This is a genomic window from Pseudomonas congelans, from assembly GCF_900103225.1.
Classification (GTDB): domain Bacteria; phylum Pseudomonadota; class Gammaproteobacteria; order Pseudomonadales; family Pseudomonadaceae; genus Aquipseudomonas; species Aquipseudomonas congelans.
The window spans coordinates 902442-960112 of the sequence record NZ_FNJH01000001.1; the positions used below are offsets into that span (position 1 = coordinate 902442).

At 61.7% G+C, this 57671-nt stretch carries 27 protein-coding genes (1 of these 27 only partly in view); 23 read left to right on the forward strand and 4 right to left on the reverse strand.

The genetic code is table 11. From position 1 onward, the window contains the following. Positions 1–30 precede the first annotated feature (30 nt). Positions 31–804, reverse strand: coding sequence for a helix-turn-helix transcriptional regulator (locus tag BLR20_RS03940; RefSeq protein WP_054994064.1), 774 nt, complete (start codon positions 802–804; stop codon positions 31–33). A gap of 289 nt (positions 805–1093) precedes the next feature. Here BLR20_RS03940 and BLR20_RS03945 point away from each other — a divergent pair, with 289 nt between their 5' ends. Continuing rightward, positions 1094–10591: a non-ribosomal peptide synthetase gene (locus BLR20_RS03945; RefSeq protein WP_054994065.1), complete on the forward strand. Its 9498-nt coding sequence runs from the start codon at positions 1094–1096 to the stop codon at positions 10589–10591. Then, positions 10588–28371 (forward strand): non-ribosomal peptide synthetase, encoded by a 17784-nt coding sequence (locus BLR20_RS03950; RefSeq protein WP_054994066.1) that lies wholly within the window; start codon positions 10588–10590, stop codon positions 28369–28371. Before BLR20_RS03945 ends, BLR20_RS03950 begins: the two co-directional genes overlap by 4 nt. Positions 28372–28488: 117 nt before the next feature. Here BLR20_RS03950 and BLR20_RS03955 read toward each other — a convergent pair whose 3' ends face one another. From BLR20_RS03955 to BLR20_RS03965, 3 genes are all read right to left on the reverse strand, one after another. After that, positions 28489–29157, reverse strand: coding sequence for a helix-turn-helix transcriptional regulator (locus tag BLR20_RS03955; RefSeq protein ID WP_025990871.1), 669 nt, complete (start codon positions 29155–29157; stop codon positions 28489–28491). A 356-nt stretch (positions 29158–29513) separates the two neighbouring features. Further along, entirely contained in the window at positions 29514–30950 is a 1437-nt protein-coding gene (locus BLR20_RS03960) for a coniferyl aldehyde dehydrogenase (RefSeq protein WP_054994067.1), read from the reverse strand. A gap of 190 nt (positions 30951–31140) precedes the next feature. Beyond that, on the reverse strand, positions 31141–31824 hold the full coding sequence (locus tag BLR20_RS03965) for a TetR/AcrR family transcriptional regulator (RefSeq protein ID WP_010429254.1): 684 nt from the start codon (positions 31822–31824) through the stop codon (positions 31141–31143). Between the two features lie 161 nt (positions 31825–31985). On the opposite strand from BLR20_RS03965, the gene BLR20_RS03970 reads away from it, so the two are divergent. From BLR20_RS03970 to BLR20_RS04070, 21 genes are all read left to right on the forward strand, one after another. Continuing rightward, a complete protein-coding gene (locus BLR20_RS03970) occupies positions 31986–32411 on the forward strand; it encodes a DUF2147 domain-containing protein (protein WP_010429252.1) in 426 nt (141 codons plus the stop codon). A 28-nt stretch (positions 32412–32439) separates the two neighbouring features. Next, the gene (locus BLR20_RS03975; protein ID WP_010429249.1) at positions 32440–33321 is read left to right on the forward strand and encodes a TorF family putative porin; all 882 of its coding nucleotides are present in this window, start codon (positions 32440–32442) and stop codon (positions 33319–33321) included. Positions 33322–33331: 10 nt separating this feature from the next. Continuing rightward, positions 33332–34960: a xylulokinase gene (locus BLR20_RS03980; protein ID WP_054994068.1), complete on the forward strand. Its 1629-nt coding sequence runs from the start codon at positions 33332–33334 to the stop codon at positions 34958–34960. Further along, complete coding sequence (locus BLR20_RS03985) at positions 34957–35640, forward strand: class II aldolase/adducin family protein (RefSeq protein ID WP_054994069.1); 684 nt, start codon at positions 34957–34959, stop codon at positions 35638–35640. Before BLR20_RS03980 ends, BLR20_RS03985 begins: the two co-directional genes overlap by 4 nt. Next, positions 35637–37118 (forward strand): aspartate aminotransferase family protein, encoded by a 1482-nt coding sequence (locus BLR20_RS03990; protein ID WP_054994070.1) that lies wholly within the window; start codon positions 35637–35639, stop codon positions 37116–37118. The genes BLR20_RS03985 and BLR20_RS03990 overlap by 4 nt, the downstream gene beginning before the upstream one ends. Before the next feature lie 10 nt (positions 37119–37128). Beyond that, positions 37129–37749, forward strand: coding sequence for a hypothetical protein (locus BLR20_RS03995; protein WP_054994071.1), 621 nt, complete (start codon positions 37129–37131; stop codon positions 37747–37749). Between the two features lie 22 nt (positions 37750–37771). Continuing rightward, positions 37772–38947, forward strand: a complete 1176-nt coding sequence (locus tag BLR20_RS04000) for an MFS transporter (protein ID WP_054994072.1) — start codon at positions 37772–37774, stop codon at positions 38945–38947. Between the two features lie 279 nt (positions 38948–39226). Continuing rightward, on the forward strand, positions 39227–39736 hold the full coding sequence (locus BLR20_RS04005) for a sigma-70 family RNA polymerase sigma factor (protein ID WP_010429232.1): 510 nt from the start codon (positions 39227–39229) through the stop codon (positions 39734–39736). Next, positions 39733–40698 carry a FecR domain-containing protein gene (locus BLR20_RS04010; protein WP_054994073.1) on the forward strand — a complete coding sequence of 322 codons (966 nt, stop codon included), beginning with the start codon at positions 39733–39735 and terminating at the stop codon, positions 40696–40698. The genes BLR20_RS04005 and BLR20_RS04010 overlap by 4 nt, the downstream gene beginning before the upstream one ends. A 69-nt stretch (positions 40699–40767) precedes the next feature. Further along, positions 40768–43176: a TonB-dependent receptor gene (locus BLR20_RS04015; RefSeq protein ID WP_054994074.1), complete on the forward strand. Its 2409-nt coding sequence runs from the start codon at positions 40768–40770 to the stop codon at positions 43174–43176. Between the two features lie 348 nt (positions 43177–43524). Further along, the gene (locus BLR20_RS04020) at positions 43525–44901 is read left to right on the forward strand and encodes a diaminobutyrate--2-oxoglutarate transaminase (protein WP_054994075.1); all 1377 of its coding nucleotides are present in this window, start codon (positions 43525–43527) and stop codon (positions 44899–44901) included. 198 nt (positions 44902–45099) lie between these two features. After that, a complete protein-coding gene (locus BLR20_RS04025) occupies positions 45100–46884 on the forward strand; it encodes an IucA/IucC family protein (RefSeq protein ID WP_054994076.1) in 1785 nt (594 codons plus the stop codon). Then, positions 46877–48085: a type III PLP-dependent enzyme gene (locus BLR20_RS04030; RefSeq protein ID WP_054994077.1), complete on the forward strand. Its 1209-nt coding sequence runs from the start codon at positions 46877–46879 to the stop codon at positions 48083–48085. Before BLR20_RS04025 ends, BLR20_RS04030 begins: the two co-directional genes overlap by 8 nt. After that, complete coding sequence (locus BLR20_RS04035; RefSeq protein ID WP_054994078.1) at positions 48082–49488, forward strand: DHA2 family efflux MFS transporter permease subunit; 1407 nt, start codon at positions 48082–48084, stop codon at positions 49486–49488. The genes BLR20_RS04030 and BLR20_RS04035 overlap by 4 nt, the downstream gene beginning before the upstream one ends. A 21-nt stretch (positions 49489–49509) precedes the next feature. Further along, positions 49510–51363, forward strand: coding sequence for an IucA/IucC family protein (locus BLR20_RS04040; protein ID WP_054994079.1), 1854 nt, complete (start codon positions 49510–49512; stop codon positions 51361–51363). Further along, entirely contained in the window at positions 51363–52136 is a 774-nt protein-coding gene (locus BLR20_RS04045; protein ID WP_054994080.1) for an HpcH/HpaI aldolase family protein, read from the forward strand. The genes BLR20_RS04040 and BLR20_RS04045 overlap by 1 nt, the downstream gene beginning before the upstream one ends. A 3-nt stretch (positions 52137–52139) precedes the next feature. Next, positions 52140–54023, forward strand: a complete 1884-nt coding sequence (locus BLR20_RS04050) for an IucA/IucC family protein (RefSeq protein WP_054994081.1) — start codon at positions 52140–52142, stop codon at positions 54021–54023. Then, on the forward strand, positions 54013–54918 hold the full coding sequence (locus BLR20_RS04055; RefSeq protein ID WP_054994082.1) for an ABC transporter substrate-binding protein: 906 nt from the start codon (positions 54013–54015) through the stop codon (positions 54916–54918). Before BLR20_RS04050 ends, BLR20_RS04055 begins: the two co-directional genes overlap by 11 nt. Continuing rightward, positions 54915–55904, forward strand: coding sequence for a FecCD family ABC transporter permease (locus BLR20_RS04060; protein ID WP_054994083.1), 990 nt, complete (start codon positions 54915–54917; stop codon positions 55902–55904). Before BLR20_RS04055 ends, BLR20_RS04060 begins: the two co-directional genes overlap by 4 nt. Continuing rightward, positions 55897–56928, forward strand: coding sequence for a FecCD family ABC transporter permease (locus BLR20_RS04065; protein WP_054994084.1), 1032 nt, complete (start codon positions 55897–55899; stop codon positions 56926–56928). Before BLR20_RS04060 ends, BLR20_RS04065 begins: the two co-directional genes overlap by 8 nt. Before the next feature lie 10 nt (positions 56929–56938). Next, a protein-coding gene (locus tag BLR20_RS04070; RefSeq protein ID WP_054994085.1) for an ABC transporter ATP-binding protein crosses the window boundary here: on the forward strand, positions 56939–57671 show its 5' portion. It continues 59 nt past the right edge of the window; only the first 733 of its 792 coding nucleotides appear in the window; its start codon is at positions 56939–56941; its stop codon lies off the right edge, out of view.

Consider the following 57671-nt stretch of genomic DNA (forward strand, 5'->3'; position numbering starts at 1 on the left):
CTGCAGTTCATTTAGCCGGGCGTACGAACTTCAATCACCCGCCATCCAGCGCGCCAGCCCATGTCGTCCGCTGACGCCCAGTTTGGCGGTGGCGCGCTTGAGGTAGGTTTCCACCGAGCTGTTCTTGACCTTGAGGCGCTGCGCCATTTCAGCCACGGTGCCACCGGTCAGCAAGCCCAGGCAGACTTCCTGCTCGCGTGCTGAAAGTGTGACCGAGTCCTGGGCGAGCCTGCCACTGAACGCCTGATCCAGCGAGCCCGGCTCAAGCTCGAGCCGCGTGGCATTGTTGCTGGACTGAGCAAGGCTCTGCGCGTGATGCTCGACCAGCGGCAGCAACGTGTCGGAGAGGCTCTTGAGCAAGGACAATTCTGTCAGGGAGAACGCCCGCAGCGCGGTCAGCCGATAAAAACAGATGATCAGTCGACGTTCGCCGTGGCTGGACACCAGATTGCACTGGTGGGTGTTTTGCTGGGGATGTTGCGCGCTCAGCGGGGTCTTGAGCTGGATCAACAACGGGTCCTGCATGTTCAGAATGCTTGATAGCAGAGGATGGTCGGTGGTCTCGCTGCCGGGAGGATCATGCTGCAGGCCGGCACCGCCGAGCAGATTGATGCGACTGATACTGCTCTCGCGCAGGTCCAGCGTCCATTCATTGAGGCCAAGCCCGTGAATGGGCACCAGCGAATCCACCAATTGCAACATGTGCCCGGCAAAGGTGTCGTCACCCGTACTGGAAACCAGCTTGGCCAGTTGCAGATAGAAGCGTGGGTCGTCGTTGTACTCGAAATGTTGCGCCGTGTTCATCTTGAGCTTTCCTGATTCCGACCGCGCAAAAACGGACCATGTCGACTGCTGCGCGGCAACTACTGATTGCACTTACTGATAAGCCTGATGATGGCACTTGGTCTCCGGGTATTCAGCCTAAGCTTTCATCCTGCGTCTGTAACAAAAAACAGGGACAGGATTGCAATCCGCCGAAAGTGGATCTGCAGTGGCATTTGGCCGTAAGGCACTGTCCGGGTTTAAGGGGCCATACACAGCTGGGACGGCAGTGCTTAATCCGCTGCCTACCCGCCAAGAAGGACCTTGAGCCATGCTCCCCTCCAGCGCCGCAACCTACCCACTGACCGCTGCTCAGCGCGACGTCTGGCTTGATCAGATCAGTCGCGGTGACTCTCCGCTTTATAACATCGGCGGCTATCTGCAACTGTCCGGAGCGGTCGACCCGGCCACCCTGCACAAGGCGCTGGAGCAACTGGTTTGCGCACATGAAGCGCTGCGTACAGTCCTGATTCCCGGTGCCGGAGCGGATGGCATGCCGCTTCAGTCGTACGCGGCTTGCCTGCCGGTGTCCTTGCCGTTGCATGACTTCAGCGCTCATCCCGAGCCCGAGCAGGCAGCGCGGGCACTGCTCAATGACAACATGCGCCGCCCCTACGTGCTCGATGGCAGCCCATTGCTCGACTTCTGCCTCATCCGCCTGGCAGGCGATCAGCACTGGCTGGCTGGCCAGGCCCACCATCTGATTCTCGATGGCTGGGGCTTCGGACAGCTGTTCAAGTCCCTGGGCGAGCTTTACAGCGCGTTGGTGGCAGGTAAAGACCTCGAACTGCTTGCACCGGGGTACAGCAACTTCATTGCAGACGACGCCCGGTATCAGGCGTCGCAACGCTATTCGCAGGACAGGGCTTATTGGCTGGAAAAATACCGCGATTTGCCGGAGCCGTTGCTGGTGTCGCGCTATCACAACCGCCGGGCGACTGACCCGGCGCCGTCCCACGCATGGGTGCAGCCACTTCCCGGCACATTGCATGCGCGCATGAAACAATTTGCCGAGCGCCACAACGCATCTGCGTTTCATGTATTGCTGGCCGTTCTGCATGTCTATTTCACGCGTACTGCGCAACGCAACGAGTGGATTGTCGGGCTGCCGCTGCTCAATCGCAGTGGCGCGCGCTTCAAGGCGACGCTTGGCCACTTCGCTCAGGTCAGTGCCGTGCGCATGGCCTTCGACGACGGGCTGGATTTCGCCGCCTTGGTAGTCGAGGTGCGCGACGCGCTGAAAAGTGATTTCCGTCATCAGCGCTTCCCCTTGAGCGAGCTCAATCGCAGCCTCGAATTATCACGTGAGGGAAGGGCGCAACTGTTCGAAGTGTCGGTGTCCTACGAGCTGGAAGACCATGGTTACTGCTACGCCGATGCACAGGCGCAGACGGTAAAGGTGTCCAATGGCTACGAGGCGACGCCGCTGGCCGTGCACTTGCGCAGCAACAGTTGCAACGACGATGCCTCCCTGCACCTGGTTCACCACCGTGCCTGGATCGAAGATGCCGAGGCCCCGGCGATTGCCGGGCGTTTGCTGCACATTCTCGAGCAGGGGCTGGAAAACCCGGCACTGAGGATACAGGACTTCCACCTGTCAGCACCCGCCGAGCAATTGCAGCTACAGGCCTGGAATCAAACTGAGACGGCTGTTGGCGACGAGCAACTGATTCATCGACGCATCGAACAGCAGGCCCGTACTCGGCCCTATGCCGTGGCGGCGATTTTTCAGGGGCAACACCTGACCTACGCGCAACTCAACCGTCAGGCCAACGCCCTGGCGCAGCGTCTGATCTACCAGGGCGTACGTCCTGACGACCGCGTGGCAATCGTTTCGCGCCGTGGTCTGGAAACCCTGGTAGGGCTGCTGGCCATTCTCAAGGCGGGGGCGGCTTATGTGCCCATTGATCCGTCGCACCCGCGTGAACGCCTGCACTATCTGCTCAGTGACAGCGCGCCGGTGGTGGTGCTGACCCTGTCTTCGCTGATCGAGCGTCTGCCGCCGCTGGCAGTGCCGCTGATCGAACTGGACCATTGCACCGACGGTCAGGGCGCTGAGAACAATCCGCAGGTAGCGGGATTGGGCAGCGACAATCTGGTCTACGTGATTTACACCTCCGGCTCCACCGGCCAGCCCAAAGGCGTGATGGTGGAGCATCGAACCCTGGCCAATCTGGTTGACTGGCACTGCCAGGCTTTCGATGTGAAGGCGGGCAGTCATGCCTCATGCCTGGCCGGCTTCGGTTTCGATGCGATGGCCTGGGAGGTCTGGCCGACCCTGTGCGCTGGCGCGACCCTGCACCTGGCGCCGGTCCAGGACGGTGGCGAGGACATTGAAGCCATGCTCGACTGGTGGCGCGCCCAACCGCTGGACGTCAGCTTTCTTCCCACCCCGGTGGCCGAGTACGCGTTCAGCCAGAGCCAGGACCATCCGACCTTGCGTACGCTGCTGATCGGCGGCGACCGCCTGCGGCAGTTCGCTCATAACCGCCGTTATGCCGTGGTCAACAACTATGGCCCGACCGAAACCACCGTTGTCGCCACCTCCGGTCAGGTGCTGGGCAACGGCTCGCTGCACATTGGCGGCCCCATCGCCAACACTCGTGTCTACGTACTGGATGAGCACTTGCAAGCGATGCCTGTCGGTGTGCCCGGTGAGCTTTACATTGGCGGTGAGGGGGTCGCGCGGGGCTACCTGAATCAGCCGCAACTGACCGAGGAGCGCTTTGTTGCCGACCCGTTCAGCGAGGTCGCGCAGGCACGCATGTACCGCAGCGGTGATCTGGTGCGCTGGAATGGCGACGGGACTCTGGATTACCTGGGCCGTAACGACGACCAGGTGAAAATTCGTGGCATGCGCATCGAACTGGGCGAAATCGAGGCGGTGCTGTCCAGTCTGGACGGCGTGAAAGACGCAGTCGTGCTGGTTCGCGATCTGCATCTGCTGGCCTGGTTCACTGAGCACTCGACGGTCCACATCGACACGCTGGGACCGGCAATGCGCGCACGCCTGCCGGGCTACATGGTGCCGCGTGCCTTTACCCGACTGACGGCACTGCCGTTGACGGCCAACGGCAAACTTGACCGCCGTGCACTACCCGATCCGGACCCGGCGTACCTGCTCGGGAATGCTTATGAAGCACCACTGGGCGAAGTGGAAATCGCCATGGCGGCCATCTGGGCGCAGGTGCTGGGTATCGAGCGCGTAGGGCGGCATGACAACTTTTTCGAACTGGGCGGCCATTCCCTGCTGGCCGTCAGTCTGGTGGAGCAACTGCGCAAGGCCGGACTCAAGGCCGATGTGCATGTGCTGCTCAGCCAGCCGACACTGGCCGCTCTGGCCGCAAGCCAGACGGGCGTCAGCACCTTCAAGGTGCCGGCAAACCTTATTCCGGCAGGCTGCAAGCAGATCACTCCGGGCATGTTGAGTCTGGTGTCGCTCGAACAGTCAGCCATTGATCGTATCGTCGCCAGCGTGCCGGGCGGTGCTGCCAATGTGCAGGAGATCTACCCGCTGGCACCGTTGCAGGAAGGCATTCTCTACCACCACCTGACCGCAGAACAGGGCGATCCCTATCTGCTGCAATGGCGTCTGGCGTTCGACACGCCGGAGCGTCTGTACAGCTGGGCCGCAGCCTTGCAGGAAGTCATCGACCGCCACGATATCCTGCGCACCTCGGTGGTGTGGCAAGGTCTCGAAAGTCCGCAACAGGTGGTCTGGCGCACTGCCGAGCTGGCGGTACAGGCCATCGAGTTCGAGGCCGAAGACTCAGAATATGCCGTCATCGACCGTCTGCAACACCAGTTCGACGCCCGTCATCATCGACTGGATCTGACCCAGGCACCCTTGATGCGTCTGGTGCATGCCCAGCAGTCGTCGAGCGGCGAAACCGTCGCGATTCTGCTGTTTCATCACCTGGTGTTGGATAACACTGCGATGGAGATCGTCAGCCGCGAGATGCAAGCGTTGCTGTTCGGCCACCGCTATGACCTGAAGACGCCGGTGCCGTATCGCAACTACGTCGCGCAAGTACGCCTGGCCAATGACGACGCAAGCCACACAGCGTTTTTCACTGAAATGCTCGGTGACGTCGATGAGCCAACCCTGCCTTTGGGCATACAAGACGTGCACGCCGACGGCAGTGGTATCGAAGAGGAGCGACGGGCCCTCGACCCGGAGCTTGCCCTGCGGCTGCGTGAGCAGGCACGCCAGCTCGGGGTGAGCGCTGCAAGCCTGATGCATGTTGTGTGGGCGCGGGTTCTGGGCGTGCTATCCAATCGTCGCGACGTGGTGTTCGGCACTGTGTTGCTGGGACGCATGGGCGGTGAGGGTGCTGATCGGGCACTCGGTGTATTTATCAATACCTTGCCGCTGCGTGTGGATACGGCGCTGGAGACTCGTCCGGCAGTCAAGGCGGTCCATGCGAAGCTGTCTGCGCTGATCGCTCACGAGCAGGCTTCTCTGGTACTCGCTCAGGGCTGCAGTGCGGTGGCTTCGGGGTCGCCGCTGTTCAGTGCCTTGCTCAATTATCGCCACAGTGCCGAGGTAAAACCGCTGGACGGCGAAGGGCTCTGGCAAGGCGTGCGGGTGCTCGGCGGTGATGTACGCAGCAACTATCCGCTGACCCTCTGCGTGGACGATCTGGGCGAAGGCTTCGACCTGCATGTGCTCGCGCAGCAGGGTATGGGAGCCGAGCGTATCGCTGGCTGGGTGCTCAACACGCTGGAGCATCTGCTGGAAACCCTGGAACAGGCGCTGCCATTGCGGCTGGAAAACGTTCCGATTCTCGACGCGGCAGAACGCAATCATCTGTTGCTCGATTTCAATCGCACTGAACAGCCGTTCCCGCAGGACTGCACCGTCAATGCGTTGATCGAAGCGCAGGCCGCCAGCCAGCCGCACAGCCCTGCGGTGATTCAGGGTAGCGATGTCCTGACCTATGCTCAGCTCAACGAGCGCGCCAATCGCCTGGCCCATCATTTGATTGGCCTGGGCGTCAAAGCCGATGAACGCATTGCCCTGTGCCTGCACCGTGGTCCCGAACGTTTGGTTGCCATGTTGGCGGTGCTCAAGGCCGGTGCGGCCTACGTGCCGGTAGACCCGGTCTATCCTGCGGAGCGTATCGCCTATCTGCTGCAGGACAGCGCGCCCCGTGTGGTTCTGACTGAAGACTCGACCCACGACCTTGCCGCCGATACTGCCCGGGTGAACATCGAGCAGGCGGACTGGCTTGGCTCCTCCGGCAATAACCCCTGTGTTGCGGGCCTTGATGCGCAAAAACTGGCGTACGTCATCTACACCTCCGGCTCCACCGGCCAGCCCAAAGGCGTCATGGTTGAACACCGCACGCTGGTCAATCTGGTGCATTGGCATTGTCAGGCGTTCGCTCTGCAGGCGGGCAGTCATACGGCGAGCGTGGCCGGTTTCGGCTTCGACGCGATGGCCTGGGAAGTGTGGCCAGCGCTGTGTGCCGGTGCGGTACTGCATCTGCCACCGGTCGAGGTTGGCAACGAGCATGTCGATGAGCTGCTCGACTGGTGGCTGGAGCAGCCACTTCAGGTCGGTTTCCTGCCGACCCCGGTGGCCGAACAGGCCTTCAGACGCTCGCGCCAGCACCCGACACTGCGCACGCTGCTGATCGGCGGCGACCGCTTGCGTCAGTTCGACAGCGACCCTGGCTTCGCGGTGATCAACAACTATGGTCCGACTGAAACCACCGTGGTAGCGACCTCTGGTGCCATGCAGCCATCTGGGCCGTTGCATATCGGCGGCCCGATCGCCAACACCCGCGTGTACGTACTGGACGAGCAGTTGCAGCCAGTGCCGGTGGGTGTCGTCGGCGAGCTGTATATCGGTGGCGCGGGGGTTGCCCGCGGGTATCTGAATCGTCCGCAAATGACCGAAGAGCGTTTTATCGCCGACCCGTTCAGCGCCACGACGCAGGCGCGCCTGTATCGCAGCGGCGATCTGGTGCGCTGGAATGCCGATGGCAGCCTGGACTACCTGGGGCGCAATGACGACCAGGTGAAAATTCGCGGCATGCGTATCGAGCTGGGCGAAATCGAGTCGGCCCTGGCCAGTCAGGCCGAGGTGCAGGACGCCGTGGTGCTGGTGCGCGGTGAACGTCTGCTGGCCTGGTTCACCGAAAACGCTCCCGTTGAACCCGAAGCGCTGCGCGAGGCGTTGCGTGCACGTCTTCCCGCACACATGGTGCCGCTGGTCTTTACACGCCTGGACGCGCTGCCGCTGACCAGCCATGGCAAGCTTGACCGCCGTGCCTTGCCGGACCCGGCGCTGGAAGCGCTGACCAGTCAGGCCTACGAGGCACCGGTGGGTGAAACGGAGACCCTCATGGCGGATCTCTGGGCGCACGTGCTTGGCCTGGAAAAAGTCGGCCGTCACGACAACTTCTTTGAACTGGGCGGGCATTCGCTGCTGGCGGTCAGTCTGGTCGAGCGCCTGCGCAATGCCGGACTCAGCGTCGATGTCCGCGTCCTGCTCGGCCAGCCGACTGTCGCCGCGCTGGCCGCATCGGTGGGCAAGGGGCGTGAAATTCCGACGCCGCTCAATCGCGTACCGGCTGGCTGTACACACATCACGCCGGACCTGCTGAGCCTGTCAAAGCTCGACCAGCCGACCATCGAGCGCATTGTCGCCACGGTGCCTGGCGGAGCCGCCAACGTTCAGGAAATCTACCCGCTGGCGCCCCTGCAGGAAGGCATCCTCTATCACCACCTGACTGCCGAGCAGGGCGATCCGTACTTGCTGCAATTGCGCATGAACGTCGACAGCCCGGAGCGTCTGCAGGCGGTAGCCGCTGCCTTGCGCAAAGTCATTGCCCGGCATGACAGCCTGCGCACGGCGATCGTCTGGGAAGGGCTGGAAACACCGCAACAGGTCGTCTGGCGTCAGGCGGATCTGGTTGTCGAACGTGTGACGCTGGCGCAAATCGACACCCCGGCGGGCTCGGCACGCATGGACTTGAGCTGCGCGCCGCTGATTCGTCTGGCCTACTGTCCGGACCCTACTGGCCCGGGCCTGTCGGCAACGCTGCGCTTCCATCACATTGTGGTGGACGCCACCGCGCTCGAAGTGATGCGCGAAGAAATGCTCGCCCATCTGCGCGGCGAACCGGGTCCGACGCAGCCCGCTGTGCCGTATCGCAACTATGTGGCCCAGGCACGTCTGGGTGTCAGCGAAGCGGAGCATGAGGCGTATTTCCGCGAGCAACTGGGCGATATGGACGAGCCGACGTTGCCGTTTGAGCTGCGCGATGTGCAGGGGGACGGTCGTTGTATCGAGGAAGCACAGCAGGTGCTGCCCGATGCCTTGCTGCAGCGTCTGCGCAGTCAGGCGCGGCAACTGGGGATCAGTGTCGCCAGCCTGTTGCATCTGGCGTGGGCACGGGTTCTGGGCGCGGCCACCGGCAATGACCGTGTGGTATTCGGTACTGTGCTGCTGGGGCGCTTGCAGGGCGGTGCGGGTGCCGACCGTGGCATGGGCATGTTCATCAATACGCTGCCGTTGCGCGTCGATCTGGACAACATCAGCGTGCGCGACGGCGCACGCGCCACGCATGCCCGACTGGCGGCACTGCTTGGCCATGAGCACGCATCCCTGGCTCAGGCACAGCGCTGGAGCGGGGTAGCAGCGCCATTGCCGTTGTTCAGTGCAATCCTCAACTATCGACACGCAGCAGGCCAGGCGCGACAGGATGCGCAGCTTGATGCATGGCAAGGCCTGGAGATTCTGACCAGCGAGAAGCACACCAACTACCCGTTGAGCCTCAACGTCGACGATCTGGGCGACAGCCTGCGCCTGAGCGTTACCGTGCCACCCAGAGTAGGGGCGCAACGTATCTGCGCTTACGTGCAGCAGACGCTGGTGGCCATGCTTGACGCCCTTGAAGGTCAGCCGGATCTGCCGGTGCAGCATCTGTCGGTACTCAGCGCTGAAGAGCGGCAACGCTCGCTGGTCGACTTTAACGCCACGGCGATCCATCACGATCTTCAGCAAACCCTGCACGGGCTGTTCGAAGCCCAGGCGGTGCGTACGCCGCAGGCGATTGCCCTGCGTGCCGGACGTGCACAATTGAGCTATCGCCAGCTCAACGAACAGGCCAACTGCCTGGCTCATCACCTGATCGATCTGGGCGTGCGGCCTGATCAACGGGTAGCGATCTGCGTCGAGCGCGGCCTGTCGATGGTGATCGGTCTGCTGGCGATCCTCAAGGCCGGTGGCGCTTACGTACCACTGGATCCGAGCTACCCGCGCGAGCGTTTGCAGTACATGGTCAAGGACAGCACGCCGGTCGCCTTGCTGGTACAGGCAGGCACCCGCGATCTGCTTGACGACGAACATGCCCTGCGGATCGATCTGGACAGCGTGACCTGGGACGCGCAGCGCGATGAGAATCCGCGCGTTCCCGGCCTGACGGCGGAGCATCTGGCGTATGTGATTTACACCTCGGGCTCCACTGGCACGCCGAAAGGGGTGATGGTCGAGCACCGTAACGTCAGCAACCTGGTGCAGTGGAGCTCGGTGTTGTGCCCACCTGCCTCGGGCGCTGTCATGCTGCAAAAGGCCCCGATCAGCTTCGACGCCTCGGTCTGGGAGATTTTCTGGCCCCTGAGCAGCGGTATTGCGCTGGTGCTGGCGCGTCCTGATGGCCAGCGTGATCCTGCCTACCTGGCGCAGGTGATTCAGGAGCGTCAGGTCAGCATCGTGCAGTTCGTTCCGGCGCTGTTGCAGCAGTTCCTCGATCTGCCGCAGAGCAGCGCGTGCAGCAGCCTGACCGACGTTGTCTGCGGGGGTGGTGAGCTGACCGTGGAGATGGCCGCACAGCTACGCAAACGTTTGCCAGGGGCGCGCCTGCACAACGTGTATGGCCCGACCGAAACCACAGTCGATTGCAGCGTCTGGACACTGCGCCCCGACGAAGCCGTGCCGGACAGCGCCTTGCCTATCGGACGCCCGATCAGCAATACGCGGCTTTACGTGCTCGATGCCCATGACCAGCCCGTACCTCAAGGTGTTATCGGTCATCTGCATATCGGCGGTGCCGGGGTGACGCGTGGCTATCTGAACCTGCCAAAGACCGATGCCGAACGTTTTATCGACAGCCCTTTCGTTGCAGGCGACCGCCTGTACCGCAGCGGCGATCTGGTACGCCAGCGGGCAGACGGCAACCTCGAGTTTCTTGGCCGCAATGACGATCAGGTGAAGATCCACGGATTACGAATCGAACCGGGCGATATCCAGGCCTGCCTGATCAGCCATCCGGGTATCGAACAGGCAATCGTTCTGGTGCGCGACGAGCAACCTGGCGGGCAGCGGCTGGTGGCCTATTACACCGGCACACAGTTATCGGTCGAGGCCTTGCGTGAGGTGCTGCGTGCGCAGTTGCCGGATTACATGGTGCCTGCACTGTTCGTGCACCTGGACGCCATGCCCCTGAGCCCCAACGGCAAGCTGGATCGCAAGGCGCTGCCTGCGCCAGGGCAGGATGCGCTCCTGACCCGTCCTTATGAAGCACCGCAAGGCGAAACCGAAGCCCTGCTGGCCAGGCTCTGGAGCGAACTGCTCGGGGTCGGGCAGGTAGGCCGTCACGACAACTTTTTCGAGCTGGGCGGTCATTCGCTGCTGGCGGTGAGCCTGACTGCGCGCCTGCGCCAGGAAGGCATCGAGGCCGATGTCCGGGCGCTTTTCGAACAACCTACGCTGGCGGGCTACGCAGCCATCACAGAGAACATGGAGATTACCCTGTGAGCATCAACGAACTTTTGGCGACACTCAAAGCTCACAATATCCACCTGACGGTCAAGGACGGTCAATTGGTGGTGCAGGGCAATCGCCGTGCATTGACTGATAACGGCCTGCTGGAGCATCTGCGTGAGCATAAGCCGGCGCTGATCGAGCTCATCGAGCAGGGCGATTATGAGAACGGCCAGCGCGGCGCACCGGTATTGCCAGCCAATGGCATCGAACAGGGTTGCGAGCGAATCACCCCCGGAATGTTGACGCTGGCGGACCTTGATCAGGTGGCTATCGACCTGTTGATGGACGCGATACCGGGAGGCGCCGCGAATGTCCAGGACATCTACCCGCTGGCCCCGCTGCAACAAGGCATTCTTTATCACCACGTCACCGCCACCCACGGCGACCCCTATGTCATGCAGGTGCAATTCGCCTTTTCTGATCAGGCGCGTCTGAACGCGTTCGCCGAGGCGCTGCAAACCGTCATCACCCGGCATGACATTCTGCGCACCTCAATACACTGGAAGGGGCTGGAAACCCCGGTGCAGGTGGTCTGGCGCCACGCTGAACTCAAGGTCGACAGCTCGCCGCTCGCGGCAGACCTGACGATGGATCTGGGCCAGGCACCGCTGATGCGCCTGGTCTGCCATGCACCTGTTGCAGGTCAGAGGGTCGAGGCTACGCTGCTGTTTCACCACATTGCCATGGACCACAGTGCCCTTGAGGTCGTGCGCCATGAAATACAGGCCTGTCTGTCCGGGCAAGCCGAATTGCTGGGCGTACCGGTACCGTTTCGCAACTATGTCGGGCAAGCGCTGCTGGGCGTCAGCGAAGCTCAGCATGAAGCGTTTTTCCGCGAGATGCTGGGTGATCTCGACGAACCGACACTGGCCTACGGCCTGCAGGATTTGAGCGGTGAGGGCGACGCGATCGAAGAGCACAGCGTCACGCTTGATCAGCAGCTGTGTCAGCGTCTGCGTGCTCAGGCGCGAACCCTCGGTATCAGTGTCGCCAGCCTGTTCCATCTGGGCTGGGCACGGGTGCTGGCAGGCCTTGCCGGGCAATCGCGGGTGGTATTCGGCACCGTTCTGATGGGGCGTTTGCTGGGTGCCGAAGCCACAGAGCGGGCGCTAGGCATCTTCATCAACACATTGCCGCTGCGCCTCGATCTGGACGAGCAGGGCGTGCAGGCCGCAGTGCGCGCCACTCACCAGCGTCTGACCGCGCTGATGCGCCACGAACACGCACCGCTGGCACTGGCACAGCGCTGCAGTGGGGTAAAAGCGCCGACGCCGTTGTTCAACGCGTTGCTCAACTACCGCCACAGTGCGCCGGCGCAAGCGTCCGGTGAGACGTGGCAAGGCATCGAAGTGCTGCAGGCTCAGGAGCGCAGCAATTATCCGCTGGTGCTGAGCGTCGATGATTTGGGTGAGGCCTTTGGCTTGACGGCACAAACCGCCGCAGGCATCGACCCGCAAAGCATTTGTGCCTACATGCAATGGACCATGGAAAGCGTGGTCGATGCGCTGGAGCAGGCGCCACAGATGCCGGTCGATCAGCTCGATATCGTGCCCGCCAGCGAGCGTGCGCAATTGTTGCTGGGCTTCAATGACCAACGTGCCGACTACGAACGCAGGCTGACGATTCATCAGCGCATCGAGCATTTGGCAGAGCAGCAGCCTGATGCTATTGCCGCGCAGGTGGGTGCCCAACACCTGAGCTACCGTGAGCTGAACGCGCGCGCCAACGCGCTCGCCCATAAGTTGATCAGTCTTGGCGTACAACCCGATGACCGCGTGGCGGTGGTGGCACGACGCAGCCTGGAGACGCTGGTCGGCTTGCTGGCGGTGCTCAAGGCCGGAGCGGGCTACGTACCGGTCGATCCGGCACACCCGGACGAGCGCATTGCCTATCTGCTGGGCGACAGCGCCCCGGTTGCCGTGTTGACTCAACCGGAGTTCGTCGCACGCCTGCAAGGGTTGGGCTTGCCAGGCTTGAACACACCGCTGATCGAACTGGATCTGGCCAACTGGCCGGAGCAGCAAGACAATCCTCATCTCGACACGCTCGATTCGACCCATCTCGCTTATGTGATCTACACCTCGGGCTCGACCGGCCAGCCCAAGGGTGTGATGGTCGAACACCGCACGCTGAACAATCTGATCGACTGGCACCGAGAGGCCTTCGACCTGCACGCGGGCAGTCATACCGCCAGTGTCGCAGGCTTCGGTTTCGACGCCATGGCCTGGGAAGTCTGGCCGGCCTTGTGCGCCGGGGCGACGCTGCACCTGCCACCGGCCGAGATCGGCAATGAGCAGCTCGATGCGCTGCTCGACTGGTGGATCGCCCAGCCATTGCAGGTCGCTTTTCTACCGACACCGGTGGCCGAATACGCCTTTAGCCGCGATCTGCGTCATCCAACACTGCACACACTGCTGATCGGTGGTGATCGGCTACGCCAGTTCCATCGCGATCCGGGTTTTGCGGTGATCAACAACTATGGCCCCACCGAAACCACGGTGGTTGCCACCTCCGGCCGCTTATTGCCCAATGGCAGCCTGGACATCGGTAAACCGGTCGCCAACACCTCGATTTACCTGCTTGATGAGCGGCAACAACTGGTTCCGCTCGGGGTGCCGGGCGAGCTGTATATCGGCGGCGACAGTGTGGCCCGCGGTTACCTGAATCAGCCGCAACTGACGGCAGAGCGCTTTGCGCATGACCCGTTCGCCGCGCAACCCCAGGCGCGCATGTACCGCACCGGGGATCTGGCGCGCTGGAATGCCGATGGCACCCTGGAATACCTGGGTCGTAACGACGATCAGGTGAAAATTCGCGGGGTGCGCATCGAGCTGGGAGAAATCGAAAACCAGTTCAGCCAATTGCCGGGTATCGAGGAAGCTCTGGTACTGGCTCGTGAAGACGAGCCGGGGCAACCACGGCTGGTGGGCTACTTCACCGAGCGGGCAGGGGCTGCCGCCAGCAGCGTGGAGCAATTGCGTACCGCGCTGCTGGCGCGGCTGCCGGGTTATATGGTGCCCGGCGCATTGGTGCGCCTGGACAGCTGGCCACTGACGGCCAATGGCAAGGTCGACCGCCGTGCATTGCCGGTACCCGACCGCACCGCACTGTCGACCGGCGAATACCAGGCACCGCAAGGCGATCTGGAAACCGCACTGGCGCTGATCTGGAGCGAATTGCTGCAGGTCGAGCGAGTAGGGCGTCATGACCGTTTCTTTGAGCTGGGCGGTCATTCGTTGCTGGCCATGCGCATGGTTTCTCAGGTGCGTCAGCGCCTGTCACTGGAGCTGGTTCTTGGCGACCTTTTCGCCGACAGTTCGCTGATCGCGATCGCACACTGCCTGAGCGCTGCGGCGCGCAGTCAGTTGCCGGCCATCGACGTACAGCCACGCAACGGCCCGGTACCCTTGTCTTCCGCTCAGCAGCGCATCTGGTTCATGGCGCAAATGGAAGATGCCAACAGCGCCTACAACATCTCGTTGGGCCTGAAACTGAGCGGTCCGCTGGACAGCCGTGCCTTGACCCGTGCACTGGAGCGGATCGTGGCCCGCCACGACAGCCTGCGCAGTCGCTTCAGCCAGGAAGACGACAACGCCTGGGTACAGGCAGCGTCTGTGACTGAAGTGCCGCGCATCTGCTGGCAGGATTTACATGATCAGGATCCGCAAGCACTGCAGGCAGTGATCAGGGAAGAGGCGGCGCAGCCCTTCGACTTGCAGCATGAACTGCCGATTCGCGGCCGTTTGCTGTGTCTGGCTGAAAACCGTCACGTATTGCTGCTGACCGTGCATCACATCGTTGCCGACGGCTGGTCGCTGGGCGTGCTGACCCGCGAACTGACCGCGCTCTACCAGGCGTTCAGTCAAGGGCAGGAGGATCCACTGCCCGCGCTGGCGCTGCAATATGGCGATTACGCCGTGTGGCAACGCAACTGGCTGGACGATGAACGATTGAGCCATCAGGCCGATTACTGGCAGCAGACCCTGACCGGGGCGCCGGTATTGCTGACCTTGCCCACTGACCGACCACGTCCTGCGCATCAGGACTACACCGGGGCCAGCGTTGCGCTGGATCTCGATCCGCGTCTGAGCACCGACATCAGAGCCTTCTGCCAGGCGCAGTCGGTGACATCGTTCATGCTGTTCATGGGCGCATGGGCGGTATTGCTGGCGCGGTTGTCCGGACAGGACGAGGTGGTCGTCGGCATGCCGGTTGCCAACCGCCGTCGTGCTGAAATCGAAGGTTTGATCGGGCTGTTCGTCAATACCCTGGCCGTGCGGGTGGATACGTCGGGCGAGCCGGACGTCGTGACGCTGCTGGAGCGCATCAAGGCCCGCGTTGTGGAAGCGCAGGACCATCAGGACCTGCCTTTCGAACAAGTGGTGGAGCGCCTGCGGCCGCCGCGCAGCCTTGCGCATAGCCCTTTATTCCAGGCATCACTGACCTGGGACGGCAGCCAGGGGCTGGGATTGCAACTGGGCGACATGCAGCTTGAGCCTTTGGATGAACAGGCCGCTTTCGCAAAATTCGACCTCGCGCTGAGCGTCAGCGATGGCCCCGATCATTTCCGCTGCATCGTGGAATATGCCACAGCGCTGTTTGACCACAGCACCATCGAACGCCATCTGGGTTACCTGAAGGCGATCCTGCGTGCCATGGTTGCTGACAGCCAGACGGTGGTGAGCCACATTCCGCTGCTGTCGGAGGCCGAGCGTCGGCAGTTGACCGACGGTTTCAATGCACCCGATGCGGTTTATCCGCAAGAGCAGACGCTGCACAGCCAGTTCGAAGCGCAAGCGCAGCGCACGCCGGATGCGATTGCCGTGAGCTTTGAAGAGGAGTCATGGAGCTACGCGACACTCAACGCCCAGGCCAACAGAATCGCGCATCGCCTGATTGGCATGGGCATCGGTGCGGACGACCGTGTCGCCATCTGCACGCCTCGCGGCCTGCAGATGATCGCCGGCCTGCTGGGGATTCTCAAGGCAGGTGCCGCCTACGTGCCGTTGGACCCGGCTTATCCCCTTGAACGTCTGGCTTATACCCTTGACGACAGCGCACCGGTGGCGTTGTTGAGTCAGCGGTCAGTGCAGGGCACCTTGCCTGTCTCGGAAGTGCCGGTGATCAGTCTCGACGACGACTTGCAGGACGAATCCGTCTGCAATCCGCAGGTGCCGGTTAAACCCGGCAACCTGGCTTATGTGATCTACACCTCGGGTTCCACCGGTAAGCCCAAAGGCGTGATGATCGAACACCGCAACGTTGCGCGGCTGTTCTCGGCCACCGAAGAATGGTTCGGTTTCAACAAGCAGGATGTCTGGGCGCTGTTCCATTCGTTTGCTTTCGACTTCTCGGTCTGGGAAATCTGGGGCGCGTTGCTGCATGGCGGGCATTTGGTGATCGTGCCGCAACTGGTCAGCCGCTCCCCCGAAGACTTCTACAACCTGGTATGCAGTGCCGGGGTGACGGTGCTCAACCAGACGCCGAGCGCGTTCCGTCATCTGATTGCTGCTCAGGGCGAGAACGGGCAGGCGCATTCGTTGCGCAAGGTGATTTTCGGCGGTGAAGCGCTGGACACAGTGATACTCAAGCCGTGGTATGCCCGCAATGTGAATGCCGGCACACAATTGGTGAACATGTATGGCATCACTGAAACCACGGTGCATGTGACCTATTACCCGTTGCAGCCCGAAGATGCCCAGCGTCTTGGCGCCAGTCCGATCGGCAGGCGCATTCCCGACTTGCAGCTGTATGTCCTCGATGCCCGCGGCGAACCGGTGCCGGTGGGTGTGGTCGGCGAGCTGTATGTCGGCGGCGCCGGCGTAGCACGCGGCTACCTGAACCGTGAAGCACTGACGGCCGAACGGTTCCTCGACAACCCGTTCAGCCACGCAGCGGATGCGCGGATGTACCGTACCGGTGACCTGGGCCGCTGGATGGCCGACGGCAGTCTGGAATACATGGGCCGTAACGATGAACAGGTCAAGATTCGCGGTTTCCGTATCGAACTGGGTGAGATCGCGGCTCGCCTGAATGATCATCCAGATGTTCTCGACGCTGTGGTTGTGGCACGCGAGGATGTGCCGGGTGACAAGCGACTGGTTGGTTACTACACCTCGGCGGAAGATAACCCCGGGCTGGATATCGAACAGTTGCGTGCCTGGCTGTCGGGACTGCTGCCCGAATACATGGTGCCTGCGGCCTATGTAAGGCTGGCCAGCCTGCCGGTGACGGCGAACGGCAAACTGGACCGCAAAAGCCTGCCGGCACCGGATCGCGACAGCATCGCCAGCCGGGCCTATGAAGCGCCGCAAGGTGCGACCGAAATCGCCCTGGCCAGCCTCTGGGCCGAGCTGCTGCATGTGGAGCAGGTCGGTCGTCAGGATAATTTCTTTGAACTGGGCGGCCACTCGTTGCTGGCCGTGACCCTGATTGCGCGTATGCGTCGTCTGGACATGCGTGCGGACATTCGCGTTCTGTTTGTCCAGCCAACCCTGGCGGCGCTCGCCGAAGCCGTCGGCCGCGACACTGAAATCAATGTGCCGGCCAACCTGATCGATGCGCACTGCCAGCACATCACCCCCGAATTGTTGCCTCTGGTAGCGCTGGACCAGCCCGCCATTGACCGTATCGTGGCGCGGGTGCCGGGCGGTGCTGCGAATGTGCAGGATATCTATCCGCTGGGCCCGTTGCAGACTGGCATTCTTTATCACCACCTGACAGCTGGGGACAGTGATCCTTATCTGTTGCAGCCGCAGTTCGCCTTCGCCGACGCCTCGCGTCTCGACGCTTTTTGCCATGCCTTGCAGCGAGTGATCGAGCGCAACGATATTCTGCGCACCGGGTTGTTCTGGGAAGGTTTGCAAGCGCCGGTGCAGGTGGTCTGGCGTCAGGCGCCGCTGCGGGTTGAAGAGGTCGCCTTGCAGGACCTGTTCAATGCACCACGCGTGGACCTGACTCAGGCGCCGCTGCTGCAGCTGGTCTATGCCCACGATCCGGCCAATAAGAGGATCGCAGCGGTGCTGCGCTATCACCATGTGATCATGGATCACATCGCCCTTGATGTATTGAGTCATGAGTTGCAGGCCATACTGCTGGACAACGAAGCTCAGCTCGCAGCGCCCGTGCCTTACCGAAACTACATCGCCCACGTTGTGCAGGGGCCTGGCGACGACGCCCATGAGGCGTTCTTCCGCGAGCAGTTGGGCGATATCGATGAGCCGACTTTGCCTTACGGCCTGACACTGGCATCCGCAGACCAGATTCCCGGCGAGGCCCGACTCACGCTGAACAGCGACCTGTGCCGACAGATCCGCGATCAGGCAAGGCAGTTGAGTGTCAGCGCAGCCACGTTGATGCACCTGGCCTGGGCGAAGGTACTGGGGCAGTTGTCCGGGCGTGACAGCGTGGTATTCGGCACCGTGCTGCTTGGACGGTTGCGCGGCGGTGAAGGGGGCGAACGCGCCTTGGGTGTGTTCATCAATACTTTGCCATTGCGCATGGATCTGGTCGGGCATTGCGCGCGCAGTGCAGTGCTTGACCTGCATGGTCGTCTGGTCGGGATGCTCGCCCACGAGCACGCTCAGTTGGCTCTGACCCAGCGCTGCAGTGCCTTGCCGGCTGGCGCGCCACTGTTCAATACGCTGCTCAATTACCGCCACAGCGCTGTGCCTGAGGTCGATGACCAAGCGAACAACACCGCATGGCAAGGGATTGAGGTTGTACACGCAGAGGAGCGCAGCAACTACCCGCTGACCTTGAGTATCGATGACTTCGGCGATGCTTTCAGCCTGACAGCCCAGGCTGCGCCGGGTATTGATCCGCAACGGATTTGCGCCTACGTGCAACAAGCCCTTGTCCATCTGGTGCAGGCCCTGGAGCAGCAGTCGGCAGCAGCCCTGATTGGCTCGTCAGTGGTGCCGGAGGCAGAACGCGAGCGTCTGTTGGTCTCGTTCAACGATACCCGCCGTGACTACCCACGCGGGCAGCCCGCGCACCGGCTGTTCGAGCGCCGCGCCGCACTTCACCCGCATGCCGTGGCGGCCGTGCATGGCCGTCGCTCACTCACGTATGGCGAGTTGAACGAACGCGCCAACCACTTGGCTCACTACCTGCTGGGACAAGGTGTGCGACCGAACGAGCACGTGGCGATTCTGCTGCCGCGCTCACTGGAACTGCTGATCAGCCAGTTGGCGGTCGGCAAATGTGCAGCGACCTATGTGCCGCTGGACGTCAACGCGCCTGCCGAACGCCAGCATTACATGCTCGATGATTGCCAGGCGAAATGCGTGCTGACACAGAGCGCCACCTCGATTGGCTCGACAGTGCAGCGCATCGATCTGGACCAGTTGAACCTTGATGACCAGCCTGCGCATGACCCGGGCCTGCCACAGGCGTCCGACACAGCGGCTTACGTCATGTATACCTCCGGTTCGACGGGCGCCCCGAAAGGCGTACGCGTTGCCCATCGCGGCATTGCCAGGCTGGTGTTGAACAACGGTTATGCCGACTTCAACGAGCAGGACCGCATCGCCTTTGCTTCCAACCCGGCGTTCGATGCAAGCACCATGGAAGTCTGGGGTGCCTTGCTCAACGGCGGGCAGTTGTTGGTGATCGAGCACACCACGCTGATCGACCCGATGCGTTTCAGCGCAGCCCTGCGTCACGGCAATGTCAGCGTGCTGTTTTTGACCAGCGCGCTGTTCAATCAGTACGTGCAACTGATTCCCGAGGCACTCAGCGGCCTTCGGCTGTTGCTTTCCGGCGGTGAGCGCGCCGATACGGCAAGCTTCCGCACGCTGCTTGCCCAGGCTCCGGGCCTGCACCTGTTGAACGTGTATGGCCCTACTGAAACGACCACCTTCGCCACGGCCAGTGATGCGCGAGCACTGGCCGATCACGCCGAGTCGGTACCGATCGGCACACCTATCGGTAACACGACGGTCTATGTACTCGATGCTCATCAGCACCTGACGCCGTTGGGGGCGATTGGCGAGCTTTATATTGGCGGCGACGGTGTGGCGCTGGGGTATCTGAATCGCCCGGACCTGACTGCAGAGAAGTTCATTGCCGACCCGTTCAGCGATCAGCCCGGCGCGATGATGTACCGCACTGGTGATCTGGGCCGCTGGCTGGAGGACGGCCAGCTGGAATGTCTGGGCCGCAACGACGATCAAGTGAAAATACGCGGTTTCCGTATCGAACTGGGCGAGATCGTCAATTGCCTGCACCAGTTGCCGGGCATCAGGGAAGCTGTGGTTCTGGCGCGCGAGGATGAGCCGGGCCATGTGCGTCTGGTCGCCTATTTCACCAGCCGACTCGACGCCGAGGCACCTGCACCGGAGCACATGCGTGCTCACCTGCAGGCCAACCTGCCGGAATACATGGTGCCTGGGGCCTTTGTCGAGCTGACCGCTTTGCCGTTGACGGCCAACGGCAAGCTGGACAGCCGTGCGCTGCCCAAACCGGATCACTCGTCGCTGTTGGGGCTGGCCTATGAGCCACCGCAGGGCGAGATTGAAATCGCTCTGGCGCAGATCTGGGCTGAAGTGCTGCAGCTCGAGCGGGTCGGTCGTCACGATCACTTTTTCGATCTGGGCGGGCATTCCCTGCTGGCCATGCGCATGGTGTCGCAGGTGCGTCAGCAGATGGGCATGGAGTTGCCATTGGGCGAACTCTTTGCACTGGGCGAGCTGGCAGCCGTTGCCAGTGCGCTGGCAGGTGCTGGACGCAGTGAACTGTCACTGATCCTGCCTGCGCCGCGTGATCAGTCGTTACCGCTGTCGTTCGCCCAGCAGCGCTTGTGGTTTCTGGCACAAATGGAGGGCGGCAATCAGGCCTACAACATCCCGCTGGCCCTCAGTCTGCGAGGAACGCTGGATGTGCCTGCGTTGACAGCCGCGCTAGCGCGGATCGTCGAGCGCCATGAAACCTTGCGCAGCCGCTTCATCGCCCGCGAGGAGGGTGCTGAAGTCGTGTTCACACCGCCCACGGCCATGTCGTTCCTGCACATCGAAGACCTGCGTCAAAACCCGCAAACCCTGGCCGAACGCGTTGCAGCAGAAGCCACCGCAGCGTTCGATCTGACGCGTGGCCCGCTGATCCGCGGCTGCCTGCTGCAGGTGGAAAACGAGCGGCACGTGTTGTTGCTGACCGTGCACCACATCGTCTCCGACGGTTGGTCGATGGGGGTCCTGACCCGCGAATTGCTTGCGCTGTACCCGGCGCTACGAAGCGGCGAGGCCGATCCACTGCCAGCGCTGAGCATTCAATACGCCGACTATGCGGTCTGGCAGCAGGGCTGGATGAGCGGCGAGCGTCTGCAACACCAGGCTGCCTATTGGCGGCAGACGCTGGAAGGCGCACCGACACTGCTGACACTGCCTGCCGACCGGCCGCGTCCGGCGCAGCAGGATTTTGCCGGTGCAAGTCTCAACGTGCGACTGGATGGTCAACTGACCGCCGGCCTGCGCGCGCTGGCGCAGCGGCAAGGCGTCACCCTGTACATGACCTTGCTGACTGCGTGGGGCGCACTGCTGACGCGTCTTTCCGGTCAGGCCGAGGTGGTGGTCGGCAGCCCGATCGCGGGCCGTGGTCGCGCCGAGCTGGAAGGGCTGATCGGTTTGTTCGTCAATACGCTGGCCATACGCATCGACACGGCATCGGCACCTACCGGTGACGCGTTGCTGGCGCAGGTCAGGACTCGGGTACTGGAGGCTCAGGATCACCAGGACCTGCCGTTCGAGCAGGTGGTGGAAATCGTCCGCCCGACACGCAGCCTGGCCCACGGCCCGTTGTTCCAGACGACGCTCAACTGGCTGGCCGGGGAAACTACGTTACCGGAGATGGACGGTCTGTCGCTGGCAACGGTCGAGCAGCAGAGTCAGGTCTCCAAGTTTGATCTGTCGCTCAACCTCGGCGAACAGGGTGATGCCTTGTTCGGTACGCTGGATTACGCCACTGCGCTGTTCGATGAGGCGACGGTGCAGCGCTATTGCGGTTATTTCGAACAGTTGCTGCGCGCGCTGGTGAATAACCAGCAGGCGCTGCTCGCGGATATTCCGCTGGTGGGCCTGCAGGAGCGCGAGTATCTGCTCGAAAGCCTCAACGCCAGCGCGGTGAGCCTGCCGCAAGGTCAGACCATTCATGCGCTGATAGAAGCACGCGCCGAAGGCATGCCCGAAGCCGTCGCCGCCAAGGTCGGCGAGCAGTCACTGAGCTACGCGCAGATGAACCGTCAGGCCAACAGCCTTGCCCATCATCTGATCAGCCTGGGCGTGCGCCCGGATGATCGTGTCGCGGTCGTCGCGCGTCGTGGGCTGGACACGCTGGTGAGCCTGCTGGCCGTGCTCAAGTCCGGTGCCTGCTATGTGCCGGTGGATCCGGCGCATCCCGATGAGCGCATAAACTATCTGTTGACCGACAGCACGCCGGTGGTGGTGCTTGCTGAACAGGCGTTCATGGCGCGCCTGCCTGCACTGACGGTGCCGCTGCTCGCACTCGATCGACCTCAATGGCCTGAGCAACCGGCAAATCCGCTGGTGTCGGGCCAGACGCCTGGCGATCTGGCGTATGTGATTTACACCTCCGGCTCGACCGGCCAACCGAAAGGCGTGATGGTCGAACACCGCACGCTGGCCAATCTCGTCCACTGGCATTGCCAAGCGTTCGCTCTGCACGCCGGTAGCCATACTGCCACTGTGGCCGGCTTCGGTTTTGACGCGATGGCCTGGGAAATCTGGCCCGCCCTGTGTGCAGGGGCGACGCTGCACATCCCGCCAGCCGAGATCAGTAACGAACAGCTCGACCTGCTGCTCGACTGGTGGCTCACGCAGCCGCTGCACGTGGCGTTTCTGCCGACACCGGTGGCCGAATATGCATTCAGCCGCGAGCTGTATCACCCGACGCTGCAGACGCTGCTGATCGGCGGCGATCGCCTGCGCCAGTTCCACCGCGAGCCGGGTTTTGCCGTGATCAACAACTATGGTCCGACCGAAACCACGGTGGTCGCTACCTCCGGCCGTCTGTTGCCTGACGGCAGCCTCGACATCGGCAAGCCGATCGCCAACACCCGCGTGTACCTGCTGGATGAGCAGCAGCAACTGGTGCCGACCGGTGTTGCCGGCGAGTTGTACATCGGCGGTGAAGGCGTGGCACGGGGTTATCTGAACCAGCCGCAACTCACTGCCGAACGCTTCCTCAGTGACCCGTTCTGCGAGAACCCGCAGGCGCGCATGTACCGCACCGGCGATCTGGCACGCTGGAATGCCGATGGCACGCTGGACTATCTGGGGCGTAACGACGATCAGGTGAAAATCCGCGGTATGCGCATCGAACTGGGCGAAATCGAGGCGCAACTGACCTCGTTGCCGGGTATCGAGGAATCGCTGGTTGTGGCGCGCGAAGACGAACCTGGACAGTCACGTCTGGTGGCGTACTTCATTGAACAAGGCCCGCGCTCGGCGCTTGATATCGCCAGGCTGCGTGCCGACATGCTGGACCGACTGCCGGGCTACATGGTGCCGAGTGCGTTCGTGCGCCTTGATGCCTGGCCGTTGACCGCCAATGGCAAGGTCGATCGACGTGCGTTGCCGGTGCCGGATCGCGACGCCCTGCCAGGACGTGAATACGAGCCGCCGCAAGGCGAGCTGGAAATGGCCCTTGCCGACATCTGGAGCGACTTGCTGCAAGTCGAGCAAGTAGGGCGCAACGATCACTTCTTCGAACTCGGCGGCCATTCGCTGCTCGCCGTTACCCTGATCGCTCGCATGCGTCGCCGTGGCCTGGATGCCGATATTCGCGTGTTGTTTGCCCAGCCGACCCTGGCCGCTCTGGCGCGCTCCATTGGCAGCGGCGCTCAGGTGAAGATTCCGGCCAACCTGATCGGTGCGGATTGCACTTCAATCACTCCGGACCTGTTGCCGCTGGTGAAACTGGACCAGGCAGGGATCGATCGCGTTGTCGCCAGCGTTACCGGCGGTGTGTGCAATATTCAGGACATCTACCCACTGGGGCCTCTGCAGGCAGGTATTTTCTATCACTACCTGTCCGCCGCTGAGGATGATCCCTATCGCTTGCAGGCACGCTTTGCCTTTGCCGACCGCTCGCGGCTGGAGGCTTTCAGCCAGGCGCTGCAGCAGGTCATCGCCCGTAACGACGTTTTGCGCACTTCACTGTGCTGGGAAGGCCTGGAAACGCCGGTCCAAGTGGTCTGGCGGCATGCCGATCTGCCGGTGGTCGAGGTACCGCTGGCGGCGCTGGATGATCCCGAACCGCTGGCACTTGTGCGTGCACCGCTGCTGCGTCTGGTTCACGCCGATGACCCGGAAAACGGGCGGATCGTCGCGGTCCTGCTGTTCCATCACCTGATCATGGACCACGTTGCGCTGGACCTGTTGAGCCAGGAATTGCAGGCGATACTGCTTGATCAGGCAGCGCAACTGCCTGAGCCAGTGCCTTACCGCAACTACATCGCGCAGACCTTGCTGGGTGCGGGTGACGACGCGCATGAAACGTTCTTCCGCGAGCAGTTGGGCGATCTGGATGAGCCGAACCTGGCCTACGCCCAGACCTGGTTGCCAGGGCCGGAGGTGGCAGGCGAGGCTCGACTGCGTCTGGACGCAGACCTGAGCAGGCGGTTACGCCATCAGGTGCGGCAGCTGGGTGTCAGCCCCGCCAGCCTGATGCACCTGGCCTGGGCTCAGGTACTGGGCCGATTGTCCGGACGAGACAGCGTGGTGTTCGGCACCGTACTGCTGGGTCGCTTGAACGGCAGCGAGGGCGCCGAACGCACACTCGGGGTGTTCATCAACACCTTGCCGCTGCGCATCGACCTGGCCGATCAGACTGCACGCGATGCGCTGTCCCAGACCCACCGGCGCCTGACAGGATTGCTTGCCCACGAACACGCTTCTCTGGCACTCGCTCAGCGCTGCAGCGCCTTGCCTGCGGGCGCACCGTTGTTCAGTGCGCTGCTGAATTACCGCCACAGCTCCGCGCCCGGTGCAGCAAACGAGGCTGCCGGGAAAGCCTGGCAGGGCATCGAGCTGTTGCACAGCGGCGAGCGCAGCAGCTACCCATTGACGCTCAGCGTCGATGATCTGGGCGAGGCATTCGACCTGACGGCGCTGACCTCGACAGGCATCGATGCCCGACGTATTTGCGCGTATCTCTCCTGCGCCGTGGAAGGGCTGGTCAACACCCTTGAGCAGGCACCTTCGGAACCGATTCAAGCACTGAATATTCTGCCCGGTGCCGAGCGAACTGAGCTGCTCGACAGCTTCAATGCCGATCGCCTCACCGCAGAGTGCCCGCTGCCCGTTCATCGGCGTATCGAACAGCAGGCGTTTGAGCAACCGGACGCCATGGCCGCACAGGCGGGCGACCAGCATTTGAGCTACGGCGAGTTGAATGCCCGTGCCAACGCACTGGCCCATCACCTGATCGGACTGGGCGTACGTCCGGACGACCGGGTGGCGGTCGTCGCGCGACGCGGGCTGGAAACGCTGGCTGGCCTGCTGGCAGTGCTGAAAGCCGGGGCGAGCTACGTACCGGTCGATCCGGCACACCCGGATGAACGCATCAGCTACCTGCTGGAGAACAGTGAACCCGTGGTGGTGTTGGCGCAATTCGACCTGCTGACACGTCTGCCCGAACTGCAGGTGCCGGTGATCGCGCTTGACCGCCGGGACTGGCCGCAGCACGCGGACAACCCAAACGTGCCGGAAATGACCACGCAGCATCTGGCTTATGTGATTTACACCTCGGGGTCCACCGGGCTGCCCAAGGGCGTGATGGTCGAGCACCGCACGCTGAACAATCTGGTGGATTGGCACTGTGAAGCGTTCAATCTGCGTGCCGGCAGTCACACCGCCAGCGTTGCAGGGTTTGGTTTCGACGCCATGGCCTGGGAAGTCTGGCCTGCGCTGTGTGCCGGCGCGGTGTTGCACCTGCCGCCTGCGGAGATTGGCAACGAACAGCTCGACGTGCTGCTCGACTGGTGGCTGGCCCAGCCGCTGCAGGTGGCGTTCCTGCCGACCCCGGTGGCCGAATACGCCTTCAGCCGTGAACTGCACCATCCGACGCTGCAGACCCTGTTGATTGGTGGTGATCGCTTGCGCCATTTCAACCGTGATCCGGGTTTCGCCGTGGTCAACAACTACGGCCCGACAGAGACCACGGTGGTGGCCAGCTCCGGCCGGATGCAGCCAGGCAAGGTGCTGCACATCGGCAAGCCGGTTACCCATGCCCGACTGTATGTACTGGATTCGCGGGGTCAGCCCGTGCCACTCGGAGTGCCCGGCGAGTTGTATATCGGCGGCGCAGGCGTGGCTCGCGGCTACCTGAACCGTGCGGACCTGACCGCAGAACGTTTCCTTGACGATCCGTTCAGCGACAGCCCTGGTGCCCGTATGTATCGCTCCGGCGATCTGGTGCGCTGGCTGTCCGACGGGACGCTTGAATACCTGGGCCGCAACGATGATCAGGTGAAGATCCGTGGCGTGCGCATCGAGCCGGGCGAGATCGAACAACACCTGGCGCAATGCCCGGGTGTCGGCGAAGCGGTGGTGACCACCCAGCGTCTGGACGATGGCTCGTTGCGTCTGGTGGGCTACTTCACCCGACGCGATGCGTCGCTCGACAGTGCCGCCTTGCGTGCGCACCTGTTGGGACTGCTCCCGGAATACATGGTGCCTGCGGTGTTTGCAGGCCTTGATGCGCTGCCATTGACCCAGAATGGCAAGGTCGACCGCAAGGCGTTGCCTGCGCCTGACCTGGCCGCACTGGCGAACCTCGTCGCCTACCAGGCGCCTTCAACGGCGCTGGAAGAGCGTTTGGCAGACTTGTGGGCCGAGGTTCTCGAGGTCGGAAAAATCGGCAGGCACGACAGCTTCTTCGAACTGGGCGGCCATTCGCTGTCGGCCATTCGTTTGGTCAGCCTGCTGCAAAAGGCAGGCGTGTCACTGACGCTGGCCGAGCTGTTCCAGCACCCCAGCGTCGCAGCGCTGGCCGGGTTGCTCGATCAGCGTCCAGGATCGCCGGACGAGGCTCGCGAGGTGATCACGGTGCGCGCCGGTGGCAGCGAGTCACCCTTGTTTCTGCTTCACGATTTCACAGGGCTGGACGCTTATTTCCCAGTGCTAGGGCAACATCTGCAGGGCGACTTTCCGATTTACGGCTTGCCAGGCATTGGCCTTGGGCAGCAGCAATTGCGCACCATGGAGTGCCTGGCTGCGCGGATGATCGAGCGCATTCGGCAGGTCCAGCCGCGTGGCCCGTATCGGTTGGCCGGCTGGTCGTTCGGCGGGGTTCTGGCTTATGAGGTGGCCACCCAACTGCTAGGCATGGACGAGGCCGTGACATTCCTCGGCCTGATCGACAGCTATGTGCCACGCCTGACGGATCAGGGCAAGGCACGCTGGCAGGGACCTGACTTGCTTGAGCGGCAATTGCTCTCGCATTGCACTGCGCACTGGCAAGCCCAGGCGGGTGAGGGCGCTGCCAGGTTGGCCCGTCTGACCTCATTGAGCGAGCAAGCGCCGCTGCAGGACTTCGCGACGCTGTTGCAACTGTGCCGTGACGAAGGCCTGTTGTACGAGGAACTGGCGCTGGCGAGCGATCAGCAATTGCACCATTACCTGGACCGGGAAGTCGCGCATGGTCAGGCCCTGGCGCATTACCAGTTGGAACCGCTTAACCTGCCGATTCATCTGTTCCGCGCCGAACAGCGTCCAATGGCGCCAATCGGAAGCAGTTCGACCCTGGGCTGGGGTGAGATTCTCTCCAGAGATCAACTGCAGTGCGTCGATGTCCCGGGTGACCACATGACGATGATGCAGGCACCGCACGTGGCCGTGCTCGGTGTGAGCATCGTTCAGGCGTTGCACAGCGTGCCTGCCACGCCGCCGCCAGCACCGGCTCATCAGTCACTGCTGGCCATCCAGAGCGGGCGGGACGGACATGCGCCAGTGTTTTGCGTACCGGGTGCCGGTGACAGCGTCACCAGCTTCATCGGCCTGGCCGAGGCACTGGGTCCGGACTGGCCGATCCACGGTCTGCAACCGCGCGGCCTGGACGGTCGCAGTGTTCCGCACAGCCGCGTGGAAGCGGCAGCGCAGAGCCATGTGCAGGCTATTGAAGCGCTGTATCCGCACGGTCCTTTACATCTGGTCGGGCATTCGTTCGGGGGCTGGGCGGCGCACGCCATGGCGGTCCGGCTTCAGGCCCGTGGCCGCGAGGTTGTCTCGTTAACCTTGATCGATAGCGAAGCGCCCGGCGGCGAGGGCTTGAGCAGTAAGCCTTATACCGCCACCGCCGTGCTGGAACGCCTGATCGAGGCGCTGCAGTTGTCCAGCGGAAAAAGCTTTGAGCTCGATCCGCTGGCGTTTGCCGCCAGCGATACGGTCACGCAAATGCACCTGCTTCAGCAGGCCATGGTGCGCGCCGGGTTATTGCCTCCACGTCTTGCGGCACAGGCCCTGCAAGGGATTGTCCGCACGTTTGCCAGCGCCTTGCGCACGGTCTATCGACCTGAGCCGGGAGGCTACAGCGGCAGGGCAAGTCTGGTACTGGTGAATGACCCGCAACTGGATGCGCTGGACAATCAACTCGAACATGCCGCGTGTGCAAGTCAGTGGCAGCATTTGCTGCCGCAACTTTCGCTCTGGCAGGGGCCTGGCAACCACTTCAGCGTCCTGAAAGCTCCAGACGTCTACAGTCTCGCGGCCTGGTGGTACGACGGATTGGCAGTGGGTGTGGGGGAGACGCAATGAGTCGGAGGATCTTGATCAAGCGTTATTGCAGGCGGGGGGAGGTCTTGCACAGGAGGCGGTGAGGGCATATCCGGGAGGGGCGATTAGCATCGCCCCGTCCGTTGCATCGACTGGCGGTCAGCAGGTTGAAAAAACGCCCACCGATGAGCCATACATCCAGCGCATCAGTGAATTCCGACCGCTGATGCCCAGTTTGATCGCCGCACGGCGCTGGTAACTGCCAACGGTATTGACCTTGAGTGCGAGCCGCTCGGCCTGCTCAAGCGCGGTATGCCCGGCGAGCAGTCCTACGCAGACCTGGGTTTCGCGTTCGGACAACGTCAGTCCTGTTTCGCGCAGCCGTTCCTGAAAGCGCTTTTCAATGCTTTCCGGCTTTTTATGCTCGATACCGGGCATTGACAATTGCAAGGCGTTGACGTGTTTTTCAAGTATCGAAAACAGTAATGGGGAAATGTCGCCTAGCTGTCGGCGTTCCTTTTCTGAAAATTCATGCGCGGGGAGCGCCCGAAATACGGTTATTTTACAACTAAAGCTTTCCGAGGCCCGATCAGGGTAAAGATGAATCGAGTCACTGAGCAACAGCGTGCCCCGTGAAGACGTCACGGTCTCGTTAAAGACCGTTGGTGCAGAGGCAGGCGGGCTTTGCCAGGGCTGTGGCAGGGAGGAAAGGTGCGTGGCATCTACCGCAAGCTGAGTGTCGATGAGCTTGTGGAACATGCTGGAAAAATTCCCGCTACCGATGCTGGCTATGGCCCTGCCAATCTGCGGAAGTAGTGTATGAGGCATTTAGTCATCCATGAGTTTAAAACTGCTGACAATGTCATAGACGCTGTAAGCACGGCGCGGTCACATCAACTTGGTCGTTGGCGTGTCCGGTGCGAGCGCAGCGTTAGATGCCCGCTAGAGCATCTCTAGTGGAGTACAGCAAAGAGTATCGTCCTGAGGTTACCTAAATACTTCACTATCAGAAAGAGTGATTATCGTTGGTCGGACGACGGGCAAGGAGGTTGGAGAAGGGGGCAGGCTTAACAGTGTTAATGGGGTGCTGTCTGATGTTGTTACGGGAAGTAGGAGTGAACAAGATCCCCGCGCATGTGCCTGTAAAAGTCGCGACATGGCGGGGAATACTGTTCGGATAGCGTCTATTTTCCGATCATGAACCGGGTGACCAGACGCGTAAGCCGTCCGTAAGGTGCTGAGACCTTGTCGGACATGTTGAAACGACCAAGTTTGAGAACACCGCGGGCGTGGGACAGACGAACGAAGCCCTCGTAGCCGTGATAGGCCCCGGTGCCGCTGTCGCCGACGCCACCGAAGGGCAGGTCATCCTGAGTCGCATGCAGCATGGTGCCATTGATGGTCACGCCGCCGGATTGCGTGCGGTTCAGCAACCGGTCCACAGACGGCTGATCGTTGGAAAAGCAATACAGGGCCAGCGGTGCCGGACGAGCGTTGATAAAGGCGATGGCTTCATCCAGAGAGTCATACGCGAGGATCGGCAGCAATGGCCCGAAAATCTCTTCGCACATGACATCTGCTTTCAGGGACACCTGAGTGAATGCCATCGGTGCGATCTTGCGTTCGCCCACCGTTGCAGGCGCATTGTGTTGCCACGCCTTGGCCCCCGTCGCGACGGCCTGACTGGCCATCGCCATAAGCCTGTCATAGTGGCGTTGGGAGATAATCGAGGTGTAGTCCGGATTGCCATCGAGGGTCGGGTAGAGCTTTTTGGCCGCAGCCAGCCACTCGCTGGCAAAGCTGTCCACCTGTTCGCGCGGGACGAGGACATAGTCAGGTGCTACGCAGGTCTGACCGGCGTTGAACAGTTTGCCGATAGCGATCATCCGCGCGGCTTTGGTGGTCGAAAAGTCGTCGCACACTACCACTGGCGACTTGCCGCCCAGCTCCAGTGTGACCGGTGTCAGATTGCGTGCGGCCGCCGCCATCACCTGGCGACCTACGTGGGTTGAACCGGTAAACAGCAGATGGTCGAAAGGCAACTCACTGAACTGGCCCGCCAGCGTGGCGTCGCCAGTGACCACGACAACCTGCTTGGCGGGGAACGTTTCGCCCAGCAACTGCTTGAGCAGCCCGGAGGTCCGGGGTGTCAGTTCCGAAGGTTTGATCATCACCCGGTTACCCGCAGCCAGCGCCTCTATCAAGGGCACCAGCGTCAGCGTCAGCGGATAGTTCCACGGAGCCAGAATGCCGACGACGCCCAGCGGCTGATAAACCACCCGCGCCGTGGCGGGCCTGAAAACCATACCCGCCTTGCGCCGGGAGGGGCGCATCCATGCCTTGAGGTGCGAGCGGATGTGCTTGATGCCGTTGACCACTGGCATCAATTCAGCGAGCCGGGTTTCATCGAACGAGCGATTGCCGAAGTCTGCGCTGACCGCTTCGAGCAACCTGTCCTGATTATTACTGACCATACGCAGCACGGCGTTGAGGTCTGCGATTCGCTGATCGTAGGAAGGCGCGCCTTGAGCACGGAATGCAGCCTGCTGCGCCTCGAACAGCTCGATTAGCCCGGCAGCGTGTAACGTCGTATCTGGCGGAACCCTGGCGGGTTGATTCATGACGCTGCTCCTGTGGCTGCGTTGTTTTTTATAGTGGCTGCATGACAGCAATGGAACCTGCCATAAGAGCAGGCGCTTCAGCAGTGGTGTGTCTATTTCCTGGCTCACGTCACCGTATAGCACTCTGACCGACCGATGGAGGGGTGATCCGGCCGGTTAAAGTGGCCAGAACGGTCAACCTGCATGGCGATCATTGCTCGCCATGCTCGGGCTCGGACGCCAGACGATCCAGATGACTGACAATCATCGCCGCCACCATCGCACAGGTTTTCGCTGGCTCCAGCGGTTCGTCGAACAACAACTCGATGGTCGCGTGAATCATTTCCACCGCGACGCGGGCAACCATGGCGATGCGTTCGGGATCCGCGTCCGGAAAAGCACTGCCAATAATTGCAGCCTGGGCTTGGGAAACCCTGCGGTGCGAGTCGAGCCGCACATGTTCCAGAGCGGGAACCGCCCTCAGCGCCTTGAGCGTCCACATGCCACCCAGTGTGGCGTCGGTGACCCGGTACGTATCCAGGATCAGCTCGGCAAGCGCCTGTTCCAGCGCCTGCGGCGTGCCTGCAATCAGCTCGGGGGTGATCCAGTGATCGATCCGCTCGTTCTGTTTCTCGAGCAGGCGTTCACCCAGCACCGTCAGCAACGCGTACTTGTTGGGGAAATAGCGATACAGCGCGGGCGGCGTAAGGCCGGCCCGTTCGCATACCAGGTTGGTCGACAAGCGCTCTATGCCGACCTCGCACAAAGTGTTTGCCGTGGCGACCAGAATGCGTTCGTAGGTTTCGGTAGCGCGTTGCTGCGCGGGCAGCTTCTTGCGTTCACCGCTTTTCCCGGCGCTCTGCTCGGGGTGGATGTCGGTTTTCAGCCTGGCCATAAGTACCTGTCGGGAAGAGTGGGGCGCCAGCATGACGATCAAAAAAACAGTTGCCGCACGATGAAATGATAGCTATAACTATCGTGTAGCGATGACTATCATAACTGAAGCGTCGTTATTGTGACGGTCTGTCAAAACAAAAAAATAAAAAAGGTGACGCGATGAACGTACGGCAGTGGTTTTTCCTCTCTTCGGTTCTGATGTGCTCCACCGGCATTCATGCTGCTGCCGGTCCGCTTGAGGCCAAGGGGCTCTGGCTGACGGCGGAAAAGGATGCAGTGGTCAGGCTTGACGACTGCGCAGACAAGGCCGGCGCTATCTGCGGGCAGATTGTCTGGGTCAAGGATGCGGCCTCGACGTCGAGTGACTGCGGCGTACAGATTCTGCAGTTGACCCGCTACGACCAGGACGCCTGGCGCGATGGCTGGGTGTACGACCCCCGTGATCAGAAAAAATATAAGGGCGCCGTTCGAGTCAAGGATGGACGCCTCAATGTAAGGGCTTTTGTCGGCACCGAAGTTCTCGGCAAGACAGAGCAATTCGAGCGAATCGCAACACTGCCTCCTGCCCCGGTTTGCAAATCGTAAATCCGGCCCTTTAGCGTGGGAGAGAATCATGCGCACTTATACGACCTGTTATGTAATGGCTGCAGCCCTGTGCTCCGCAGCAGGCCCGACGCTGGCCATCGCCGATGAAATGTCGAGCTACGCCGTGGATGTTACCGCCAAGGTCAGCTCGGACATTCGTACCCGCGGGATTTCCGATTCGCTGAATCGGCCCGGGGCCAAAGTGACCATTCAGGTCGCCCATGAAACAGGCCTGGTGGCGCTGGCCGAATTTACCACGGTCAGCAAGAAGCAGTTTCTCGATGGCGACGGCGCAGGTGTACTGCTGGCTGGCGGCTATCGCTTCGGCGATCCGGATGCCTGGCACTACGGCGTCGGGCTTGCGGCCGAGATGTTTCCGGGGGCTCAGTTCAAGGCACCGAACCGGTTCGATTTCGAGACGTTCACGCCAGGTGAAGAGCACTCGACAAATTACAACAGTCAATTCGCCGTGCTTGAAATCGGTTACGGCGCGCTCGAAGGGCGAATCGCCCGGGTGCTCTCGAAAAACTATCGGGGTGCCAACAGCGGCGGGGTATGTGGCGCGCAACTGCAGTTCCGCGATGACCCGACCAAAGGCCTCGATTGTTATGCCAAGGGTGACCGCAACTCCCGGGGCAGCATGCTCTATGACCTCGACTACAAATACGCGCTGGGCATCAACACCAACTTGAAGCTGCACGCCGGCTACCAACAGATCGAAAACTTCTCCGAGGCCGACTTTGCCGATTATGGCGCAGGTCTGGTCCATCACTGGTGGGGTTTCGACTGGGGGCTCGACTGGGTAACGACCAGGACCAGGGCGCGCGAGCTGTATATGGCCGAGGACGACGGACATGTGCGCACTACGGACGGCAGCCGCTGGGTAGCGTCGATTTCCCGCACATTCTGAGTAGACCTTTATGACTTCGCTTTTCATTTCCCGGACGCCTGAGGCGGCTACCGGTCTGGAGCAACTCGTCCTCGCGATCGACCTGGGAACGTCCGGCTGCAAGTGCGCACTGGTCTCCTTGGAGGGCGACATCCGCGCCTGGGCGTTTCACGGTGTGCCGTTGCACGTCAGTGGTCTGAGTGCCGAGCAGGAACCCGAGGATTGGTGGAACGCGTTTCTGCTCGGCGCCCACGAATTGCTGGCAGCCGACCCGCTCAGACGTCGTCAGGTCGTGGCCGTGTGTTGTTCGACGCAAAGCGAAGGCACAGTCTGTGTCGACCGCGAGGGGACCGCGATCGGCCGGGCGCTGCTATGGCTGGATAAACGCGGCGCCGACTCGATCAAAAAACGCATGGGCGGAGGCTGGTGCCATCTGGGCGGCTACGGGCCGCTCAAACTCTGGAAATCGCTGCGACTGACCGGCGGTGTAGCGTCACTCTCCGGCATGGACTCGGCCGGGCACATGGCCTACATCCTTGACCACGACCCGGCAAGGTATGACAAGACGCACAAGTTTCTGAATGTGCTCGACTATATGAACATGCGCTTGTCGGGGCGTTTCTGCGCCACAGGTGACTCGATGCTGACCGCATGGGTGACCGACAATCGCGATCCTCATCACATCCGTTACGACGACAGCCTGATCAGGGCACTGGGTATCGACGCAGGCAAACTGCCTGAGCTGGTGGGCTCGACAGACGTCATCGGCACCTTGAAGCCCGAGCTCGCCGATGCCCTGGGGCTGCTTCGATCCACACCTGTGGTGGCGGGTGCCGTGGACACCTCGGCCGTGGCCGTTGGTGCCACCGTACGCGACTTCGCTCCGCATCTTTATCTGGGCACCTCATCGTGGGTCGGCGCTCACGTGCCGTTCAAGAAATCCAGTGTCCGTCATCACATCGCTGCGGTACCCAGTGCGGTCAAGGGCCGCTATCTGGCGATGGCCATGCAATCGGCTGCGGGCGCTAATCTGTCTTTTCTGCGTGACAAGGTGCTGTATCACCCGGACGAGCTGTTGAGCGATGAGCAGCAACCGGATGTGTATGCCTTGCTGGACCGCATCGCCGCCCGAGTGCCACCGGGGTCGCGGGGGCTGATCTACACGCCATGGTTGTGTGGCGAGCGCTCTCCGGTAGGTGATCCGAGCCTGCGTGCCGGCCTGATCAACCTGAAACTCGAGCATTCGCGGGAAGACATCATCCGGGCCTTCATGGAAGGCGTTGCGCACAACACGCGCTGGATGCTGGAACCGTTCTCGCAGTTTATCGGCCAGTCGCGCGGAGTCATCGTCGCCACGGGCGGCGGAGCGCAATCGGATGTGTGGTGCCAGATCATGGCCGATGTCTGCGGGCGGGTCATTCAGCAACCGCATAACCCGATTCAGACCAATGCACGCGGCGCCGCCTTCATTGCCGCAGTAGCCCTCGAAAAACTGCAGTTCAACGATCTGCCGGCCCTGCAGCGGCCGCATCGGCTTTACGAACCCTCTGAATCCACCCGCAACCTGTATGACGACCGCTTCGCCACGTTCAAGGAAGTCCGCAAACGCCTGGCACCGCTCTATCGCAGGTTGAACCCGTCGCAGGAGACGACACCATGAGCAATATTCAACAGCAGATCGTCGACCTGTCGCGGCATCTGTCACGCCGCGGCTTCTTTGCCGCAACCGGCGGCAACCTTGCGCTGCGTATCGACGCGTTGCACATCGCGGTCACTCCGTCGGCCACCGACTACTTCAGCATGCGGCCGGAGGACGTCTGCGTATTGCGACTCAAGGACCTCAAGCAGCTGTCGGGTGAACGTTCTCCCTCCGTTGAAAGCGAGCTGCACGCGAAAGTCCTGCGCAGTCGCCCGGACGTCAATTGCAGCATTCATACCCATCAACCATTGGCCAGCGCCTGCACATTGTTCGGCAAATCGCTGGACGTACCTTACCCGCCGCTATGGCAATCACTGGGACGGCGGATTCAGCTGGTGGGTTATGCGCCGTCCGGTTCCGGCTGGCTGGCAGGCAAGCTGGAAAAGGCCATTCGGCCTGACCAAAACGCCTACCTGATGCGCAATCACGGCGTTCTGTGCTGTGGCACGGACATAGAAACCACCCTGAAGCGCCTGGAAGACCTGGAAACATTCTGTCGTGACCATCTTCTCAACCAGATCAAAGCCAACAGCCATGGCAAACCCGAATCACGCGTTGCGATAGCACGCCTGATCGACGCGTTGACCAGTGCCGGCTCGTACGCCCTCAGCCCTCAGACTTTTACAGAGACTCAATCATGAACAGACCTCTCGATCCTGCCAACCTCCCTGACATTCCCGCGTCGGCCGTATCGCAATGGCCTGATGTCGATTCACTCTATCGCCGCTTCGATGAACTGGTGAAACAGCCGATTCGCCCGATCAAGCGCGACGCGATGAACAAGGTCATGGGCTATTTCGACGAGCGCTGCCAGGGCTCGAAGCGACTTTCCGAGGCTGCCAAACAGGTCATACCGGGAGGTGTGCAACACAACCTGGCGTTCAACTATCCGTTTCCGCTGGCCTTCGCACAGGCCCACGGTGCGCACCTGACCGATGTCGATGGCAATCGCTACACCGACTTCCTACAGGCAGGCGGCCCGACGTTGCTGGGCTCCAATCACCCGGCCATTCGCGAACAGGTTGACAGGATTCTCGATGAATGCGGGCCGGTGACCGGCTTGCTGCACGAGTACGAGGTCAAACTGGCGGAACTGGTCTGCGAATTGATGCCTGGGGTCGACATGCTGCGCTTGCTGGGCTCGGGCACCGAGGCGGTCATGGCCGCGGTTCGCCTGGCCCGTGCCTACACCCGCAAGAAATGGGTGATCAAGATCGGCGGCGCCTATCACGGCTGGAGCGACCAGCTTGTCTATGGCATGCGTTTGCCGGGTACCGGGCGCATGGAAGCGGTGGGAATCCCGCGAGGTGCCACCGCGAACACTCAGGAGAGCCCGCCCAACAATCTCGATGCATTGCGCCGCAGGCTGCAAATCAATCGCCTGCGTGGTGGCACCGCAGCCATTATGGTCGAACCTTTTGGCCCGGAAAGCGGCACGCGTCCGGTGCACGCGGACTTCAACCGGCAGTTGCGGGCGCTGTGCAACGAATTCGATGCCCTGCTTATCTTTGACGAAGTGGTGACCGGGTTTCGCGCCGGTCTTGGCGGCGCGCAGGCGTATTTCAATGTCATGCCGGACATCACGGTACTGGGTAAATGCCTGACCGGGGGCTATCCCATGGCGGGTGCCATTGGCGGCCGCCGGGACGTGATGCAACTGCTTGCCGGTGGCATCGGCACCTCTTCGCGACGGGCGTTCGTCGGCGGCACGCTGTCGGCCAATCCGTTGTCATGCGTCGCGGGTTATTACGCGCTGGTCGAAGCCCGCCGCCTGAACGCGCCGGCGCTGGCGGGCAGGGCGGGCGACCGCATGCGCGCTGGCCTGGAGGAGATCATCAATCGACGCGGCTTGCCCTATGTGGCTTACAACATGGGCTCCATTGTTCACCTGCAGACGTCCGGCGTCTTGCTGCTCGATACCGGCAACCCGCTCAAACTGCTGAGGGCGCGCAATGAAGCCAAGACCCGCAAGCACATGATGGAAGAGATGGGCGCCGCGTATACCGCTCACGGTCTGATCACGCTGGCCGGCAGCCGTTTGTACACCAGCCTGGCTGATACCGACGACGTCATCGACGATGCGCTCGAACGTTTCGACACTGTCTTTCAACTGGTGTGAGGTGAGCAGCATGCGCGATTCACTTCGACAGCAGTGGTTTGATCTGCGTGAACGCCTGATGGGTCAGGTGGACTCGCACAGCAGTGTTTCGTTGCGATTGCCGGGCGAGCAGAGCATGTGGCTGGGCAAACTCGACGACCTGACGCCGCAGATTGTTGATTGCAACCACGCGGCAGCCGGCGATGGCCAGACGCACGCGGCGATCTACCGCGCCCGTGCTGACGTCGGCGCCATCCTGCTCGGCGGCGGTGCCTTTGCCAAAAGCCTGGTGGATTTTGGCGGAATCCTGCCGATTCTATTTGATGAGCAGGCACGCCATATAGGCCATATGGCTACGCCCGCCAGTTCTGTGCAACCGTTAGCGCGCCTGTTGAAGCGCGGAGGCAACGCTGCGGTGATCGACAGCACCCCGGTGGTCATGGGCACTACAGGAGCGCGAATGGTCCTCAACGCAGAGTTGTTCGAGAAATGCGCCAAAGCCTACACGCTGGCCAAGGCATGCGGCACGCACCTCACGCTACTGCCCTGGTGGGTGGTGCTGGTGGCCAACGGAAGGCTGATGAAAGACGAGAAGCGGGCGGCGCATTGTTTTGCCGAAGGCCGGATTCCACCTGAAACCCGCGGTTACTGAAACTTCCGAAGAGGCGCATGCCATGCAAACGTCGTCCGCTGTTACCCGCAGGCACCTGAGTGCCGCCTTGGCACTGGGCTCTATCGCGGTGCTGATGGTAGGGCTGCAACCATTGCTTCTTGGCGAGTTACTGGCGCAAAACCACGTATCGCTGGAAGGTGTCGGGCTGGTCGCGATGGGTGAAATTGTCGCGCTGGGGCTCGGAGTGGTGCTGGGCGACCTGCTGCGATCGATGCTCAACCTGCGCCTGCTGACGGTCATCGCCATCCTGTGCGCGGCCGGAATGGATCTGGTCACGGCCACTGTCAGCGGCGACGGGCCGTTGACCGCCGCACGTGCGCTGGCGGGGCTGGCCGAGGGCCTGCTGTTATGGGGCGCCGTCAGCCTTATCGTTCAAGGGCCTGCGCCAGACCGGGTGGCAGGTGTGTTCATGGTCATCCAGACCCTGGCTCAGGCACTGATGGCCGCAGCGCTTGCGTACCTGATACTGCCTGATCGGAGTGTCCATGCAGGGTTCGTGTTTCTGGGAATGCTGACCGCAAGCTCAGTGCTGTTCGTTGCCTGGTTACCCGGACGCTTGCCGCAGCAGCCTGACAGGCAGCCGGAGACAACGGGGTTCAAATGGAATCTGAAGCAAGTGCTCCTGTTGATGCTGGTGTTCATGCAGCTCTCGGCCGTCGGCGGGTTGTGGGCGTATCTGGAACCGCTGGGCATCCACGCGGGGCTGGGCGCTCATGCCGCTCAATTGCTGGTGTCCGCAATGTTGTTCATGCAGGTGCTGGGCGGCTGCCTGGGCATTCTGCTGGTACGCAGGGTGCCTGATTACTCGATGTTGGCCATCGCAGCGTTTCTCTTGGCCGGCATTGCATTGGGCATGTACATAACAGCCGATCAGGGCATTAACGTATTTCTGGGCCTGTGCGCTTTGTTTGCCCTGATCTACCTGATGCTCACGCCGTTTCAGGTGCGCATCGCGCTGCAAATCGATCCATCGGGACGCATCGCAGGGCTCATTCCGGGCATGCAACTGCTGGGCTGCGCCTTCGGACCTCTGCTGGCGTCGCAGTGGGTATCTGGCGACAACGCTCAACCGGTGCTGCTGGTCAGCGTCTGGCTGTCGGTAACGGCCTTGTACCTGATCGCGCTGCTGCACCGGCGGGCAGTTGATAGAAGGGTTGGAGTTGTGGGCGGGGTTTGATTGGTGGCGTACGTAACACTAACGGGAGCCGCCGATTCACCGATCCGGCAGGCTTTGTCTCGGAAAACGTACAAACAGGACACGCAGGGCGCCTTTTCAGCGCTCATTTGTCGTCCAGGTGAATCACCCGGATGCAGCGCGTATCAACGCGTTGCGGGCTGACAGCCCCGATTTCACTCAGTGGCGATGGGCTTTTTGAAAAAAAGAGCATGGACTCGGGATATAACACTAATTAGAATCAGTCTCATTTGGCGCATCCCATCGCTCAAGGCTTTTGACATGACTGAAGCAGCGACGCTATCACAGCAGACCTTGCATTCCCTGTACCGCGATCATCATGGCTGGCTGGAAAGCTGGCTGCGCAGACGCATGGGCAATGCCTGGGATGCTGCGGACCTGAGTCAGGATACGTTCCTGCGCGTGCTCTCCAGCTCCCAGCAGATCGCCGACATGCAGGAGCCGCGTGCCTATCTGCTGACAGTGGGCAAGCGCCTGCTCAGTAACTTCTACACACGCCGCAGCCTTGAACAGGCTTACCTGGAAGCCCTGGCGCAGTTACCTGAAGAAAGCGTGCCGTCCCCGGAGCAGCGCTGGCTGCTGCTGGAAACCCTGCAGGCGCTGGACGAGCTGCTCGATGGCTTGTCGGCAGTGGTGCGCCGGGCGTTTCTCTGGAGTCAGCTCGAGGGGCTGGGCTATCGGGAAATCGCCGAACGCCTGAGCGTTTCCGAACGCACCGTCAAACGCTATATGGCGCAAGCCTACGAACACTGTCTGCTGGTGGACTGGTGATTCGCCCGGCACCTTCGAACGAAGAGCGCGAGGTAGTACGCAAAGCGGCGCAGTGGCTGGCGCTTCTCGAGTCCGGCGGTGCCAGCGATGAAGATCACGCCATGCTGCAACACTGGCGTGAAAGCTCCGCCAGCCATGAGCGCGCCTGGCAAAAGGCCCAACAGCTGCGCCAGCGTTTTTTCGGTCTGCCTGCCAACCTGGCCATGGCAACGCTGGATCGTCCTGACAAGGCCAGGCGCGCGACGCTGAAAAGAGCGCTGGGCGCCGTGACACTGGTCCCCGCTGTCTGGCTGCTTGGGCGTCAGTTGCCGCTGGATGTCTGGCGTGCCGACCTGCAAACCGCCGTCGGCGAGCACAAGCGCCTGTCGCTGGCCGATGGCAGCACTTTGCAACTCAATACCGACAGCGCGGTGAACGTCGATATGGGCGCGCGGCAAGTCACCCTTGTACGGGGCGAAATAGCCCTCAAGGTGCCTGGCAGCGCTCCGTTGACCATCAACGGTCCTTACGGGCGCATCGTGGTCGGTCGGAGCGAAGTCTGTGTGCGTCTCAACGCCAGCGACTGCCGGGTCTCGGTGGTCAGCGGCACGGTGCAGCTTTATCCCTTGCGTGGGCCGGTGCTGGCCTTGAATGCTCAGCAGCAGGTCACTCTGCAGCAGAGCGGCGTCAGTCCTGTCAGTGCCTTCGACGCCTTGCTGCCTGGCTGGCGCGAGGATGTACTGACCGCACAGAACCAGTCTCTCGGCGATTTCCTTCGCGAGCTGGGTCGTTACCGTCCGGGCCTGCTGCGCTGGGAGCCGGCGCTGGAAAACCTTCGGGTGACCGGCAGTTTCAGGCTCGACAATACCGACCGCGTGCTGTCGTTGCTGGCGGCCAGTCTGCCGGTGGAGGTGCAGATGCGCACCCGCTATTGGGTGACCCTGGTGCCTCGAAAAAATATTTCGACAAAAAATAGTGCGTAACGCTGTCCCTTTTTTTTGTCTCGCTGGTCATTCCAGGTAAGTGCACAAAAAATACGAGAGCTTCCCTCTATGTCCGCAGTGTCTTCCTACCGTTTGCGTCCGCTTTTGCATTTCAGCCTGTTGCTGACGTTGAGTTCCAGCCCGTTGTTCATTTCGACCAGTTGGGCCGACACGGCGGGCAGACGCGCCTATGAGGTGCCGGCCGGCAGCCTGAGCGGCGCGCTCACCCGTTTTGCCGGACAGGCCGGGGTCAATCTGTCGGTAGACCCTGCGCTGGTGAACGGTCGAAACAGTTCGGGGCTGTCCGGCGAATTTGCGGTCGAAGAAGGTTTTGCGCGCCTGCTGCAAGGTTCCGGCCTGCAGCTGATGCCCGTCGGAGAACAGGCTTACACGCTGATCCCTGCACCTGAAAGTGCCAGTGCAGGTTTGCAGCTCGCGCCGACGTCGATCGTTGGTGACAGCGGGGTCACGGACGGTCAGGAATACGCGGGCGGTCAGGTAGCGCGCAAAGGCTCGCAAGGCATGCTGGGTTCGCGGGACTTCATGGAAACACCATTCAGCATGACCACCTACACCAAGGACGCGGTGAAGAACCAGCAGGCCCGCACCCTTGGCGATCTGATTGCCAGTGACCCGTCGGTGCGCGCCACCAACCCCGCAGGTGGACGTTACGAGCAGTTCACCATTCGCGGCTTCAGCCTGTTCAACAGTGATGTTTCCTACAACGGCCTGTACGGCATCCTGCCCACTTACACGATCGACATGGAAATGGCCGAACGGGTGGACATCCTCAAGGGGCCGAGCCAGTTGATCAACGGCATTTCGCCGCGAGGCAGTGTCGGTGGCGGGATCAACGTGGTTCCCAAACGCGCGACGGATAAACCGATCACCGAGCTCACTACCAGCTATGCCTCCAAGGGGCAGGTGGGTGCCGCAGTCGATGTCGCCCGTCGGTTTGGCGAGGACGACAAGTTCGGGATCCGCTTCAACGGTGTGAAGCAGTCCGGCGACACTGAGTGGGATCACCAGAGCGTCGATCGCGACATGGCTGTGCTGGGCCTGGATTTCCGCGGCGACCGTCTGCGTCTGTCGACGGACATCGGGCACACCGAACGCGACACCGATGCTCCGCAGGAACGCGTGCAGGTCGGTGCCAACGCGAAGGTGCCCAACGCCAACGATGTGCGCGACAACTATGCGCAGTCCTGGAGCAAGGCGCGTACCAAGGATACTTTCGGTGCAGTGAATGCCGAATATGACCTCAGCGACTCGGTGATGCTCTACGGCGGTGTCGGCGCGCGCAAAAGTAACCATGACTTCCTGCGCCATGCGGTATCGGTCACCAACGACGCAGGCGACTTCAGCGTTCAGCCGCGCGATTTCACCCGTGACGAAAATGTTCGCACAGCCACTGCCGGTGCACGCAGCTGGTTCAACACCGGACCGGTCAGCCACGAGGTCAATCTGGCTGCCAGCTATTTCTACATGGACTTTGAAAACGGTGGTGCGCGCTACGCGGCCGCGCCAAGCAATCTCTACAACCCGGTCGACACGCCGACACCCTCGAACCCCACGCGGGCCGACTCCAAGGTCTATACCGAGAACCGCTTCAGCGGTGTGGCGCTGACCGACACGCTGGGATTCTTCGAGGACCGCCTGCTGCTGACACTCGGCGCGCGCTGGCAGCGTGTCAAGGTTGATGACTGGACCGATAACGTGAAGGGCGACACCGCATATGACGAGGAAAAGGTCTCACCGTCAGGCGGCATTCTGTACAAGGTCACCGACGACCTGTCGGTGTACGCCAACTACATGGAAGGTCTGAGCCAGGGCAAGATCGCGCCGTCGACCTCGGTGAACGAAGACCAGATCTTCCCGCCGTTCGTCAGCCGTCAGGTCGAGGTCGGCGCCAAGTATGACCTGGGGTCATTCGCTTTCACCGCCAGCGTATTCCGTATCAAGCAACCAGCCTACGAGACCAATACCGCATCGCGTGTATTCGGCCCCAACGGCAAGCGCCGTAACGACGGTGTCGAGCTGACCATGTTCGGTGAGCCGATGAAGGGTTTCCGTCTGCTCGGCGGGGTGATGTACATCGACAGCGAACTGACCAATACCGTCAACGGCACGTTCGACGGCAACCGCGCACCGGCAACGCCCAAGTACAACGTCAATCTGGGCGCCGAGTGGGACGTCCCGGGCGTCAATGGCCTGACCCTGACCGGACGGGGCATCTATACCGGTTCGCAGTATCTGGATCAGGCGAACAGCAAAAGCATCGATTCATCGGAGCGTTTCGACGTAGGGGCGCGATATGCCTTCAAGGTCGATCAGAAGGACATCACCTTGCGGGCGAATGTCGAGAACGTGATGAACAAGTATTACTGGAGTTCGGCCGGCGCGTCGGATGACAGCGAGCCGGGGCTGACCCTGTCGACACCGCGCACCTATCTGTTGTCGGCCACTATCGGTTTCTAAGTCGATACGTGACGCCCATGGAAGGGCTCACGTGTATATCGAACGACTGGCAGTCCTCATCGAGGGATAACCTGTGTGCAGTATTAAATAATTAACCTCAATACGGTGACACAACCGTCTGTTATTTAAACAGGCTCTTTTGCCCTGTCGTCAGAATAAAAGTGCACACGTTGAAGGGTGGCACATTGAGTTATACCGATTAATCCTATCGGTATAACTGCGTGCCTTTTTTTATTATTGGGCCAGCAATCGCCTTCATTTAAATTTCATCTTTTTTTCGAAACAATGGGTTGCACTTTCAGGTAAATGATAATAATTTGCATCCGGAAATCCAGCGAGGACTTACAGATGTTGAATAATGGCTTATTGCACTCTACTACGTCGCAGAAAACCAATGCCAACTATCTGGACAGGCAGAGCAAGTTTGAATCGAATGTAAGGAGTTACCCACGCAAGTTGCCATTGGCGATCGCCAAGGCACATGGCGTGTGGGTCACGGATGTCGAGGGCACCACATACCTGGACTGTCTGGCCGGGGCCGGAACATTGGCGCTGGGTCATAATCACGAAGCCATCATGGCCAGTCTCGACAGCTTCCTGACCTCGGGTATGCCCATGCACACCCTTGACCTGACCACCGCGGTCAAGGACGCCTTCAGCGAGACGCTGCTGAGTCTGCTGCCGGGACAGGGGCGCGATTACTGCCTGCAGTTCTGCGGTCCGTCCGGGGCAGATGCCGTCGAAGCCGCGATCAAACTGGCCAAGACCGCCACCGGTCGCCATAACATCATCAGCTTTTCCGGTGCGTACCACGGCATGACCCACGGTGCCTTGGCGCTGACCGGCAACACCGCGCCAAAAAACGCCGTCGCCAATCTGATGCCCGGTGTGCAGTTCCTGCCGTATCCCCATGAATACCGCTGCCCGCTGGGCATTGGCGGCGAGGCCGGTACCGAAGCACTGAGTTACTACTTCACCCAGTTCATCGAAGACGTGGAAAGCGGCGTCTCGCTCCCGGCGGCGGTGATTCTGGAAGCCGTGCAGGGCGAGGGCGGTGTCAATCCGGCGCCTGCGGCCTGGCTGCAACAGATTCGCGAAGTCACCCGCAAGCACGGCATTCTGCTGATTCTGGATGAAGTGCAGGCTGGCTTTGGTCGTACCGGCAAGATGTTTGCCTTCGAACATGCGGGAATCGAACCCGACATCATCGTCATGTCCAAGGCGGTCGGCGGCGGTCTGCCGTTGGCGGTGCTGGGCTTCAAACGCGAGTTCGACGCCTGGTCTCCGGGTAATCATGCGGGCACCTTTCGTGGCAACCAGATGGCCATGGCCACCGGCCTGGCGACCCTTGAAGTGCTGCAACGCCAGAACCTTGCTGGCCAGGCGGCAAAACGTGGTGACTGGCTCAAAGAGCAGCTCGGCCTGTTGCAGCAACGCTATGCGGCGATTGGCAATGTGCGGGGCCGCGGCCTGATGCTGGGCATCGAGATTGTCGATGAGCGCAAACCGGCGGACCGCCTCGGCAGCCTGCCGATGGACCCGGAACTGGCGGTTGCCATTCAACAGCATTGTTTCAAACAGGGTTTGTTACTTGAACGGGGTGGTCGCAATGGCAACGTCATTCGCTTATTGCCGCCGTTGATCATTACCGAAGAGCAATGCCAATTGGTAATTCAGCGTTTTGAACAGGCCCTCAAGGCGGCACTGTCCCAGCTGCGTAAATGAAAGTTCTGTAATAAGCAGGGCATAAACAGTAAGTCATCCGTGACACTGACATCACGATTGAAACAACACTCGCACACAACGTCTGGCTGGGCGAACTTATCACGCCTTGACCGCTCGGCGGTTGTGCCGCAAGCGATACATCAACGTTTGTTGCGACGTCATTTAAACGGTCAGCGCAAAGGCGACCGTGGAGCAGACATGACTAATACCGATCGCACCGTCTTATCAAACATGGTGAGCGAGTTGGCTACCACTCGCGCGCTACTCAATTGCCTGATCAAGGAATTCGCACTGCCGGAAGAATGCCTGCATTACACCTGGCCTGAAGGCATGCAGGGGATAGCGCCTGGCAGTTTCGTGGACGGCGGGCAATGGAAGGGCATTCCGCTCACCATCAGCCTGCCCAATCAGCAACAGTTCTTTGTCCTGGTGGACCGCCGCGACCACCTGGGCAGCCATCGCTACCTTTCCGATGTCTATGCACGTCAGGGCAAGGGCACCTGGCGCTGCCTGGCATTTGCCGAATTCGCCCGGCAACTGCTGACCGCCTGTGAGCATATGACCCGTGCCAGCAACGACGAATTGCTGGATCAGGTCCTGCAAAGTCAGCACCTGACTGCCGCCATCGTTGCGCACAACATGACCGGCCAGCACCCGGAGCCACTCAGCGGCTATCTGGCCAGTGAGCAGGGTTTGTGGTTCGGCCATCCCAATCACCCGGCACCCAAGGCGCGGCTGTGGCCCGAGCATCTGGCGCAGGAGACCTACGCCCCGGAGTTTCAGGCGCAGACCGCGCTGCACCTGTTCGAAGTACCGCTGGAAGGGTTGCGAATCACCTCCAATGGCTTGAGCGAAGCAGAAGTGATGTCCGGGTTCGCTGACCAGTCGCGGGCCCGCCCCGGGCATGCGCTGATCTGCATGCATCCGGTACAGGCGCAGTTGTTCATGCAGGACCGTCGCGTGCAACGTCTGCTCGAACTGGGGGAGATCTCGGACTTGGGTGCCAGTGGCCTGCTGGCCAGCCCGACGGCGTCGATGCGCACCTGGTACATCGAGGGGCACGACTACTTCATCAAGGGCTCGCTGAATGTGCGCATCACCAACTGTGTGAGGAAAAACGCGTGGTATGAACTGGAAAGCACGCTGATCATCGACGAGCTGTTCCAGCGCCTGCAGCAAACCCGCCCGGAAACCCTCGGCGGGCTGTCCACCGTCGCCGAACCCGGTTCGATGAGCTGGGCTCCCAAAGGCGCGAGCGAGACGGATGGCCACTGGTTTCGCGAGCAGACCGGCGCCATTCTGCGGGAAAACTTCTGCCGCCGCTCTGGCGCCGATTGCAGCGTGATGGCGGGCACACTGTTTGCCCGTGATCTGCGTTCACGCCCATTGGTGCACGACTTCCTCCAGCGTTTCAATGGCGGGGAGCTCGAGGATCAGCACCTGCTGAACTGGTTCGATGAGTACCAGGCCTTGCTGCTGAGCCCGGTCATGGCACTGTTCTTCAATCATGGCATCGTCATGGAGCCGCATTTGCAGAACGCGGTGCTGATTCACGACAACGGACGCCCGAAACAGCTGCTGTTGCGCGACTTTGAAGGCGTCAAGCTGACCGAAGAGCTGGGCATCAAGGCGATTCAGGTGGGGCTGCACCCGAGAATTCGCCAGTCTTTGCTTTACACCCGTGAACAGGGCTGGAACCGCATTACCTATTGCCTGCTGATCAACAACCTGTCCGAGGCCGTGCTGGCCTTGAGCTGGGAGCGCCCGCACCTGGCACCGCTGATGTGGCAGCGCGTCGAGCGGCAATTGCAGCGCATCCGTGACGAACTGGTACTGCCTGCGCCCGAGCTGGACGCGTTGATCGCAGGCCAGTCGATTGCCTGCAAGACCAACCTCAAGGTGCGGCTCGCCGCCAAGGCCGACCGCGAAGCCAACTACGTGCGTCTTGCGTCGCCGTGGGCCACGGAGGCACGTTATGCATAAGGTGCCGGAAACCGTACTGGCGGCTATCAAAGAGGCTCGGGCGCTGGAAACCGATCCGCTCGCGGCCTTCGTTTACGACCTGGACGCGTTGCAGCAGCATGTCAGTGAAGTCATGGCGGCGCTGCCTACAGGTGTCGAGCTGTATTACGCGATCAAGGCCAACAGCGAAGCGCTGATGCTGGAAACCCTGGCGCCCCTGGTCAGTGGCTTTGAGATTTCCTCCGGGGGCGAGATCGAGCGGGTGATGGCCTGTCCGACACGCAAGCCCTATGTGTTCTCGGGCCCGGGCAAACTCGATTCCGATCTGCGCTCGGCGCTACTGAACAAGGTTGAAGCCATCCACCTGGAGAGCCTCAACGAAATCGCGCGTCTGCAACAGCTGGCAGAGCAGGCGGGGCGCGTGCAGCCGGTGTTCCTGCGCATCAACCCGCAACTGCCCGCTGCGCAGTCGAGCAGGCTGGCGATGGCCGGAACCGCGACACCGTTCGGCATTGACGAAGCCGAGCTGGCCGAGGCGGTCAGACGCGTGGACAACGCCAGCCATCTGACGCTCAAGGGCTTCCATGTACACGCCATGTCGCATCAGATGTCGGTTGAACGTCATGAGCAGTTGCTCGATTTCTACCTGCAGCGCTGGCAGGAATGGAAAGCACTGGCCCGCGATCCAGGCCAGCTGACCCATTTCAACGTCGGCGGCGGCATTGGCGTCGATTACCTGAACAGTCAGCAGTTCGACTGGCAGCGGCTGTGCCGTTATCTGGAAAAGCGCCTGGGCGAGCAGCACGACGCGCCGATCCTACGCTTCGAGCCAGGACGCTTCATCAGCGCCTATTGCGGCTACTACGCCATCGAGGTGCTGGACAGCAAAACCAGCCACGGCGAGCATTTTCTGATCTGCCGGGGCGGTACCCATCAGTTTCGCCTGCCGGTTGCGCAAAGCCATGACCATCCGGTTATCCACCTGCCGAATACGCCGCAGAACGCTGCCTCGTCAGAACAGGCGTACACCATTGTCGGGCAACTGTGCACGCCAAAGGATGTGCTAAGCCGTCGCCAGCCACTCAAAGATGTGAACATTGGTGATCTGTTGGTACTGCCGCTGGCGGGGGCGTATGGCTACAACATCTCCCACGCCGACTTTCTCTGCCATCCAAGACCGTCACAGCACTTTGTGCGCAACGGCGAACGGGTTCGCCAATGAGTTTCAACGTCCCACGCCGCTGGGTGGTGTTCAACGTGCTGCTCGGTACGCTGACGGTCAGCCTGAGCAACAGTTCGCTCAACCCGGCGCTGCCCACCTTCATGGAAGCGTTCAGGATCGGGCCGTTGCTGGCCACCTGGATCGTCGCCGGGTTCATGACCAGCATGGGCATGACCATGCCGCTGACCAGTTTCCTCAGTCAACGCATCGGACGCAAACGCCTGTACCTGTGGGGTGTGGCGCTGTTCATCGGCGGTTCGCTGCTGGGCGCGCTGGCCGACTCCATCGCGCTGGTGATCACCGCACGGGTGGTGCAGGGCGTTGCCAGCGGGCTGATGATCCCCTTGTCGCTGGCGATCATCTTCTCGGTGTATGAAAAGCATGAACGGGGCAGGGTGACCGGGCTGTGGAGCGCAGCAGTAATGCTCGCGCCGGCGCTTGGTCCGCTGTGTGGCAGCCTGATGCTGGAGTGGTTCAGCTGGCGCTCGCTGTTCCTGATGAATGTGCCCATCGGCCTGCTGGCACTGTTGCTGGGCGTCGGCGTGCTGCCGGACTCCGAGCCTGCCGAGCGCAAGCCGTTCGACCTGATCGGCTACCTGCTGGTGGCGTCGGGCATCGGTTTGCTGATGATCGCCATCAGCCGCATGCACCATGCTCAGGCGCTGCTCGATCCGGTCAATCAGGCCATGGTGCTGGTCGCAGTGGCCTGTCTGGTGGCGTTCGTCAGGGTCGAGTTGAGTCGCCAGGCACCGCTGCTCAATCTGCGCCTTTTCAACCTGCGTGGCTATCGCCTGAGCGTGATCATCGCCGTGGTGCAATCGGTCGGCATGTTCGAGTGTCTGGTGCTGTTGCCGCTGCTGGTGCAGAGCGTGCTGGGTTACAACCCGATCTGGACCGGCCTGGCGCTGCTGTGTACTGCCAGCTTCGCGAGCCTGTTCGGTCAGTGGGGCGGCAAGGCGCTGGACCGCCATGGCCCGCGTACCGTCGTCGCCGTCGGCCTGCTGTTGACCGGTGTTTCGACCCTGGCGCTGGGCATGCTCAAGGCCGATGCCGCGATCGGCGTGGTATTCGTCCTGATGATGATTCGTGGCGCCGGCCTCGGGCTCTCCTATATGCCGGTGACCACCGCGGGGCTCAATGCCTTGCCTGAGCCGATGGTCACTCAGGGCGCTGCGATGAACAACATTTCCCGCCGTCTGGTGGCGTCGCTGGCCATCGTCATCGCGTCGCTGTGGCTGGAGTTCCGCCTCAACACCGCGGGACCGGTCGCCACGCCCTCGGCGATCAGCGAAGTGTTCATCGCCACCGGCCTGCTGATCCTGCTGGCACTGCCCTGTGCCTGGCGTTTCCCCCTTAACGACGAGCGCGCCGAGGCCCAGCCCGACGCGGTCGAACCCCGATAATTTTTCGTTCGAGGTATGAACATGGCTACCCCTTTACCGCTGCAACGCAACGCCGCGCCGACAACGACCGGGACTGGTGCCTGGCTCGCCGACGTCAGTGCCGAGCGCTATGCGCAAGTACAACGTCGCGTGATCGGCCAACTGCTGCAAACCTTGCTGTACGAGGCGGCACTGCCTTACCGCTGTGAGCCGCTGGATGACCATCGGCATCGTTTTGCAGTGGCCGTCAGCGACGGCGTGGAATACCACTGCGAGGGTCTGCTGAGCACCAGCTTCGAGCTGATCCGCCTGGATCACGCCACGCTTGAACGGGTGGATAATGCCGGCGAACGCAGCGTGCCGGATCTGCATCTGGCGTTGACCGAGCTGCTCAGCCCGTTCAAGGACAGCCCGCACCTGGCGCGCTTTATCCAGGAAATCGAGCAGACCCAGCTCAAGGATCTGCAGGCCCGCAATCAGGGCTATCAACCTATACGGCCAGCGCATCAGCTGGATGTCGATGCGCTGGAGCAGCACTTCATGGATGCCCACAGCTATCACCCATGTTACAAGTCGCGGATCGGCTTTTCCCTGGCTGACAACCGCCACTACGGGCCAGAATTCGCCACGCCTTTCGCGGTGGTCTGGCTGGCCGTGGCGAAATCAAGCGCCTCGGTCGGCCATTCGCGAAGCATGGATTTTCAGGCGTTCATTCGTCAGGAGCTGGGTACGCAACGCTGGCAGGAAATAACTCGAGACCTGGCCGCGCAGGGCAAGTCCATCGACGACTATCAACTGATGCCGGTGCATCCGTGGCAGTGGGACAACGTCACGGTGTCGACCTTCTACCCGGAACTGGCCAGCGGCGAGCTGATTTACCTGGGCACCTCGACCGATAGCTACAAGGCTCAGCAGTCGATTCGCACACTGGCCAACGCCAGTCAGCCCCAACGGCCATACGTCAAGCTGGCGATGAGCATGACCAACACCTCCAGCACACGCATTCTGGCGCGTCACACGGTGTTGAACGGCCCGATCATCACCGATTGGCTGCACCGGTTGATCGCAACCGACAGCACCGCTCGCGCGCTGGATTTCGTGATTCTCGGTGAAGTGGCGGGGGTGAGTTTCGATTACAGCCATCTGCCGGAATCGCGTTCGGCGCAGACCTACGGCACGCTGGGTGCCATCTGGCGGGAAAGCCTGCATCAATACCTCCGGGACGACGAACAGGCGGTGCCATTCAACGGCCTCAGCCATGTGGAAAATCGTTACGGTGATGGCCAGCAGACGCCGTTCATAGACGCGTGGGTCAGCCAGTACGGGCTCAAGGAGTGGACCCGGCAACTGCTGCAGGTCACGGTGCCGCCGATCATTCACATGCTCTATGCCGAAGGCATCGGCATGGAGTCCCACGGCCAGAACATCGTGCTGATCGTCAAGCAGGGCTGGCCGCAGCGTATCGCCCTCAAGGACTTCCATGACGGCGTGCGTTATTCACCCGCGCACCTCGGGCGGCCCGAGCTGTGCCCGGAGCTGGTGCCGCTGCCGGCCAGCCACGCGAAACTCAACCGTAACTCGTTCATCGTCACCGATGACGTCAACGCGGTACGCGACTTCTCCTGTGACTGCTTCTTCTTCATCTGTCTGGCCGAGATGGCGATTTTCCTGCGCCAGCAATACCAGCTGGACGAAGCGCTGTTCTGGCAGATGACCGCCGACGTCATTCTCGACTATCAGCGTGCTCACCCGCAGCATCGCGACCGCTTCGGGCTGTTTGACGTGTTTGCACCGTCGTATGAAGTGGAAGAACTGACCAAGCGCCGCCTGCTGGGTGATGGCGAGCGTCGCTTTCGCTCGGTGCCCAACCCGCTGCACACCTACAGGCCGCAATGATGCTGAGGACCAATGCGCTCAAACGCAGAATTGCCGACGGACAGCCGGCACACGGCGTGATCAGTTCGATCCCGGCTCCGGCCGCCATCGAGTTGATCGCCGAGGCCGGGTTCGACTTCGTGATCATCGACATGGAACACGTCCTGATCAACCCGGAAACCGTGGAAAACATGATCCGCGTGGCAGAGAGCTACAACCTCACGCCACTGGTGCGGGTCGCCGATCTCAACCCGAAAACCCTGCTGCGCCTGCTCGATGGCGGCGCGCAGGGCATTGTCTTGCCGATGATCGAGAGCCCCGAGCAACTGGCGGATGCGATTGCCGCCTGCAAATACCACCCGCTGGGTCGCCGCAGCCTCAATGCCGGACGTCCCGGCTCGTTCGGCAAGCACAGCCTGGCGCAGTACGTGGAGGCCGCCAATCAGCAGATCATGGTGGTGGCGATGATCGAAAGCGCCGAAGGCGTGCGACGTGCCGCCGAGATCGCCAGCGTGCCGGGGCTGGACATGATTCTTGAAGGCGCGGCAGACCTGTCGCAGTCGCTTGGCATGCCCTGGAAGATCGATCAACCGCACGTACAAAACGCACTGCTTGCCACCTGGCAAGCCACCCAGGCGGCGGGCGTCGCCTATTGCGCGATCCCCCGTCAACCCGGCGACGCCGCCCGCTGGCAGGCTCGCGGGGTCAACACCTTTGTCCTCGGGGATGAGCGCGGGATTGCCTTTCGCGCGCTTCAGGCCCGCCTGGCTCAACATTCAGCAGAAGGAAAATAAACCATGGACTTCACTTCACTCGCCGCCGACCTGGTCATGCAGGATTTGGTCGATTGCCTGCTGGCTGAAGATTTCTTTGGTCGCGAGCCATTGCGCCTGCAGGACAGCAGCCAATGGCAGCTGCGCCATCCACAGGCTCCGCAACTGGTAGAGCAGAGCAGTACGCAGCAAATCTGGGAGTGGTGCTGCGATGATTCGGAGCAACGCTTCATCAGCATCGCGTTGCGCCCCGGTATTACCCAGCAATGGGAAAAAGTGCCTGGTACGCCGGTACTGGGCCGGCAGGACGAACGCTGGACGCAGTTGTCACCGGAAGACTTCATGAAGTGGGTGTTTGCCGGCAAGGCGACGCTGCTTCAGGACAGCGAGCGTCAGGACAACGAAAAGGGTATCGCGCTGTTTCTGGAGGTGTTGCGCATCAGTGTCTGGCAGACCGCGCTGTCGCTGGACCACAAGGTCGACGAGCAGAACCTGATGGCCCAGGACGGCGCGACGTTCTTCAGAACCATGGAGCAGTGGGCGTCGCTGCGTGATCGCCCGTATCACCCGCTGGCCAAGGCCAAACAAGGCTTGAACGAGCAGGAATACCTGCAGTACCAGGCCGAGTTCGCCCAGCCGGTGGCGCTGAACTGGGTGGCTGTCGACAAGACCTTGCTGCAATGCGGCGACGGAGTGGGAGACTTGAACGCATCCTTTCCAGCCCGCTATCTGCTGCCTGAAAACCTGCAAGCGGAGCTTGACCAGGAGATGCAGGCGCGTGGCATTGCCGCCAGCCACGTTGCGCTGCCGGTTCACCCGTGGCAGTTCGAGCATGTTCTGCAGGTCCAGCTGGGTGATGCATTCGCCAAGGGTGATTGCCAGCGGCTTGACTTCAATCAGGCGCAGGTCCATGCCACTTCGTCGCTGCGTTCGATGACACCGTGCTTCAACAGCGCTGACTACCTGAAGCTGCCCATGGCCATTTATTCGCTCGGCGCTTCGCGCTACCTGCCAGCGGTCAAAATGATCAACGGCGGGCTGAGCGAAAAACTGCTGCGTCAGGTGGTCGACAAGGATGAAACCCTGAGTCGTTCGCTGCACCTGTGCGACGAACGCAAATGGTGGGCGTTCATGCCGCCACACGCCACGCTGTTCGACGAAGGGCCTCGGCATCTTTCGGCGATGGTGCGCGGCTATCCGGCAGCCTTGCTGGATGATCCGGAGTGCCGCCTGCTACCGATGGCGGCGCTCGGTACACCACTGCCGGGCAGCAATCGGCATTTCTTCGACGAGTGGATGGACTACCGCGACCTGCCGCGCAATCAGGCTTCGGTGCTGACACTGTTTCGCGAGCTGAGCCACAGTTTCTTCGACATCAACCTGCGCATGTTCCGCCTGGGCATGCTCGGCGAAGTGCATGGCCAGAACGCGGTCATGGTCTGGAAAGCCGGACAGGCGCAAGGACTGCTGTTGCGTGACCACGACTCGTTGCGTATTTTCGTGCCCTGGCTGGAGCGCAACGGCATGCACGACCCGGAGTATCGAATCAAGAAAGGTCATGCCAATACGCTTTATCATGAGCGCCCCGAGGACTTGCTGTTCTGGCTGCAGACACTGGGTATTCAGGTAAACGTGCGGGCAATCATGGATACTCTGGCGCAGGTGTACGACGTGCCGGTCACTGCGCTGTGGACCGTACTGCGCGATGTTCTGGATAATCTGATCACAACCATCGAATTTGACGACGAGGCGCGTGGCATGATCAGGCACCAACTGTTCGAAGCCCCCAACTGGCCGCAGAAACTTCTGCTGACGCCCATGATCGAGCGCGCTGGCGGTCCGGGCAGCATGCCGTTCGGCAAGGGCGAAGTGGTCAACCCGTTCCACAGGTTGCGCCGTGCAACCTGACCGAACCCTGCATCCTTCGCGGCGCACCCTGTTGCGCCTTTCGCTGGGCTTACTGGCGCTGCCTGGCATTGCCCGGGCAGCGCCGCTAAGAGTCGTCACCCTGTTTCAGGGGGCGTCCGACAGTGCCGTGGCCCTGGGGGTGACGCCTTGCGGCGTGGTGGATTCGTGGAGCGAAAAACCGATGTACCGCTACCTGCGCCCGGCGCTGGCGGCGGTCCCGCATGTCGGTCTGGAAACCCAGCCTAGCCTGGAAGATATCGTGCTGCTCAAGCCGGACCTGATCGTCGCCTCACGCTTTCGTCATCAACGCATCGCGCCGCTGCTGGAGCAGATCAGCACGGTGCTGATGCTCGAAGAGGTGTTCGAGTTCAAGCGCACCCTGGCAATGATGGGCGCGGCCATGCAGCGTCAACAGCTGGCCATCGACCTGCTCGGACAATGGCAACAGCGTGTGGCGGCGCTGCGCGGCCAGTTGCAGGCGAAGTTCGCCGGGCGCTGGCCGATCACCGTGTCGGTGCTCGACATTCGCGAAGACCATATCCGTAGCTATCTGCCGGCCAGCTTTGCCGGCTCGGTGCTCAGTGAACTGGGCTTTGCCTGGACGCCTGCGGCCCGCGAAGCCACGGGCGTGTCCCTTAAACTCAGCAGTAAAGAGAGTTTGCCTGTGGTCGATGCCGACCTGTTCTTTGTTTTTCAGCGCGCGGACAGCAACGCCGCGCAGCACACCTACGACAAACTGGTGCAGAACCCGTTCTGGCAACAGTTGCGGGCAGCACAGGACGGTCAGGTATGGCGCGTCGATGCCGTTGCCTGGAGTTTGTCCGGCGGGATCTTGGGCGCCAACCGCATGCTCGACGAGATCGCTCGCGTGACGCTGGCGGATAGCCCCTCATGACGGTTGCGGTAAAACTGGGCCTGGGGCTGTTGCTACTGGTGGCGTGCATGGGATTGAGTCTGACAACCGGGGCCACCTGGATATCGCCCGCCGACATCGTGCGAGGTGTCTGGCAGCCCGATGCGCTGAGCGGCATCGAGCACGTGCTGCTCGACACACGGTTGACACGTACCCTGATGGCCGTCGCGGTGGGTTCGAGTCTGGCGGTGGCCGGTGCCCTGATGCAGGCGCTGACGCGCAATCCGCTGGCGTCGCCTGGCCTGTTCGGCATCAACGCCGGCGCGACGTTTGCCATTATTGCCTGTTCGTCGCTGCTCACGCTGTCGTCCATGAGCCAATGGCTGTGGTGCGCGTTCATCGGGGCTGCGGTGGCGGGCACGATTGTCTGGGTCATCGGCAACCGGGGGCAGGGCAGCCTTAATCCATTGCGCATCGTATTGGCTGGCGCAGCGATCACTGCCTTGTTTACCGCATTCAGTCAGGCCTTGCTGGTGGTCAATCAGGACGGTCTGGACACCGTGCTGTTCTGGCTGGCCGGCTCCCTGTCGGAGCGCGAACTGAGCACCGCCGCGCCGTTGCTCGTCTGCGTGGTCATGGGGCTGGTCGGCGCTCTTCTGCTGGCGGGGCAGGTCAACGTGCTCAACACCGGGGAAGCCATCGCGACGGCTCTGGGCCAGCGTACAGGGCTGATTCGCCTGATGATGAGCGTGGTGATCATTGCCCTGGCAGGCAGCGCCGTGGCGCTGGCGGGCAGTATCGGCTTCATCGGCCTGCTGGTGCCACACATGGTGCGCAAGACGCTGTCCATCGATCATCGCTGGCTACTGCCAGGCTGCGCAGTGCTGGGCGCGACGCTGTTATTGCTGGCCGACACGCTGGCGCGAGTGGTGATTGTCCCTCAGGAAGTCCCGGTGGGTGTGATGACTGCGTTGTTCGGTGCGCCGTTCTTTATTGCACTGGTTCGGCGGGGGGCGCGCTATGGATAAGCATTTCACCGTGCGCTACCGGCGTTTTTCCCGGCAGTTCAGCCTGACGGTATTCACGCGCCTGCTTACGGGACTGGCGCTGACGCTGCTGGTTGCGCTGAGCTCGCTGGCATTGGGCAAGATCAATCTGTCGCCGGCGACCCTGCTAAGTATTTTTGCCGGTCAGGCGGACGCCAGCCTGGTATTCATCGTCGAACAACTGCGCATGCCACGGCTGGCTCTGGCCGCACTGGTCGGCGCGGCCCTGGCGGTGTCCGGGCTGATCCTGCAAAGCATCATTCGCAACCCGCTGGCCTCACCGGATCTGTTAGGCATCACCAGCGGTGCCAGCGCCGCCGCCGTGTTGTACCTGTCATTCTTCTCGGCTGCACTGGGCGCGCAGTTTCTGCCCCTGGCGGCGATCTCTGGCGCAGGCCTCGCGGCACTGGTCATTTATCTGCTGGCCTGGAATCAGGGCGTTTCACCCTTGCGCATGGTGTTGATCGGGGTAGGGGTGTCGGCCCTGCTGGCTGCGGTCACCACGTTCATTCTGGTGTTCAGCCCGCTGACCACAACCTTGTCGGCTTACGTCTGGCTGACCGGGAGCGTGTATGGTGCCAGTTGGCCGGAGCCCCGCGCGCTGGCCGGCTGGCTGTTGATGACGTTGCCGCTGTTGGCGCTGTTCGCCCGTCAGGTGCGCATGCAGCAACTGGATGACGCGCTGGCCCAGGGCATCGGCGTGCGCGTGCAATGGCTGCGCGCCGGTTTGCTGCTGGTGAGCGTCGCGCTGGCCGGGCTGGCGGTTGCCTGGGGCGGGGCGATTGCCTTTGTCGGGCTGATTGCGCCGCATATAGCCAAACGGCTGATGCCGCCGGGGTTCGTCGGTCAGGCACTGATGGCGGCGCTGATCGGTGCCAATCTGGTGATGCTTGCCGATCTGGCCGGACGCACGCTGTTCCTGCCGCTGGATCTGCCCGCAGGGATTTTTGTTGCGGTGCTGGGCACACCGTTCTTTCTGTATCTATTGATCAACCAGCGGCATTAAGGAATTACGGATGGCGTCAATCGCAACCCACGACCTGACCCTGAGCTACCAGCGGCAGGTGATCATCGACAGCCTTGATCTGCAGTTACCCGCAGGCCAGGTGACCGTGCTGATCGGCAGTAACGGTTGCGGCAAAAGCACCTTGCTCAAATCCCTGGCGCGCCTGCTCAAACCCCAGCAGGGTACCGTTGTACTCAACGGTGCCGATATCCATCAGAAGTCCACTGCCACCGTTGCGCGTGAACTGGCGATTCTGCCGCAGATGCCCAGCGCACCGGAAGGCATCAGCGTGCGGCAATTGGTTGCGCTGGGGCGTTATCCCTATCAGAACTGGATGCAGCAATGGTCCGCCGAGGATGAAGCCATGGTCGCAAGGGCTCTGGCGCAGACCGGCATGCACGAGCTGGCGGACAGGCCCGTCGATGCCCTGTCAGGCGGCCAGCGCCAGCGCGCGTGGATCGCCATGACCCTGGCGCAGGATACCGACATCGTATTGCTGGACGAACCGACGACCTTTCTCGATCTGGCTCATCAGATCGAAGTACTGGACCTGTTGCGCTATCTGAATCGGCAAGAAGGCAAGACCATCGTGATGGTCCTGCATGACCTGAATCTGGCCTGCCGTTACGCCGATCACATGGTTGCTGTCCACGAACGCAGCGCCTTCGCCCAGGGGCGTCCGGCCGATATCCTCAGCGAGGCGTTGGTCAAGCAGGTCTTTGGCCTCAACTGCCGGATCATCG

Excerpts from the sequence above, each read along its gene's own strand:
- BLR20_RS04015 (WP_054994074.1), top strand. The coding sequence starts at position 40,768 with ATGTCCGCAGTGTCTTCCTACCGTTTGCGTCCGCTTTTGCATTTCAGC.
- BLR20_RS03975 (WP_010429249.1), top strand. The coding sequence starts at position 32,440 with ATGCGCACTTATACGACCTGTTATGTAATGGCTGCAGCCCTGTGCTCC.
- BLR20_RS03995 (WP_054994071.1), top strand. The coding sequence starts at position 37,129 with ATGCGCGATTCACTTCGACAGCAGTGGTTTGATCTGCGTGAACGCCTG.
- BLR20_RS03945 (WP_054994065.1), top strand. The coding sequence starts at position 1,094 with ATGCTCCCCTCCAGCGCCGCAACCTACCCACTGACCGCTGCTCAGCGC.
- BLR20_RS04035 (WP_054994078.1), top strand. The coding sequence starts at position 48,082 with ATGAGTTTCAACGTCCCACGCCGCTGGGTGGTGTTCAACGTGCTGCTC.
- BLR20_RS03970 (WP_010429252.1), top strand. The coding sequence starts at position 31,986 with ATGAACGTACGGCAGTGGTTTTTCCTCTCTTCGGTTCTGATGTGCTCC.
- BLR20_RS04065 (WP_054994084.1), top strand. The coding sequence starts at position 55,897 with ATGGATAAGCATTTCACCGTGCGCTACCGGCGTTTTTCCCGGCAGTTC.
- BLR20_RS03960 (WP_054994067.1), bottom strand. The coding sequence starts at position 30,950 with ATGAATCAACCCGCCAGGGTTCCGCCAGATACGACGTTACACGCTGCC.
- BLR20_RS04005 (WP_010429232.1), top strand. The coding sequence starts at position 39,227 with ATGACTGAAGCAGCGACGCTATCACAGCAGACCTTGCATTCCCTGTAC.
- BLR20_RS04025 (WP_054994076.1), top strand. The coding sequence starts at position 45,100 with ATGACTAATACCGATCGCACCGTCTTATCAAACATGGTGAGCGAGTTG.
- BLR20_RS03965 (WP_010429254.1), bottom strand. The coding sequence starts at position 31,824 with ATGGCCAGGCTGAAAACCGACATCCACCCCGAGCAGAGCGCCGGGAAA.
- BLR20_RS03980 (WP_054994068.1), top strand. The coding sequence starts at position 33,332 with ATGACTTCGCTTTTCATTTCCCGGACGCCTGAGGCGGCTACCGGTCTG.
- BLR20_RS04000 (WP_054994072.1), top strand. The coding sequence starts at position 37,772 with ATGCAAACGTCGTCCGCTGTTACCCGCAGGCACCTGAGTGCCGCCTTG.
- BLR20_RS03940 (WP_054994064.1), bottom strand. The coding sequence starts at position 804 with ATGAACACGGCGCAACATTTCGAGTACAACGACGACCCACGCTTCTAT.
- BLR20_RS03985 (WP_054994069.1), top strand. The coding sequence starts at position 34,957 with ATGAGCAATATTCAACAGCAGATCGTCGACCTGTCGCGGCATCTGTCA.
- BLR20_RS03955 (WP_025990871.1), bottom strand. The coding sequence starts at position 29,157 with ATGCCTCATACACTACTTCCGCAGATTGGCAGGGCCATAGCCAGCATC.
- BLR20_RS04060 (WP_054994083.1), top strand. The coding sequence starts at position 54,915 with ATGACGGTTGCGGTAAAACTGGGCCTGGGGCTGTTGCTACTGGTGGCG.
- BLR20_RS04045 (WP_054994080.1), top strand. The coding sequence starts at position 51,363 with ATGCTGAGGACCAATGCGCTCAAACGCAGAATTGCCGACGGACAGCCG.
- BLR20_RS04020 (WP_054994075.1), top strand. The coding sequence starts at position 43,525 with ATGTTGAATAATGGCTTATTGCACTCTACTACGTCGCAGAAAACCAAT.
- BLR20_RS04030 (WP_054994077.1), top strand. The coding sequence starts at position 46,877 with ATGCATAAGGTGCCGGAAACCGTACTGGCGGCTATCAAAGAGGCTCGG.
- BLR20_RS04040 (WP_054994079.1), top strand. The coding sequence starts at position 49,510 with ATGGCTACCCCTTTACCGCTGCAACGCAACGCCGCGCCGACAACGACC.
- BLR20_RS04050 (WP_054994081.1), top strand. The coding sequence starts at position 52,140 with ATGGACTTCACTTCACTCGCCGCCGACCTGGTCATGCAGGATTTGGTC.
- BLR20_RS03990 (WP_054994070.1), top strand. The coding sequence starts at position 35,637 with ATGAACAGACCTCTCGATCCTGCCAACCTCCCTGACATTCCCGCGTCG.